Origin of the sequence: Actinoplanes sandaracinus (genome assembly GCF_030009775.1) — a bacterium.
GTDB classification, from domain to species: Bacteria; Actinomycetota; Actinomycetes; order Mycobacteriales; family Micromonosporaceae; genus Actinoplanes; species Actinoplanes sandaracinus.
In genome coordinates this window covers 1-56,472 of sequence record NZ_JASCTH010000038.1, presented here as the reverse complement: position 1 = coordinate 56,472, position 56,472 = coordinate 1, and the positions used below count along the sequence as shown (strand labels likewise).

The window sequence follows — 56,472 nt, the reverse complement described above, 5'->3', positions numbered from 1 at the left end:
CGAGTTCATGGCCGAACAGTGGCGCGACGAGTGGCGGCCCGACGTGGCGCACGCCCACTTCTGGATGAGCGGGCTGGCCACCCTCGACGCCGGCCGCGCCCGCGGGATCCCGGTGGTCCAGACGTTCCACGCCCTCGGCTCGGTCAAGCGCCGCCACCAGGGCCGGGCCGACACCAGCCCGCCGGGCCGGATCGGCTGCGAACGGCACCTGGGGCAGGCCGTCGACCGGGTGATCGTGCAGTGCCGCGACGAGATCGGCGAGCTGCTGCGCCTCGGCGTGCCGCGGTCCAAGATGGCGCTCGTGCCGTCCGGAGTGAACATCGAACGGTTCTGCCAGCGGGGGCCGGCCGTGCCGCGCACCCCCGGAAGGCACCGGATCCTGACCGTTGCCCGGCTCGTCGAACGCAAGGGCGTGGAGGACATCATCCGGGCCCTGCCGGGGGTGCCGGGCGCCGAACTGGTGGTCGTCGGCGGGCCGCCGGCGGCGGAACTCGGCGGCGACCCGTACGCCCGCAAGCTTCTCGCCCTGGCCGAGACCTGCCGGGTCGCCGACCGGGTGCGGCTGGCCGGAGCGGTGCCGGCGCCCGAGATGCCCGCCTGGTACCGCTCGGCGGACGTGCTCGCCGCGACGCCCTGGTACGAGCCGTTCGGCCTGACGCCCCTGGAGGCGATGGCGTGCGGGGTGCCGGTGGTGGCGACCGAGGTGGGCGGGCTCGCCGACACCGTCGTGGACGGGATCACCGGTGACCTGGTGCCGCCACGTGAGCCGAAAGCCCTGGCCGCGGCGCTGCGCCGGCTGGTCGGTGACGACGTGCGGCGGTTCTCGTACGCGGCCGCCGCCGCCGACCGGGCCGCCGTCTCCTACTCGTGGCCCCGGGTCGCCGAACGACTCGCCGCCGTGTATTCGACCGTCGCAGACCTGGAGGTTGTCGCGTGAATCCCCTCGACGCCCACTTGGCCGGGCTGGCGCAGGCGCTGGTGCCGTACCGGTCCGAGGCCGGGCGCCTGGCGCACTGGGGCGCCACCCTGGCCCGCCATCTCAGTGCCGGCGGCCGCCTGCTGGTCGCCGGCAACGGTGGCAGCGCCGCCGAGGCCCAGCATCTGGCCGCCGAACTCGTCGGCAAGCTCCGGGAGGACCGGATGCCGCTGTCCGCGATCGCCCTCACCCCCGACTCGTCGGCGGTCACCGCGATCAGCAACGACTACGGCTTCGAGGAGGTCTTCGCCCGCCAGGTCCGGGCGCACGGCCGCCGCGACGACATCCTGATCGTGATGTCGACGAGCGGCCGCAGCCCCAACCTGGTCGCCGCGGCCCGCGCCGCCGAGGAGACCGGCATGCGCACCTGGGCGATGGTCGGCGAGCGCCCCAATCCGCTCGCCGAGATCTGCCAGGAGGCGCTGTGTTGCCCGTCGCCGGACAGCCAGGTGGTCCAGGAGCTGCACCTGGTCTCGGTGCACCTGATGTGCGAGTACGTGGACCGGTACCTGCTCCCTTTCGAGCGGGACCGCTCCGACTGGGAGGAGATGGTGCGGGTATGAGGCTGGTGATCGTCGGCGACACCCTGCTCGACCGGGACGTGCACGGGACGGTGAGCCGGATCGCCCCGGACGCGCCGGCTCCCGTCCTCGACGAGGAGTCCGTGCGGGAGCGGCCGGGCGGCGCGGGTCTCGCGGCCCTGCTCGCCGCCGGCCACGGCCACCAGGTCGCGCTGGTCACGGCGCTGGCCGCGGACGCCGCCGGGGCCCGGTTGAGCGAGCTGCTCTCGGCCGCCGGCGTCGAGGTGTACGCGCTGTCGCTGCCCGGTTCGACGCCGGAGAAGATCCGGTTGCGCGCCGGCGGTCAGGTGATGCTGCGGTGGGACCGTGGTGGTGAGCCGCAGCCGCCCGGCGACGCCCCGGCCGCGGTCCTCGACGTGCTGCGGGACGCCGGGGCGATCCTGGTCAGCGATTACGGGCGCGGGGTGGCCCGACATCCGGCGCTGCGGGCCGCCATCGAGAAGTCGAGGGCGCCGGTGGTGTGGGACCCGCACCCGAACGGCCCGCCCCCGGTGCCCAACGTCCGCCTGGTCACCCCGAACGAGGCCGAGGCCCGGCGGCTCTCCGGCGACGCCGGGAAAGGCCTGGCCGGCGCACAGCGGGCCGGGCACACGCTGCGACAGCGCTGGCAGGCCGGCGCGGTCGTGGTGACCCGCGGCGCCGAAGGGGCCGTGCTCTGCCAGGGCAGCCCGGCCCCCCTGGTGGTGCCGGTGCCGCAGGCCTCGGCCGGGGACACCTGCGGGGCCGGCGACGCCTTCGCGGCGGCCGCCGCCGCCGCGCTGGCGGAGGGCGCGCTGGTCTCCGAGGCGGTAGCGGCGGCGGTCGCCGCGGCCACCGCCCACGTCGCCGGACCGGTCGAGGTGTCCGAACCGGGGCGGGAGCGCATCGGCGCCGACGAGGCCGGCCGGCTGGCCGCCGACGTCCGCGCGCGCGGCGGGACGGTCGTCGCCACCGGCGGCTGTTTCGACCTGCTGCACACCGGCCACCTCGCCACCCTGAAAGCCGCCCGCTCCCTCGGGGACTGCCTGATCGTCTGCCTGAACAGCGACGACTCGGTCCGCGGCCTCAAGGGCGAGGGCCGCCCGCTCACCCACCAGGACGACCGTGGCCGCCTGCTCGCCGCCCTGGACTGCGTCGATGCCGTGGTCGTCTTCGACGAGCCCACCCCCGAGCCGGTCCTGGCCTGGCTCCGCCCGGACGTCTGGGTCAAGGGCGGCGACTACGACTCCGTCCCGGAGTCCGAGCTGCTCCAGCGCTGGGGCGGCCAGACCGTGATCGTCCCCTACCTGGACGGCCGTTCCACCACGAAAACCATCGCCGAAGCACGCAGCAGGAGGTAGCAGTCGCATGGACGCAGTCATCGTCACCGGAGGATCCAGCGGCCTGGGCGCGGCGGTCGTCGACGCCGTCGTGAAGGCCGGCGGCCGCCCCTTCGTCATCGACCGGCAGCCGCCCCGGGACGGCGTGGAGTGGATCGAGTGCGACCTCGCCGACACCCGGGCCGCCGAACGTGCCACCGCCGAGCTGATCGAGCGGGCCGGCGGCTCGATCGACGGGGTCGTCACGGCCGCCGGCATGGACGTGCCCGGCGCCCTCGCCGACGTCCCCGGCGAGACCTGGGACCGGATCGTCGCGATCGACCTGCTCGCCACCGCCGCGGTCATCCGTGCCGCGCTGCCCGCGCTCAAGCAGTCGCACGGCGGTGTCGTCACCGTCTCGTCGACGCTGGGCGTCAAGGCGGTCTCCGACGCCACCGCATACTGCGCCGCCAAGTTCGGTGTCGTCGGCTTCACCCGGGCGCTGGCCGCCGAACTGGCCGGGCAGGTCAACGTCACCCTGCTCATTCCGGGCGGCATGCGCACGAAGTTCTTCGACGAGCGCGACGACCGGTACAAGCCGGGACCGGACGCGATCCTCAACGACCCGGCGAACGTGGCCGCCGCCATCCTGTTCGCGCTCAGCCAGCCCGCCGGCTGCGCGGTCCGGGAACTCGTCGTGGCGGCGGAACAGGAGAGCTCGTACCCGTGATCCTCGTCCTGCGCGCCCTCGGCGTGGGAGACCTGGCGACCGCGGTGCCCGCCCTGCGCGGGCTCCGCGCCGCCTTCGGTGGCGAGACGCTGAGCCTGGCCGCCCCCGCCTGGCTGACCCCCCTCATCCTCACGATCGGCGGCATCGACCGGATCGTCCCGGCCCGCGAACTGGAACCCCTGGACGCGGCGCCCGCGATGCCCCGGATCGCCGTCAACCTGCACGGATCCGGCCCCGAATCGCACCGGCGTCTGCAGGCGCTGCGGCCCGGCGCGCTGTGGGCGTTCGCCAGCGGGCCCGCCGGCCACCACGACGGCCCCGGCTGGCACGACGACGAGCACGAGGTGCGGCGCTGGTGCCGGCTGGTCCGCTATTACGGCGTGGCCTGCGACGAGACCGATCTGGACCTGGCGGTTCCGGACGCCACGGTCGCGGCGGGCGCGACGCTCGTCCATCCCGGCGCGAAATCCCCGGCCCGGCGCTGGCCTCCGGACCGCTTCGCGGCCGTCGCCCGCCGGCTGTCCGCGGCCGGGCACCGCGTGCTGATCACCGGCTCCCCGGCGGAGAGAGATCTGTGCGTACGGGTGGCCGAACTCGCCGGCCTGCCGCACGAGGCGGTCGCGCGCACCAGCCTGACCGAACTGGCCGCCCTGGTCGCCGGGGCGAGACTGGTGATCTGTGGCGACACCGGCATCGCGCATCTGGCCACGGCCTACCGCACGCCCTCGGTCGTCCTGTTCGGCCCGGTGGCGCCGCAGCGCTGGGGACCGCCCGCGGGCCGCCCGTACCATCGCCCGATCTGGCACGGAACCCGCAGCGAGCGGGGCGATCTTCCCGGCCCGGTCCATCCCGCCCTGCTCGCCGTGACCGAGGACGAGGTCCTCACCGCGGTGGACGAGGTCCAGCATGCGGCTACGGCGAAGTGACCTGCGTGAACCCGGCCTGTCGCGGCGGCCGGCCGGGAAGGGCTTCACCTATCTGGACCGCGCCGGCGAACCGCTGCGCGACGACGCCGAGCGGAAGCGGATCGAGGGACTGGCCATTCCACCGGCCTGGAAACAGGTGTGGATCTCGCCGGATCCGCGCGGCCACATCCAGGCGACCGGGATCGACGCCGCCGGCCGCAAGCAGTACCTCTACCACGCGGAATGGCACGAGCGGCAGGCTCGCGCCAAGTTCGACCACGCGGTGGAGGCGGCGGAGCGGCTGCCCGCGGTCCGTGACCGGCTCTGCGCCGACCTGACCGGCCGTGGCCTGCGACGGGAGCGGGTCCTCGCGGCCATCGTGCGGCTGCTCGACATGGGCACGTTCCGGGTCGGCGGTGAGGAGTCCGCGGCTCGCGAGGACGACCCGACGTTCGGCCTGTCCACGCTGCGGCCCGAGCATGTGCGGACCAGGAACGGCTGCGTGCTGCCGGAGTTCCGGGGCAAGTCCGGGGTTGAGCACACGGTGACCGTCGGCCGCCGAGTCGCTGGCCGGGAGCGGGCCGCAGCCTACCGCCGCGAAACGGAGGAAAGCCGTCTCGCGGGCCATGCGGGACGTCGCCGACCTGCTCGGCAACACCCCGGCGGTGGCTCGCGCCTCCTACGTCGATCCGCGGGTCCTCGAGTCGTACGCCGACGGCGAGGTGATCGACATCGGCCCGGACGACCCGCCGGAGAAGGTCGAGGAGGAGGTTCTCGACCTGCTCACCGATGATTCTGCTTGACTTGTCCGAGTGGGCGACTGGGAAGTACGGCTGATCGGATCCGGCGGGACGACCGAGCGGGAGGCCGCCGGCATCGCGGCGTTGTTGCGCGGCCTGGTGGCCGACGGCGCGGCCCTCGGCTGGGTGGCCCCGCCGTCGGCCGAGGAGGTCGGCGCCCTGATCGCCGATCTGGTCGCGGGGGTGCCGGCCGGTGACACGGCGAGCGCGGTCGCGGTCGCGTTCACCGCCGGCGGCGATGAGGAGGTGGCCGGCTTCGGGTACTGGCGCCGTTACCGGCGGCCCACCCACCGGCCCCACGCCGACCTGGAGGAACTGGCCGTCGCTCCGGGCCGTCAGGGGCTCGGCCTGGGCCGGGCGCTGCTCTCCACGCTGATCGCCGCGGCCCTGCGACAGGGTGTCGAGGTGCTGACCCTCGACGTGCGCGGCGGCAACACGCGCGCCGAGGCCCTGGCCCAGAAACTCGGCTTCCACCAGTACGGCCGCCTGGAGAACTTCGTGGCCGTCGGCGACGCCCGCCACGACAAGCTGTTCTACGCGCTCGACCTGCGCGAACTGCGCGGCCCCGCGGCTTCTTAGCGGGCCCGGATCACCAGTCCATCCAGCCGTCCAGGCCGGGTTTGCGCATCATCGGCGATGTCGGCGAAGTGCATGGTGTCGTCGATGTCGAGCGGCGCCTGGGCCATCCAGTCGCCCCCTCCGGTGACGGCCATCTGGAGCGCCAGGATCGGGGTCAGCACCGCGGCGCCGAATCGCTCCTCGGGGGCCATCTGCCGGTCGAACCGCGGTTCCGGCGCGAGGTGCCCGTCCGGGAAGATCACCGGTACGCCGAGCGCGCTGTAGTCGATGTCCTGGTGCACCAGGTCACGGGCCGCCCGCTGCCGGGTCAGGCGCATCGCGTTGACGAACGCGAGCCCTGTCGAGCTGGGCCCGTCGTAGATCTCGGCGATGACCGCCACACACGAGCGCAGCCGCTGCCAGATCGCCCAGTAGTAGTCGGCCAGCCACGACGGTCAGCGCAAGACAAGGCCGTCGAGCATGGCCGCCGGGCCGCCACCGAACGACGTGAGCCGGCGCCGGAGGGGGCCGGGCAGGCGAGGGAGCAGCCGCATCGCCTGCGCGGTCGTCCACACCTGCGCCCGGCTGCGCGGCACGATCGCGTCCAGCACCTTCGGGCCGACCGCACGGCTGTGCCGGACCGGGGCGGCGAGCGCGGTCTCGTACCCCCGCAAGGCCTCTCGCAGGCCGCCGGCCGTGACGTCGCGCAGCTCGGCGGCGAGCACGTAGGCGCCGGCGGTGGCCAGGCTGGTGCCGCCGCCGACCGCCGGGCCCGGGCCGTAACCGGCGTCGCCGACCAGTGTGACCGGCCCGCGTGACCAGCTCTCCATCCTGACCTGCGAGATGTCGTCGAAGTAGAAGTCGTCCGCCGCGGCGGCGTGCTCCAGGACCGCGGCGATCCGCGGTCCGAGCGCGGCACCGACCAGATTCTTCAAGATCTGCTTCGGTACGGCCGGGTCGCGGCGGTCGTGCGGGATCTCCTCGGGGACACGGGCCAGGAACAGCGCGCGGGACAGCCCGGGAAGCAGCGTCGGGTAGACGGTCGCGGCCAGGCCGGGCGCGGCGAACGCGGCGACCGTCGGCCCGGTCCCGAGCACGTCCGGCAGCGTGTAGACGGCCAGGTAGGCGCCGAGGAAACGGCGGTAGTCCCGCTCCGGGCCGAAGGCCAGCCCGCGGACCCCGGAGTGCAGCCCGTCCGCGCCGACGACCAGATCGGCCTCGACCGTGCTGCCGTCGGAGAGCAGAGCGGTCGCGCCGTCCAGCCTCTCGATCACGGTGCCGAACCGGTAGTCGACGTCGTCCCGGGTCGCCGCGTGCAGGATTCCGGCCAGGGCGCCGCGCATGATCTCCACGTGCCGGCCGGAGATGCCGGCGGCCAGGTCGGCGGTGGCCACCGTGATCGGGTCCCGGCCCGGCCGGAACAGGGTGATCGTGTCGTTGGCGGTGCGGGCGGCGGTCACGTGTGCGAGCAGGCCCATGCGCTCGATCACCTCGACGGCCGGGCCGAACAGGTCGACGGCGTGGCCGCCGTCGCCGGCGCGCGGGCCGGCGGCGCGTTCGACGACGGTGACCTGCCAGCCGTTGCGGCGCAGCCAGTAGGCGAGCACCGGGCCGGCGATGCTGGCGCCTGAGATCAGTGCGTGCACGTGCCCTCCCTCGTTTGTTTACCTATCGGTAAGTAAACGACTGGCGTGAGCCGTACGTCAATGTGCGGTTCGCGGTGGCTCACTCGCGGCGGGCGACGGCGTCGACCGGTGCGGTTCGCGGTGGCTCACTCGCGGCCGGCGATGGCGTCGACCGGCGCGGCCCGCATCGCGAATCGGGTGGCCGCCGTGATCGAGCCCCAGGAGAGCGCGATGGTGAGCGCCACGAGCGCGATCAGCCCGGTGGGGGAGACGCGGGGAACGGCCGAACCGGTCAGCCCGAGACTCAATCCGGCCAGTGGCGGGATCGTCGCCAGCAGGCCGAACAGCAGAGCCGCGAAGACGACGATCCTGGCCTCGCCGTTCATCATCGCGCGGACCTGGTCGCGACCGGCACCGATGAGCCGCAGCGCCGCGAACTCGCGAGCCCGCGCCGCCGTCGCCATCACCAGGGTGTTCACCACCGCGATGGCGATGTAGCCCAGCAGCAGGGTCTGGAACAGCAGGTCGAGCGCCCCGCCACCCGGCCCGCCGGATCCCGGTCCGGCCAGAAGGGCCTCCCGGCCGCCCACCCGGACCGTCGGGTAACCCGTGACGGCGTCGCGCAGCGCGCCGGCGAGCGCCTCCGGATCGGTCCCGTCCGCGGATCTGATCAGCACCGCCGCGTCGACCCGGAAGGTGGTGTGGGCGACGACCAGGTCGTGAGGCAGCACCACGTCCCCGAACCCCAGGCCGTTCTCGTAGATCGCCACGACCCGCGGCTCGATCATCGTGCCGTCGCCGAGCCGGAGCTCGACGGTCGCGCCGGGCCCGGTCCGGAGGGTCTGCGCCGCCACCCGGCTCAGCGCCACCGTCTCGTCCCGCAGCCGCGCCATGTCGCCGTCCAGCACCGCGAGGTCCATGGTCTCGGAGAGCCGTTCGGGCGTCACGCCCTGCGCGGCGTAGACCCTGGTCGCGGTGCTGTCCTCGGACGGGAACGTCAGCAGCACCCGGGTCCGCGCCACCGGCGTGGCCACGGCGACACCGGGCACGCCGCGCACGACGTCGACGATCTCCGGGGACATCCCGGCGCCGGACGACGCGGTCAGCACGTGGTCGGCCCGCAGCCCGTCCTGGAGTTGGTGGCTCGCGGCAGCCGTCATCGTCGAGCCGCCGAACAGTTGCACGGCGGCCAGGGCCACACCCATGGCCAGCGGTGTGGTGGCCGAACTGAGCCGCCGCGAGCCGGCCCGGACACCGGCCCGGGCGAGGAAGCCGCCGGCCGTGGACCCCCGGTTCAGCAGCCTCCCGAACAGCCTGACGGCGCCGTCGAGCAGCACGGGCCCGAGACACCCGAGCGCCACGACGAACAGCAGAACCGCGCTCGCCGCGGTGTCGGCGGCCGAGTCGCCCGGCGGCACCACCTGGCCCAGGGCCAGCAGCAACCCGAGCGGGACGAGCGCGACGCCGATCGTCAACCGGAGCCGGCCGAGTCCGGCGGGTTCGACCGCGGCGTCCCCGAGCGCCTCGACCGGGCCGGCCCTCGCCACCCGGCGTGCGACCAGCCTGCCGGCCAGCCGGGCGCTGATCACGCACGACACCAGCGCGGCGAGGACCGGCCACGGCCCCACCCGGACGGCGAAGTCCGGGGGCATCGCGCCGGCGAGGACGAACACGCCGCGCATCACGAACGCCAGCGCCACGCCGGGGATCGCGCCGGCCACGGCGCCCACCGACGACACCAGGGTCATCTCGGCGTCGATCATCGCGTGGATCTGCCGGGGCGTCGCGCCGACGGCCCGCAGCAGGGCCAGCTCGCGCCTGCGCTGCCGCACCGACAGCGCGAGAGTGCTCGCCACCACGAACACCACGATCAGCACCATGGTCCCGCCGAACGACGCCGCCGTCTCCACCACCAGGCCGCGAGCGTCGCCCACATCCAGGAACTCCACGTCACCGCGCCCCGCGCCGGTGTGGGCCACCACGCCCGGCACGGCGGCCGTGATGCGCTCGGCCAGCTCCGCCGGGACGACACCGGGCGCGGCGAGCACACCGACGGCGTCCACCCGGTCCGGACGTCCGGACAACTCGATCGCCCGGGCGTCGGTGAAGAACACCGCGGACTGCCGGTCCAGCCCGTCCCCCGGCGCCGTGGCGAGGCCCACCACCCGGTAGGACGACGGGACCGAGCCGACCACCAGCCGCACCGTCGCGCCGATCGGCGCCCCGCCGCGCGCGGCCAGGCCGGCGTCCAGCACCACCTCGCCCGGCGCGGCGGGGGCACGGCCCGCATGTGCATGGAACGGCCCGAGCGCCGCGGCGGACCAGCCGTGCCCGAGCACCGGGAAGCCGTCCGGCCCGCTCACCGCGGCACCGTCCGGGCCTAGCATGCTGACTCCGACGGTGACGTCGCCGACGGCGGACCGGACGCCGGGCACCGCCGCGACGGCGGCGACCGTCTCGGCGGGCAGCGTGACACGCTCGCTGAAACGGGCCTCGGAGCTCTCGTCCAGCGGGAACGACTGCCGCGCGCCGAGGACTACCGCCGCGCCCGAGTACCGCTCGGGGGGCACGCCCGCGCCCAGCCCCGACGCCAGCAGGATCCCGCAGGCGGTGATCACCGCCGAGCCCGCGGCGACCGCGATGAAGGAGCCGGCGAAACCGCCCCGCCGGCCCTTGACCGTGCTCCACGCCAGAGCCAGATCCCCGGCCGCCGGCGCCACGAGGCGGACCAGCCGCCGCATGCGGCGGATCACCACTCGCCCAGGTGCGTCATGCGCGACGCGACCTGCTCCGGAGTGGGCCGGGCCAGTTCTCCCGCGAGCCTGCCGTCGGCCAGGAACACCACCGAGTCGGCGTACGACGCGGCCACCGGATCGTGGGTGACCATCAGCACGGTCTGCCCCATGTCGTCCACGACGTGCCGCAGCAGCTCCAGCACCTGCCGGCCGGACCGCGAGTCCAGCGCACCGGTCGGCTCGTCGGCGACCACCACGTCCGGCCGGGTGATCAACGCGCGCGCCACCGCCACCCGCTGCTGCTGACCACCGGAGAGCTCGTTCGGCCGCCGCTCGCCGTGCTCGCCGAGACCGACCGCGGTGAGCGCCCGGCGCAGTGACGCGTCATCGGTTCTCCGGCCCGCCAGCCGTATCGGCAACGTGACGTTCTCCGCCACGGTCAGCGAGCCCAGCAGGTTGTAGGCCTGGAAGACGAAGCCGATCCGCTCGCGCCGCAGCTCGGTGAGCTCGGCCTCGCCGAGGCGCGTCAGCTCGACGTCGCCCAGCCGGACCGAACCCGAGGTCGGCCGGTCCAGACCGGCCGCACAGTGCAGGAAGGTGCTCTTGCCGGAACCGGACGGCCCCATCACCGCGGTGAACGTGCCACGGCGCAGGGCGACGCTCACGGCGTCCAGCGCCCGCACCGCGCCTCCCGCCGAGCCGTACACCCTGGACACCGCGTCCAGGCGGATCGCGTGGTCAGCGGACACGGCGCTGGCCGGTCTCATGCCGCTCAATCTCATGCCGCCCGACGCTACGAGTCGTCGCGGCGCGAACCGCTACCCCGCACCACCGGATATCAGGTACAGCTGGCTGTAGTGCCGGGGCGTGCGGCCATCGGGCAGACTGGGCGCCGTGTCGCCGAATGTGTTGGCCGAAGGCCATCCTGTGACGTCGGTCCGGCGGTGGGCGGGGGTGTGGCGCGGCGGCGTCTACCTGCTGGTGTCGTTGCTCTCGGGGATCGTCACGGTGCTCGCGTTGCCGGTGCTGTGCGTGCCGCGGCTCGCCCGGCCCTGGGCGGACCGGCACCGTGACCGGGCCGGCCGGCTGCTCGGGCTGCCGACGGCGTCGCGGTCCGCCCCGCGAGCGGCCCACCGCCTGGCCGGGGCCGGCCCGTCCACCGGCCGCGATCTGCTCTGGCTGCCGGTGCACGCCGTGATCGGGGTGGCCATCGGCCTGCCCGCGCTGCTGTGCGTGGGCAACGTCGTGACCGGTGTGGTCGTCACGACACTGTGGTGGGCGTTCGCGCCGGAGGACCGGCCACGGCCGTTCGTCGATGTTCCGGTGACCGGCTGGGCGACCGCGCTCACGCTCGGCCCGCTGCAGATCCTGCTGCTCCTCGCGCTGGCGTACGTCTGCTTCCCGCCGATGGCCCGCGCGCACGCCCGGATCTGCCTGGCGGTGCTGTCGCGCTCGACGGCCGAACAGCTCGCCGACCGGGTCGCCGTGCTGACCCGCACCCGGGCGGACGTGCTCGACGCGCACGGCGCGGAGCTGCGCCGGATCGAACGGGACCTGCACGACGGCACCCAGGCCCGGCTGGTGGCCATCGCGATGCGGCTCGCCGTGGCCCGGCAGGCGCTGTCCGACGATCCGCGCGACGAGCGGTTCCTGGAGGAGCTGCTCCGGGACGCACACGAGGGAACCGAAGAGGCGATGACCGAACTCCGCGGTGTGATCAGCACCGTCTATCCGCCGATCCTCGCCGACCGGGGCCTCGCCGGCGCCCTGACCGCGGTGACCGCCCGCTGTGGCGTGCCGACCCGGCTGTCCATCGGCGACATCGACCGGGTGCCGGCGGCCGTGGAGGCCGTCGTCTACTTCGCCGTCGCCGAGGCGCTCACCAACGTCGTCAAGCACAGCCGGGCGACCACGGCCGCTGTCCGGGTGAGCCGCACGGCGGGCCGGCTGTCGGTGGTGGTCACCGACGACGGCACGGGTGGCGCCGACGACCGGCGGGGCACCGGCCTCGCCGGCATCCGGGGCCGGGTGCTCGCGCTCGACGGGCTCGTCGACATCGACAGCCCGGCCGGTGGGCCGACCACCATCACCATGGAGCTGCCGTGCGGGTCGTGATCGCCGAGGACAACGTGCTGCTGTCCACCGGGCTGGAACTGCTGCTCCACCGTGCGGGATTCGAGATCGCCGCCATCGCCGGCGACGCGGCGGCGTTCCTCACCGCCGTGCGGGACCACCGGCCCGACGTCACCATCGTCGACGTCCGGCTGCCGCCGTCGTTTCGCGACGAGGGCATCCGGGCCGCCTTGCAGGCCCGCCGGGAGAGCCCCGGCCTGCCGGTCCTGGTGCTGTCGCAGTACGTCGAGCAGCAGTACGCCGCCGAACTGCTCTCCACCGCCGTCGGCGGCGTCGGTTACCTGCTGAAGGACCGGGTCAGCCGGGTGGACGAGTTCATCGACGCGCTGCGCCGGGTCGCGGGCGGCGGCACCGCGATGGACCCCGAGGTCATCGCGCAACTCGTCCAGCGCGTGGGCGACCCGATCGCCGCCCTCACCCCTCGGGAACGCGAGGTGCTCGCCCTGATGGCACAGGGACACGACAACGACACCATCGCGGGCCGGCTCGTCATCACGGACAACGCCGTGCACAAGCACATCGGCAACATCTTCGCCAAGCTCGGCCTGGCCGTGAGCGACAGCGGTCACCGCCGGGTCCTCGCCGTCCTCACGTACCTCAGCGCGGTGGGCTAGCAGCTAGCCGCCGGCGGGTCGGCTTACCGTCCGGTAAGTAGAATTTCGGCGTGCCCCGTGCCAGGACCACCGAGACCGCCGACCGGATCCGCAGCGCCGCGCTGGAACTGATCGCCCGCAAAGGCGTCCACCAGGTCAGCCTGCGGGAGATCGCCGAGCGGGTCGGGATCACGAAACCGGCGCTCTATTACCACTTCGCGTCGCGGGAGGAACTGGTCCGCAGCCTGGTCCAGCCGCTCATCGACGACGTGGAGGCGACGCTCGCCCCGTTCGGCGCCGACGCCGACCCGCGGGAGTTGCTCGGGGCGTACTTCGACGTGACCTACCGGCACCGTGACATCACCACGATGATCATGCGGGAGCCGAGCATCCTCGCCCTGGTCGACCTGGCGGCGGCGGTCGGCGACTGGCGCCGCCGGATGGTCACCATGCTGGCCGGGCCCGATCCGTCGTTGCCCGAGGTGGTGCGGGCGCAGATGGCGATCGGCGGCCTGGGGGACTGCACGGTCGTGCTGCCCGGCGCCGACCCGGCCGGGCTTCGCGAGGCCGTCCTGGACGCCGCGTGCGACACGCTCCTCATCGGAGCCGGGGGACGCCCGGCCCGGACAGATCCGCGAGTGCCGCCGCCCGGCCGGTGACGGCCATGCCCAGCGCCTCGAGCGGCCCGGTGACCAGCGCGCCCTCGCCCGCTGACCAGTCGTCGTCGGTGGCGGCCAGCCGGAGCCCGGTCAGGCGGCCGGGCGGCGCCAGCGCCGGGGCGGCGCCCGGCGAGGTCAGGTAATCGAGCAGGAGACGCCAGTGGCCGGCCGGCACGTCGGCCGGCAGGCCCAGCGGGCGGGCGATGTCGCGCAGGTGCACGCAGGTCTCGGCGAACGGGCCCATCGGCCCGACCCGCGGCGGGTTCACCCGGTCGCGCGCGTGCTCCCGCAGCAGTGCGATCAGCTCGCCGCGCGGTTTCTCCGCCAGGCGGCGGGTGAAATGGTCGACGATCCGGTCGGTGTCGCCGCGGTAGCGCAGGGCGGTCAGGAAGAACCGGCCGAAACCGATCAGCATGGGTTGGACGAAGTGGGCCGCCAGGTGGTGCACGGTCCACCCCCGGCACAGGGTGTCCGCAGCCCACGCGCGGTCGTCGAGGCCCTCCAGGAAGTCGGCGATCATCAACCGGTTCCCGCTGGTCAGCTCATAGACGTCGGCGTTCACGCGGACCGCGCCTCGGCTCGGACGTCCCGGTTCAGCGCGCCCAGCACCCGCAACGCGGTCGCGATCTCCTCGTCGGTGCACCCGGGAGCCATCCGGCCCAGGCGGTCGAGTTCGCCGGTGCGGATCCGGGCGAAAAGCTCCGACCCGGCCGGGGTGGCGGCGATCAGCACCGAGCGGCGGTGCGCGGGGTTGGAGCGCGGCTCCACGCAGCCGAGGGCGATCAGATCGTTGACGTGCCGCTGGATGCCCTGCCGGGCCAGGTCGAGGCGGTCGGCGATGTCGGGAACGGTCATCGGGCCGTGCCCGGCCAGGATCTCCAGGACGGCCCGCATGCCGACGCTCAGCCCGTCGCCGCGCAGCGACGCCTCGACCACGCGGGCCGAGTTGAGCACGAGCGGCCGGACATGCCGGAGGACTTCGTAGAGCATCGCGCCACGGTCAGACATGACAACAATGATGTCATGTCTGCGCGCGTCGATGCCACTACGGGTTCCGCCCACCGCCCTCCGTGGCGGCCAGCCTCAGCGGCGGCCGCCCAGGCGGTGGCGAGTCCGTCGGCCGGCTTGGAAGGCCGCTCCCCGCAGATAGAACCCGCCGACGATCAAGGCGATGATCAGAACAATCCACAGCCAGGTCATCCGGCCTCCCTCGTGTTTCGAAGATGCCTCCCCTTGCCCCATCTTTCAAGATCTCACTCATGCCGTGCCTCGATCAGCGTCCGGGTCGAGTGGGCGACGAAGGCGCCCCGCTGTCGGATGTCCTGGTCCAGGAGCCGCTGGCGATGCCGATACCGGCCGACGCTGAAGTCCGGCACCCACCACACGCACCTGCGCAGGATCCAGACGACCGCGCCCACGTCGAGGAACTCCATCCGGCAGCGGGCCGTCCGCAGGTCCACGACCGTCAGGCCGGCCGCCCGGGCGTCGGCGGCCTCCCGCTCCGGCTCACGTGCCAGGCGTTCCCGCGGCGGCGGCCCGAGGAACCACTCGATCAGCTCGAACGCCGACGCCGGCCCGACGTGCTGCGCCAGGTAGGTGCCGCCGCGCGACAGCACCCGGGCGATCTCGGGCCAGTCCGGCCGCACCGGATGCCGGCTGCCCACCAGCTCGAACTCCCCGTCCGCGAACGGCAACGGCCGGCCCGGCGCGACCTCCACGATCTCGGCGCCCCGTGGCCCGAGCAGCCGCCGGGCCCGTTCGGTGTTCGGCGGCCACCCCTCGGTGACGACCATCCGCGGCGGGAGCACCGGCATCTCCGCGATGATCTCCCCACCGCCGGCGCCGACGTCCGCCGCGACCGCCTCGTTCACCAGATGCAAGCCCGTCGACGATCACCGGTCAGGCCGCGGGCAGGCGTACCTCGAACTGGCAGCCCCGGCCGGTGTTGCGCACGCCGACCCGGCCGCCGTGCGCCTCGACCAGGCCGCGCACGATCGCCAGGCCGAGCCCTCCGCCACCGCCGGAGCCGTTCTCTCCCGGTGTGCGGGCGCGTTCGCCGCGGAACGCGACGTCGAAGACCCGGTCCAGGTCGTTGTCGGGGATGCCGCCGCAGGTGTCGGAGACGGCCAGCCACACGCTGTCGCGCTCGTGGCCGGCGGTGATGTGCACGGTGCCGTCCTCGGGCGTGTACCGGACCGAGTTGATCAGCAGGTTGCTGACGATGCGGGCGAGTTCCCGTTCGCCGCCCCGGACCAGAGGCCAGCCGCTGTCCGCGGCGACCAGGTGGATCCGCCGGCTGGCGGCGAGCGGAGCGATACCGGCGATGGCGTCGGACACCACCTCACGCAGCGGGACGGTGGTGGGTACGAGTCGCAGCGCGCCGGCAGTGATCCGAGACAGTTCGAACAGGTCGTCGACGAGCTGGGTCATGCGGTCGGTCTCGACCCGGATCCGCCGGTGGTAGTCGCCCACGGTCGCCGGGTCGTCGATGATGCGGTCCTCCAGGGCCTCGGCCATCGCGCGCAGCCCGGCGAGCGGGGTGCGCAGGTCATGCGACACCCAGGCGACGAGCTCCCGGCGGCCGGCCTCCAGATGCCGCTCACGTTCCCGGGCCGCCTGTGCCCAGACCGCGGAGGCCGCCAGCCGGCTGCCGAAGACGGCGCCCACGGCGAGGCTGATCACGGCGGACGCGCTCACCGTGACCAGCACGACCCACAGGTCGTGCGCGGACAGGAACATGGCGCGGGCGACCGTGACGACACCGGCGACCACGGCGAGCACGGTGACGGCGAGCAGCACCACCACGTGGACGAGGATCGAGCGGCCGCGCAGCAACCGCAGCGTCCCGGCACCGGCCAGGCCCACGACGCCACCGGCGGCGAGGGCGTACAGCCCGATCAGCAGCGTGTCGCTCACCGGCGGGCTCCGTCGTCGAGTGGGTCGTAGCGGTATCCGACGCCCCAGACGGTGCGGATGCGGGCCGGTTCGGCCGGATCGCTCTCGATCTTCTCGCGGAGCCGGCGGACGTGGACGGTGACCGTCGACTGGTCGCCGAACTGCCATCCCCAGACCTTGTCCAGCAGGTCGGCGCGCGTCCAGGCGCGGCCGGGGTGAGCCATCAGGAAGACCAGCAGGTCGAACTCCCGGACCGTCAGCGACAGCGGCGCCCCGGCCAGCTCGGCGATGCGGCGTGCGGTGTCGACGGTCAGGTCGCCGTCGCGCAGACGCGCGGGGTGGGAGTGGTTCGCGGCCTGCCCGGCGCTGCGGCGCAGCACCGACTGGATCCGCAGGACCAGCTCGCGGGGGGAGAACGGTTTGGTCACGTAGTCGTCGGCGCCGACCTCCAGCCCGAGGACCCGGTCGGCCTCCTCGCCGAGGGCGGTGAGCATGATCACCGGCAGGTCGGGCAGTTGCCGGCGGATCCGGCGGCACACCTCCAGGCCGTCGATGCCGGGCATCATCAGGTCGAGAACGACCAGGTCGGGCCGGTGGGCGCCGATCGCCGCGAGGCCGCCGGCGCCGTCGGCGGCCAGCAGGACCTCGCAGCCGGCCTGTTCCAGATAACGGCGCACGACGTCACTGACCGTCGAGTCGTCGTCGACGACCAACACCCGATGTCCCATCCCAGCCACGCTACTGACCGTCGCATCACCGAGCCTCATCCCCCGGCCTTTCGAAACTCTTACGGCCCGTCGCCCGCCGAAGCGGCGGCACAGCGGCCCCGGCGGCGATGACGAGCAGGACGACGGCGAGATTCCGGCCGTACGGCGACGGCAGCGCCGACGGGTTGTCCGCCGGACGCCCGAAACCGAGGACCAGCGGCAACGCCACGAAGATGAGCGCGGCGGCGCTGACGGTCGCGGCGATCACGGCCGGACGGCGGCGCGACGGGACGTAGCGGGCGATCACCGCCCCCACCGCCAGGACGGCCGGCATCACGATGATGTCGTGGCCGATCAGCACACCGGCGAGGAAGAGCAGCACACCGGCCGGCGCGAGATCGGGATCGGTGAGGGCGCCGGCGGCGGCGTACCCCATGATCAGAATGCCGGCGACGACCAGCGCCCCGCGCGCCCTCATCGTGACTCCAGCAGGGTGATGCGGCCGATCCACTTGGTCTGCAGCACGCCGGGCCGGTTCGGGGCGATCAGCCGGGCCGGATAGCCGTGATCCAGGTGCAGGGGTTCGCCGCCCAGCCGCAGCGCGACCAGGGTCAACGGGTCACGGGTGTGCTCGGGCGCAACGGTGGTGGCACGGTACCGGCCGCCGGCCTGCAGCGATTCCACCAGGACGGTGGCCCGTTCCGGGTCGGCCCCGACGAGCGCCACCAGATCACGTAACCGTATGCCGGTCCACAGTCCGGACGCGCTCCAGCCTTCCACGCAGGCGATCGGCAGTTCCGCTGTGTGCTGGGGGAGGGCGTTGAGGGCGGCGAGGTCCAGGCTCACGCGCCGGCCCGGTCCGGCGACCTCCAGCTGGTACGACGGATCCGTCACCAGCGACACGACGGCCGCGCCGGCCGCGGTCGTGTTGACCGGCACACCCTGCGGTCCCACATCGGGGAGGCGGGGCGCGAGCACGGCGAGGCCGGACAGCGGCCGGAACGTCTGGCCGACCGTGGTCAGGGTGATCAGCGCGGCCGCGGCCCCGGCGGTGCCGAGCAGGTTCCGCCGGCTCAGCCGGTCCTGGTCCGCCTCGGTGGTGGTGCGGGCGAGCGCGGCACGGACGGCCGGCAGCTGGACGCCGATGTGCACCAGCATCGCGCCGACCACCAGCCACGCGACCCAGTAGTGGCCCGCCGGGAAGTAGAACGGCATCGGGGCATACCAGCGGGAGACGTTCAGAATTCCGCTGACCACCTGGAACAGTGCCGCGGCGACCAGCACCGCGACGCTCGCGCGTTCCGCGGCGTGAGTGACTGACCGGAACGGCGGCCACGTGAACAGACGCGGATAGACCGACCACAGTTTGACCCCGAGCAGCGGCACCGTGGCGAGTCCTGTCGCCACGTGGACGCCTTGGGTGAAGGGGTAGAGAGTCACCGGTCGAGAAGGCCACCGGAACCACGTCGGTGGGTGCTGGATCACGTGACTGAGCAGGCCGGTGAGGAAGCAGACGGCGAACGTGGCGCCGAGCGCCAGGCCGAGTTGGCTGGTGAGCCGGGCTGACCGCGATCGCGAGGGGAACGCTCCGGGGCGCATCGGTCCTCGGCGCGGGGGCGCCTGCAACCAGCGGGCGATCCGCCGGAGAACCGCTGACCGGCCGGTCACCGCGGCGTCAGGGTGGCGAACCACCTGTCCGCCTCCGTCCAGGTGTCGAGCACGCTCATCGCCGAGGCGGCGGCCAGCGCGGCGACGTTGCCCAACGGCACCGACGCCCAGCGCAGAGGATTGCCGGCCCCGCCGGGAGTCTGCACCGTGGCCGTCCCGGACCACGCGGGCGTGCCGGGCGCCGCCAGCTCCGCGTGCAGCAGCCCGTCGGGGGCCAGGAGCCGGCGGCACCGGCGCAGCAGCCGGTGCGGATCTCCGCCGATGCCGATGTTGCCGTCGGCGAGAAGCAGATGCCGCCAGCGCCCGATCCCGGGCACCGGGTCGAAGACGTCGCGTTGCAGCGCGGCCGCGCCGCGGCTGCGGGCCAGGCGAACCGCCGCGGCGCTGATGTCGATGCCGAGGGCGGGCCGGCCGTCGGCGGTCAGCGCGCCGGTGAGCCGCCCGGGACCGCAGCCGACGTCGAGGGTGGGGCCGGTACAGCGCTCGAGCAGCGCGGGGTCTCCGGCGATGGCGTCCTGGCACCAGGCGACCGGGTCGAACCGGAGCACGCCGCCGCTCGCGTGCCGGGCGGTGAACGCGGCGGGGATGCCCGCCGCGGCCCGGTTGATGGCGGCGTCGAAGACCGCGACGGCGCTCACCGGGCAACCGCTTCGGGCGACGGCACATCGGCGGCGACGGCCCGGGCGAAACGGCTGTCCGCCGGGCACATCGCGGCCACCGCGCGCGCATCGGCCACAGTGTCCACGTCACGCAGCCGGGGCAGAAGGTGTACTCGCAGACCACGTCGGGACAGGGCGGTCAGGGTCTGCCGCCCGGTGGTCGCCGTGGAGGTGGGGATGGCACGGAGGAGTTCGGCATGGCCGGAGTCGCGCAGGCCCAGCGCCCACCAGCCGCCATCGTCAGCCGGCCCGAGGGCCGCGTCCGGGCCGCCTGCCGTGCCGAGCAGCCCCAGTGCCTCGTCCAGGTGCCCGGCGGTCAGCTGCGGGGTGTCCATACCGACCAGGACCGCGGCGGCGCCGGGTGTCCGGGCGTCCGCGAACGCGTTGGCGAGGCGCTCGCCGAGCGGGCCGCCGCGCTGCGGGAGCGCCGCCCAGCCCGGCGGGGCCGGGTAGTCGCCGTCGACGACGAGGATCCGGGCGCCGGCAGCGGCCGTGGTGATCGTGTCGAGGGTGTCGGCCAGGGCCGCGGCGGCGATCCGGGCGGCCTGAGCCGGGGTGCAGGGCGGGCAGAGCCGGGTCTTGACCCGCCCGGGGATCGGCGCTTTGGCCATCACCAGAACCTGGGCCGCGCTCACCGGGCCAGCACCGCGCTCATGTCCCGGACGGCGCGGGCGGTGCCGAGCAGGGTGCCGGTCACTTTGGAGCGGGTGCCGGCCGCCCGCGGGTGGTAGTCGACGTCGACCTCGATCACCCGCCAGCCGGCGCGGCCGGCGGCGATCAGCAGCTCCAGCGGATAGCCGAAGCGGCGGTCACGCAACCCCAGCGACAGCAGGTCATCGCGGCGCGCGGCCCGGATCGGCCCGATGTCGTGGATGTTCAGGCCGGTCGTTCGGCGCAGCCGATGGGCGAGGACGGCGTTGGCGGCCCGGGCGTGCAGCGGCCACACCCCGCGTGCGGCCGGGCGTCGCCGGCCGGTGCCGAGCCGCGCCACGCCGGAGAGGACGGGGGCGGCCACCCGGACGAGCTGGGCCGGGTCGAAGGAGCCGTCGGCGTCCATCACGCACACCACCCCGTCGTCCGGGTCGGCGGCCAGGACGCCGGCGTGCACCGCCGCGCCGTACCCGGGCTCCGCCACGCTGATCACCTCGGCGCCATGGGCGCGGGCCACCGTGGCGGACCCGTCTGTCGAGCCGTTGTCCACCACGATCGGCCGGTAACCGGCCGGCATCCGGGCCAGGAGGGCGGGCAGGGCCGGCGCTTCGTTCCGGCAGGGAAGAATCACATCGGTCATGCTGCGGACGCTAAGTCGCGGCGGGCCCGGAAATCCTTACGTGGCGATGACGAAGTCTTACGAACCGCTGACGGCTCACCGCGGCCGGGGCCCGCCGCCTCGTAGCGGCCCTACCGTCGGCGCCGTGACTCACGTACTCGTGACCGGCGGAGCCGGTTTCATCGGAACCCATGTCGTAACCGCCCTGCTCGGCGCCGGTCACCAGGTGACCGTCGTGGACTGCGGCCATCCCGGCGCCCACCGCGCGCCGCTGCCGGACACCGTGGCGGGAGCCCCGCTGCGCCGCATCGACCTGCGCGACCGGCCGGGGGTCGCGGGCGTGCTGGCCGGCGTCGACGTGGTGATCCACCAAGCCGCCATGGTGGGACTCGGGGTGGATCTCGACGACCTGCCCGAGTACGTCGGCTGCAACGACCTCGGCACCGCCGTGCTGCTCGCCGAGATGGCCCGGGCGGACGTCGGGCGGCTGGTGCTGGCCAGCTCCATGGTGGTCTACGGCGAAGGCGCCTACACCTGCCCCCGGCACGGTGTGGCACGCCCCGCGCCGCGGACGACGGCGGACCTGGCCGCCGGCCGGTTCGAGCCCGCCTGCACCGTCTGCGGCGCCCCGCTGGAGCCGGGCCTGGTCGACGAAGAGGCGCCGCTGGACCCGCGGAGCGTGTACGCCGCGACCAAGGTCGCCCAGGAGCACCTCACCGCCGCGTGGTCCCGGCAGACCGGCGGCACCACCGTGGCGCTGCGCTACCACAATGTGTACGGACCGGGCATGCCCCGCGACACGCCGTACAGCGGCGTCGCGGCGATCTTCCGATCCGCGCTGGAGGCCGGGCGGGCGCCGCGCGTGTTCGAGGACGGCGGCCAGCGCCGGGACTTCGTGCACGTCCGTGACGTGGCGGCGGCCAACCTCGCCGCGCTGCACGCGACCGGCGACCGGGCCGGCTGGCGTGCGTACAACATCGCCTCCGGCCGCCCGGCCACCATCGCTCAGATGGCCGGCGAGCTCGCGCGGGCCGCCGGCGGCCCGTCTCCGGTGGTCACCGGCGAGTTCCGGCTGGGCGACGTGCGCCATGTGGTCGCCTCGCCGGCGCGGGCGGAGGCCGAACTCGGGTTCCGGGCCGCCGTGGGCCTCGCCGACGGGGTCGCGGAGTTCGCTTCCGCGCCGCTGCGCGGATGAGCGTCGAGACGCGCCACCGGCCGGCGCGCGCCGACCTGATCGCCGTCACCATGGCGGGCGGCCTGTTCGCGGCGGCCGCCGTCACCGGCGGTGTGCTGCACATGCTGGGCCGCCCGGTGCACGCGCCGGCCGCGCCCCTGTTCGCGCACTGGCTGCCACACGTCGGTCCCGGCACACCGCCGGCCCTGCTGGTAGCCGTGCTGGTGTGCTGGCGGGGTCCCGCGCTGGCGGCCCAGCTGTCCTGGCGGCCGTTGCTCGCGCTGTCCTACGCCACCGCTGCGGCGTGGACGTTCTCGCTGGCCCTGATCGACGGCTGGCAGCGTGGCATCACCGAGCGGCTGACCACCGAGCACGAGTACCTGCACGAGGTTCCCGGCATCACCGACATCCCCGCCACGTTGAGCGTGTTCACCACCCGGATCCTCGACTTCCAGCCGGACTCGTGGGCCACCCACGTGTCGGCTCATCCGCCGGGCGCACTGCTCGTGTTCGTCTGGCTGGACCGCGCCGGGCTCGGCGGCGGCGCCTGGGCCGGTGTGCTGTGCATTCTGGTGGCGGCGCTCGCCGGGGCCGCCGTACCGCACACCGTGCGGCTGCTCGGCACCGACGAGGCGGCCCGCGCCGTGCTGCCGTTCGCGGTGCTGTTCCCGGGGGCGGTCTGGTTCGGTGTGTCGGCCGACGGACTGTTCACCGGTGTGACGGCCACCGGAATCGCGCTGCTGGCGCACGGCGTCATCCGCGGACGTGCCGTGGGCGCGCTCGCCGGTGGCGCCCTGCTGGCCTTCGGCTGCTACCTCTCCTACGGGCTCGTCCTGATGGCCCCGATCGCGCTGGCGGTCGTCGTTCTGGCCGGGCCGCGCCGGCGCGTCGCTGGCTGGGCGCTGGTGGGGGCGGCGCCGGTCGTGGCCGCGTTCACGGCCGCCGGCTTCTTCTGGCCGACCGGCTATCACCTCCTCATCGAGCGCTACTACCAGGGCATCGCCAGCGATCGTGCGTACGGCTATTGGGTCTGGGCGAACCTCGCGCTCATGGCCGTCGCCGCCGGCCCCGCGGCGGCCGTGATCCTCCGCCGTGCGGTGCCGGCCGGCTGGCGGACCCTTGCCACGGTGCGACCGCGTGCGGACAACGCCACCTGGGTGCTGACACTCGCCGCCGCGACGGCGATCGTCGCCGCCGACCTGTCGGGCTACAGCAAAGCCGAGGTCGAACGCATCTGGCTGCCGTTCGCCGTATGGCTGATGACCGGCGCGGCCCTGATCCCACCGGCCGGCCGCCGCACGTGGCTCGCCGCCCAGGCCGTGGTGGCCCTGGCGATCAATCACCTGTTCCTGACGATCTGGTAGGCCCGGCCACTTCTTACCGAACGATGACGTGCCCCGCTCACGTTGACCGTTCGCCGCCCGAGGGCCCGTATCCGATCACGTCGACACATCACCGGATCCGGCCGTCACAGCTTCAAGGAGATCCCCCATGAAACGCAGAAAGACCTGGACCCCGCTCGTGGAGTCACGGCCTGCCCGGCTCGCCATGGCCGCGGCGGTCCTGGCGGCGACCGGGGCGCTCACCGTCACCTTCGTCTCCAGCGGCGGCAAGGGCACCGCGGACGCGGCCACCAACCTGGCGCAGTTCGTGCCGATTCAGAACGTGCGGCCGAACGTACGGGAGCCGAAGCCGGCCGCCGCCGCGTCGACGGGCCGGTTCACCGTGGACTGCGGCACCAACGGCAACGGCAAGTTCAGCCCGGACAACCCGGTGGCCCAGCCCGGGATCAAGAACGGCGCCGAACACGTCCACGACTTCGTCGGCAACCTGGCCATCACCGCGGACTCCTCCAACGCCGATCTCGACGCGTCCGGCACCACCTGCCGCAACGGCGACAAGTCTTCCTACTTCTGGCCCGTCGTGCGCATCGACAAGGCCGTCCGCAGTGGCAACCAGGTCCAGCAGGCCCTCGCCCAGACCCAGCCGATGGTCGTCTGCCCCTCGGTCCGTGACCGGCTGCCCGCCGTCCCCACCAGCACCCGCACCGGCATCGACCGCCTCCTGACCGAACTGGACCGCCTGGAGACCGCCGCCAACCAGCGGATGACCGCCAGCCGCGGCCGTATCGACGCCGCCCTCAACAAGCAGGTCCTCGACTCGCTGCGCGACCGCCGCGCCACCCTGATCACCAGCATCGGCACCACGATCACCGCCGCCGGCGGCAACCAGCCCGGCATGGTCTCTCTGGTCGACTGCGACGTCAGCTACGACGGCATGCACGCCTCGATGCACGGCGCCACCCATGCCGCGAGCGTCACAGCCGGCCAGGCCGCGAACCCGCGGATCAAGTGCCCCACCGTCCGGGACCGGCTGCCCGGCGTACCCGATCGGGCCGTCGCCGAGGTGAACCGCAACCTCGACGAACTCGACCGGCAGATCTCCGAGGCCAACGAACGTCTCGTCACCACCCGCGGCCAGGGCGGCGCGGCCTTCGTCGACAACGCCATCCTCGGCCCGCTGAAGGCCAAGCGCGTCGCCGTGCTCGACCGGATGGCCATCGCGATCTCCAGGCAGGCTCCTCGCCCGCAGGGTCTTGAGGCGCTCGCCGGCTGCACCCTGAACCAGGCCCCCGCGTCCCCGGCTCCCAGCGCGCCCGCCAGTCCCGCCGCGCTGCCCGCGCCGGAGGGCCCGGACTTCGAGCTGCCCGGCAACACCGGTGGCATCGTCCGCCCGGCGAAGGTGCTGATCGAGTACCGCGGCAACCCGGTGAGCAAGGTGGTCCCGATGCCGAAGTTCCTGCGGGCGCTCACCGGCGACGCCAAGCCCACCAGCCGCGGCCCGGCCAACGCCCGCGCCAGTTGGACCTGCTCCGGCTTCGCCGACCGGCTCGCCGACAAGTACCCCATCTGCCCGGCCGGCAGCCAGGTCCAGCGGGTGCACGACTTCCCCGGCTGCTGGGACGGCAAGAACATCGACAGCGCCAACCACCGCAACCACGTCGCCTTCGCCGACAAGACCACCGGCGCCTGCCCGCAAGGCTTCCAGGCGATCCCGCAGCTGCGGACCACCATCTCCTACGACATTCCCCGCGACGTGCAGGTCAAGGGCCAGTACGCCCTCGACTCCTTCCCCGAGGAGAACCACAACCCGTTCTCCGACCACGACGACTTCATCAACGTCAACTCCGCGCAGACCATGCAACGCATCGCCACCTGCATCAACAAGGGCAAGAACTGCAGCTGACGCCGTACGGGTGGGAGTCCTCGGACTCCCACCCCGCGGCGCCCACGGCGACGCGCGGCTCAGGCGTCTCCGCGCACCAGCTCGGTGATCCAGTCGACGGCGACCTGCGCCTGCGCCGGCTCCGCGGAGTAAAGGCCGTTGACGACGAGCCAGATCCGGTCGGCCAGCAACCCGCTCCCGCCGGCGCCGGTGACCAGCCGGTTCACCTGGGCGCGGCTGTCGGCCAGATAGGCCTCGGCGACGCGGGCCGGCTCGTCGGTCTCGCCGGGGAACTCGGTCAGGTAATTACGGAAGGGGCAGCCGCGGTACCCGGGCCGCTGGACGCTCTCGGCGACCTCGGTGACCAGCGAGATCAGTCGCTCGGCCGGGTCGGCCGACCAGCGCAGCGCCTCGGTCACCGAGCGTTCCCACTCCCGGCGGGAAAGCGTGAGATACGCCGCCGCCAGCTCGGCTTTGCTGGGAAAATGCTTGTAGAGCAGATTCTTGCCGCACCCGGCGGCCTCGACCACCTGGGCCATGCCGACGGCGCGGACGCCGTGCTCGTAGAAGAGCCCGGCGGCCGCGGTCAGGATGGTGTCCCGTGTGCCGGGTGCGGGCGTCCGTGCCATGATGCCCACCTTAAAGGACCGATCGGTCCAATCCGATATTCTTCCTTTTTAGGGCCATACCGGTGGGTGCGCCCTCACCTCGACGATGCGAGGCCGAGGCTTCGTGAGGCCGGCGGAAGGCCGAAGGCCCACTCCACGGTGACCGTCACCGTCAGCCGCTGCCGGCCCGGCTCGATCGGGACCGTGAAGTCCGCCATCGCCATCTTGTTGTGCTCGCCCTGCCCCCCGAAGAATCGGGGAGTCTCCTCGCTGACCTTGACGACCCGGCCGAGCGGCCGGCCCGCCTCGCGGGCATACAGTGCGGCCTTGCCGCGGGCATCAGCGAACGCCTTCTTACGTGCTTCGGCGAGCAGCGCGGTGTCGTCCTCGATCGCGAACGACACATCGTTGAGCCGGGCCGCGTCACCGCCCGCCGTGATGCCCGCGGACATGATCGCCCCGGCGCGCGGCAGGTCCCGGATCGTCGCCGTGAGACCTTGGCTCACGCCGTACCCGATGATCTTCTCGTCGTCGTTCTGTCGCGAGGTGATGGTGACGTTCTGCGTCTGAAGGTCGGCCCTGACCACCCCGGCGCCGGCGAGCGCGTCACCCATCCGGGCCGCCGCCACATTGGCCTTGCTCACGGCCTCACCGACGGTGGACGCGCTGGTCTCCACCGCGAAGTTCGCGATCAGTGTGTCCGGCTCGCCGGCGACCTCACCGGTCCCGGTGACCGACACGCTCTCCCGGAGCGGGTCGGTGGCCGCCGAGTCCGTCGGGGCGCCGGCCGAGGCGGCTGCGGGGCGGCCGTCGAGCAGCCATGACGAGTTCGCGACGAGTGTTGCCAGTACTACGAGCGCGGGCACGGTGACACGTGGTTTATTCATTTCCCCACCTTTAAGGCTGTATTCCCCCTATCTAAGGCTTTTGGGCCTTCGATCGATCCGGTATTCCGCACATCTACGTCGTCAGAGCGAAGAGCCGGCGGCGCGCTACGCGCATGCCACGCAGCGGCGGGCGAACGGGCGAGCGGCGAGCCGCTCCTCGGCGATCGGCTGCCCACATCCTTCGCAAATGCCGTAGGCCGCCGCGTCCACCCGGCGCAGCGCGTCGTCGACTTCGGAGATCCGCTCCCGCGCGGCGGCCAGCAGCGCGGTCAACTGGGCGCGTTCGAACCCGATGGTGGCGCCCTCCGGGTCGTGTTCGTCGTCGGCGTTCGAGTCCCGCGACGCGGCGAACAACGCCTCCAGATCCCGCGCCAGCGTCGCCGCCTCGGCCTCCGCGCTCGCGCGCAGCCGCAGCAGCTCGTCCCGGACCATCCGGGCAGCCTAGCGATTTCCGGCAGCCGGTCACCGCGACGCCCGGTCCTCCAGGCGGCCCTTCTCCAGATCGAGCACCCGGTCCACCAGGTCGAGACCCTCCGCGCGATGCGCGAGGACCAGCACGGTACGACCGGACGCCGCGTCCAGCAGGTCCGCCATCAGCTCCCGCGCTCCCGCCTCGTCGATGCCCTCGGTCGGCTCGTCCAGGATCAGCAGCGCCGGATCGGCGAGCAGAGCCCGCGCGGTCGCCAGCCGCCGCCGCTGACCACCGGAGACGGTGCTGCCGCCGGTGCCCAGCCAGGTTTCCAGGTCCATCCCGTCCAGACCGACCCGGCGCAGGACCGCCAGAAGCTGCGGGTCGGTTGCGGCGGGCGCGGCGAGACGCAGATTCTCTCGTACGGTCGACGCGAACACGTGCCCCGTCTCCTCCCCGACGAGCACCGCGGTCCCGCTGACCTCGACGGTTCCGGCCCGCGGCGTCAACAGCCCGGCGAGCACGGCGGCGAGCGTCGACTTCCCGCAACCCGACCGCCCCATGATCGCCGTCCGCGAGCCGGCCGGCAGCCGCAGTTCCAGCCCGTCCAGCACGGGCGTCCTTCCCGGGTCCCATCCCGCCGTCAGCCCGCAGGCCACCACCGCACCGCTGCCCCCACCTCGCACGCGAGCCGCGGCGCTGGCCCGGTCGTCGCTGCGGTGACCTGCCCGCCGGCCGTCCGCTGAGGTGGCGTCGTGGTCTGGCCGCCGGACTTCCGCTGGGCCGGCGGCGCCGTGGCCGGGCCGCCGGATCGCCGGTGAACGGTCCGTGGTGAGGGTGGCCACCCGCCGCTCGGCTCCGGCGGCCCGCCGCCGGGCGATCGCCGCCTCCGGCAAGGCGACGACCGTCTCCCCGAGCACGATCACGCCGAGCAGCAGCACCGCGCTCCACTCCGCCGGCAGGCCACCGCGCACCAGCACGACCGCCGCCCCGGCGGCCGCCACGCCCCACCCCAGGTGGGCGATCGCCGACGCCAGTCCGGCCTCCCTCGCCGCCCGCGCCTCCAGGTTCGCGAGAGTCCGGCTCCTCTCCGGGGGTACGCCCGGACGACCGCCCCCACCGGCCAACTCCTCGACCCCGTCGACCGTCTCGACGACGGCGTCCCGCAGCGCGGCCCGCGCCACACCGGTGGCCGCCTCCTGCCGCGCCGCCTGCCACGCCGCGACCGCCGGTGCGAGCACTCCCGCGACCAGCAGCCCGACCGTGAGCGGAACCGCGACCGCCGGCGCTGTCCCGGCCACCACGACCAGGCAGACCCCGGCGGTGACGGCGGCGGACACGGCCGGAAGCCGTCCTCGCAGCAGCCCGTCGGTGGTCGCGTCCACGTCGTCCACCAGACGGGTGAGCAGGTCGCCTCGCCGGTGCAGCCCCGGGCCCGGGACGTGCGGGATCAGGTCCGCATAGACCTTCGCCCGCCGCCCACCGAGCCGTGCGAACGCTACATCGTGCGAGACGAGCCGCTCCAGGTAGCGCAGCAGCGGCCGGGCCACCGCGCTGCCCCGGACCAGGACGACCGCCGCGGACAGGCTGAGCACCGGCGGCATCGACGACGCCCGGACGAGCAGCCACGCCGCCGCCCCGGTCAGCAGGATCCCGGCCAGCGACGACCCGGCCCCCAACCCGGCCGCCACCCACGGCTTCCGCAGCCGCCCTGACCAGCGGCTTCCCGTCCCTTCCACCGAGGCGCCGCCCGGGTGGCCTGTACCGTCCGGAGCTCCGCCCGCAGGGCCGGTCGTGCCGGCGCGGGGCCGAACCGGGCCGGCGGTGCTCGTGCGAGGCCGATCCGGGCTCGCGGTGTGGTCGGCGACCCGCATCGCGTGTCGGCCGTCCTCGGCGTCGTCCGGGGCGGGGAGCGTGACGGCGGCTCCGGCGTGGGCGACGGCCGGAACCATCAGCCAGGACGCCAGCTCTCCAGCGTGCCCCGCGGTCGCGGTGACGGCGTTCGGCGGCGGGCAAGCCGGGGCCACGGCCGGCTCAGCGGTTGCGCCGGAGAAACCCCGCGGCCAACCGGGAGCTCCGGGCATCCCCGCCGCGCGGACGAGAGCTTCGGGCGTGTCCGTCGCGCTGTCGAGCGGCGCGGATGTGTCAGCCGTGCTGGCGAGCGGCGGGGGCGTGTCCGTCGTGTTGGTGAGCGGTGGGGTCGCGCCCGTTGTGTTGGTGGGCGTTGCGGGTCTGCCCGTCGTGTTCGTGGGCGGCGGGGGTGTGTTCACCGTGCTGACGGACGGTTTAAAGGTGTGCGTCGTGTGGGTGGGCGGTTCGGGCATGCGCGCTGTGTGGGTGACGGCGGTGGGCAGCGCGGTGCCGGTGGGCGGCCGCAGGTGGGTGATGCGGTCGGCGGCGGCGAGCAGGGCCGGCCGGTGGGCGACCACGAGAACGGCGCAACCCAGCGCGGCGAACTCGCGCAGGCGGTCGATGACCAGGCGTTCGGCGGCACTGTCCAGGTGGGCGGTCGGCTCGTCGAGGAGCAGGGTCACGACCGGCGCGGTGTCACGGGTGCGGCGTTCGGCGACCGCCCGCCCCGCCCGGTGCAGCAGGACAGCGAGGGCGAGCCGCTGGCGCTGGCCCGCGGAGACACCCGCGACCTGCTCGCCGAGCGGCGTCGCGGCGGTGACCTCGCGGGCCAGCCCCACGGTGTGCAACGCGGCGTCGACCTCCGCCGCGGTGGTGCCGACCGGAAACGCTTCGGCGACGGTACGGGCGTGCGGCAGCGCCGGCCGCTGCGGCAGGTGGAACGCGCTCCCCACGGCGATCGCCCCCGCTTCGGCCGGATGCAGCCCGGCCAGCACCCGCAGCGCCGTCGTCTTGCCCGCTCCCGACGGGCCACGCAGCGCGACCAGTTCACCTGCCCGGACGGACAGGCTGTCCAGCGACAGAGCGTCCTCGGTGGCGCCCGGGTAGCGGGCTCGCAGTCCGGCCGCCCGCACGCCCCACTGACCGGCCGCCGCGCTGGTGAACGCGAACGACGAGCCGACCGCGCCGCCGGCCAGCAGACCGTCCGGGTCCCACGCGATCTCGTCGTCCCATACGAGGGCGGCAGGCTCGTACCGAACTCCTGCGCCGTCCCCTGACGACCGAGACTGACCAGCGTGGTGCGCCGCCCTCAGGCGGCGAAGCCCCGACTCGAAACGGGCGGTTCCGGTGCGGCGGCCGTACCGGGGTCGCGTTCCGGCTGTGCGGGTGAGGCCGTCGTCACCCAGATCGTCTATGGCGTGGTCCCGGGAGCGGCGGTCGTCGAGTTCGCCTCGAGCTTGGTGGTGGGTGGGGTCGTCGAGTTCGCCTCGGGCGTGGTGATGGGTGTGGCGATCGTCGTCGAGGTCGTCCAGGGATTTGTGGTCGGTGAGGTGGTGGCCGACGTCGCCTTGGGTGCGGTGGTGGGTGAGGTGGTGAAAGTCGGGGTCGCCTTGGGTGAGGTGGTGGTAGTTGAGGTCATCGTGGGTGCGATGGTCGGCGAGGTGGTGGTAGTCGAGGTCGCGTCGGGCGTCCTGGCTGGCGAAGCGGTCGCCGGCGATGCCGATCCGGGTGTCCGAGCCGGTGGAACGGTCGCCGGCGATGCCGATCCGGGTGTCCGAGCCGGTGGAACGGTCGCTTGTGATCGCGTGCCCGGCGCCGCGGGTGGTGAAGCCGTCCCGATCGGTGAGGATCTCGTCGACGTCGGCGATGACCGCGCCCGCGTCGGTGGAGGCGTGGTAGCGGGCCGCCATCTCGCGCAGCGGGCGATACGCCTCGGGGGCGAGCAGGATGACGAGCAGGGCCGGGCCGAGTTCCATCGACCCGGCCGCGACCCGCAGGCCGGCCTGGACCGCGATCAACCCGACCGACAGGGTGCCGACCAGGTCGAGAGCGGTCGACGACAGGAACGCCACCCGCAGCACCCGCAGGGTCGCCCGCCGATGCCGGTCGGTCAGATCGGCGATGACGTCGATCTGGCGTTCGGCACGGCCGTACATCCGCAAGGTGGAAAGCCCGCGCACGACGTCGAGGAAGTGACCCGCCAACCGTGCGTCCGCCGCCCAGCGCCGCTCGGCGCGGGCCTTGGTGGCCCAGCCGATCAGGGCGCCGAGCACCGGGATCAGCGGCAGCGTGACCAGCGTGACCACCGCCGAGGCGGGATCCACCACCGCCATGATCACGACGACGAGCGGTGGTAGCAGGACGCCGAGGATCAGCGCCGGCAGGTAGCCGGAGAACCAGGGGCGCAGCGCGTCAAGCCCCGTGCCGAGCACGGTCGTCAGCCGCCCGGCGCCGTAGGACGCCACCCAGGCCGGGCCGCGCCCGACCACCCGGTCCAGCAGCGAACGCCGCAACTCGTCGGTGACCCGGGCGGCGGTACGCTGCGCCACCACCTGCTCGCCCCACGCCAGCCCGGCGCGCGCGGCGAACGCCCCCGCCAGCAGCACGATCGCCCAAGCGAACGTTCCACCCAGCGCTCCACCGACCGCGCCACCGAGTGTGCCGGCCGCGCCGTCTGTGCCGGCCGCGCCGGCCACCATGCCGGTCACGATTCCGCAGAGTGCCACCGCGATGGCGATCGTGGCCGCAGCCTGTCCGATCCCGATCAGAGAAAGCAGCGCGATGCCGCCACGGCTGGCGCGGGCATACCGCAACAGCCGGGGATCGACCGGCCCTCTAGCTACCCGCCTGCCGCGCTGCTCATCTTGGCCTTCCCGGATTCCACGCTCCTGGCTTCCGCGCTGCCAACGTCGGCGCCGTTGGTGTACACGCGCGTCGCTACGTTCCACCGCGATCGTGGTGCGTTGACCACCTGTTCCGGTGGTTGGCGCGTCAAGGTCGCCAGTGGCGGTGGCGTTGCCGCGCTTCTTGCTTTCGTGCTGCTCGCCCTGGTGTGCACCGTGTCGTTCGGCGGCGATCTTGGTGTGTTGGCCACCGGGTGCGGTGGTTGGCGCGTCAAGGTCGCTGGTGGTGCCGCGTTGCTTGTTTTCGTGGTGCTTGCTTTGGTGTGCCGCTCGCGGTTCCATCGCGATTTTGGTGCGTTGGCCACCTACTCCGGTTATTGGCGCATCAAGATTTGCGGCGAAGAAGGCGGTAGTGGCGGCGTCCGGAGTGGTGGTGGGGGTGGTGCCGGTGGCTGGGGTGGTGGGGTGGTCGGGGGCGGCGGTCATGAGGGGACCCGGTCGCTGGCGATGCGGCGGCGGAAGACCCAGTAGGACCACGCCTGGTAGATGAGGACCCCCGGCAGGATGATGACTCCGGCGACGGTGATCAGGCGTAGCGCTTCGGGTCCGGCGGCCGCCGAGGCGCGGGTGAGGGACCACGCCGGGTCGAGGGTGCTGCGCAGGACCACGTCGCCGTGGGTGGTGAAGACGGCGACGACGGTGGCGGCGACCGCGGTGGCGACGGCGGCGAAGGACGTGGCCTCACGGGAGCGGCGTGCCTGCAGCCCGGCGATGAAGACGATCGCCGCGGCGGCAAGGGTGAGGCGGCTGCCCGTACCGATGCCGATGAGCAGAAGCGCGACGGCGCCGAAGGTGCCGGTGTGCCGGGCGACGTCGCGTGCCCGGCGGCGGACCGGGCCGGTGGTGCGCAGAGCGAGGAACGTGGCGCCGAGCAGGATCGCCGCGCCGACGGCGGCGAGGGCGCCGAGGCCGGCGGCGGGGGTGAACAGCGGGCCGAGGCTGCGGCTCAGACCGGTGCCGGTGACCTCGCCGTCGGCGCCGAGGGCGAGGCCGTCGACGAAGACGCCGAGGACGGCGCCCCAGAGCAGCACGATGCCGCCGGAGCTGGCGGCCAGCAGCAGGTCGCAGCGGCGGCGCCAGGTGGCGGAGTCGTGTTTGCCGCGGAACTCCAGGGCGACGCCACGAATCGCGAGGAGCAGCAGGATCGCGACCATCGGCAGGTAGAGGGCGGACATCAGGGCGGCGTACCAGGCCGGGAAGGCGGCGAAGGTGACGCCGACGGCGGCGACCAGCCAGACCTCGTTGCCGTCCCAGAACGGGCCGACGGTGCGGATGGCGGCGCCGCGTTCGTGTTCGTCGCGGCCGAGGACCGGGGCGAGGATGCCGACGCCGAAATCGAAGCCTTCGAGCACGAAGTAGAGCACCCAGGCGAGGACGAGCACCGCGAACCAAGACGTGATCATGGGAGGTCGCTCCAAACGGGCGAGAACTGGCGAGCGAGAGAACGGGCGAGCGAGAACTGGCGAGCGCGGAGGGTGGGCGGGAACTAGGGCACTAGGGAGCGAGGACGGTGGCCGGACTGGTGGGCGAGAACCCGGCCGGTGGGAGCTAGTAGGCGGGCACGGGCTCGGCGTCGGCGACCGCCTCCGGGGCCGGAGCGAGTGGCTTGCGGGAGAGGTGCACGACCAGGCGGTACCAGGCGACGGCGAGCAGTCCGTAGATCAGCGTGAACCCGATCAACGAGACGATCACCTCGGCGCGGGTCAGCCCGGGGGAGACGCCGTCGGCCACCGTGGAGATGCCGAACGCGAGCCACGGCTGCCGCGCTGTCTCGGTGAAGATCCAGCCGAACGTGTTGGCCGCGGCCGGGAGCACCGGGCCGAGCAGCACGAACCGGCGCAGCCAGCGCGGTGTCCCCTGCGCCGGCTGGAGCAGGCGCGGCAGGCGGCGGGTGAGGGCGAACCGGCCCCACCGCGCGTCGGGAAGAGACCACAGGTGGTACGCGGCCAGGATCATCGCGAGCACCCCGGCGCCCATCATGAGCCGGAACGTCCAGAACGCGACCGGGATCATCGGCACGTAGCTGCCCGGCCCGTACTGGGCCACATAGGCCGCCTGCAGGTCGTCGATGCCCTGCACGGTGCCGCCGAACGACCCGGTTCCGAGGAAGGACAGCAGCCCGGGGACCTCGATGCTGAAGAACGGCCGGTCGTGGCCGAGTTCCCCGATGGCGAAGACCGAGAACGGCGCGGCCGTGGTCGTCTCGTAGAGGGCTTCGGCGGCGGCCATCTTCATCGGCTGGACCGCGGTCATCACCTTGCCGAGGTGGTCGCCACTGATCGCGGTCACCGCCCCGCCGATCAGCATGACCCAGGCTCCGACCCGGGACAGGGTGCGGAACGCCGGGTCGGCGGCGACCCGCCAGATCCCGATGGCCATGAGCAGCCCGCCGCCGGCCATCGCGGCCCCGCCCATGGTGTGCGGGAACGCGGCCAGCAGGACCTCGTTGGTCAGCAGTTCGGTGAAGCTGGTGAGATGCGCCCGCCCGGTGGACTCGTCGAGGGCGTACGCCACCGGGTTCTGCATGAACGAGTTGGCGGCCAGGATGATGTAGGCCGACAGTAGCGTCCCGACGGCGACGATCACGATCGTGGCGGCGTGGATGCGCCGGGGCAGGCGGTCCCAGCCGAAGTACCACAGGGCCAGGAACGTGGCTTCGAGGAAGAACGCGAGCATCCCCTCGATCGCGAGGGTGGGACCGAACACGTCGCCGTAGAAGCGGGCGAACGCGCTCCATCCGAGTCCGAACTGGAACTCCTGGACGAGCCCGGTGACCACGCCGATCGCGAACGTGACGATCAGCAGTTTGCCGGTGAACTTGGTGAGGTGCAGGTACTTGTCACGGCCGGTGCGCATCCAGGCGAGCTGGAATCCGGCCGCGGTGGCGGAGAGACAGATCGACACCGGCACGAACAGGTAGTGGTAGATCGTCACGACCGCGAACTGAAGCCGGGTCAGGTCGAGCACGTCCATGCCGCCTCCAACAGAGAACTACGACGCTTCGTAGTAGATACTACGACCTGTAGTACGACGTATTGAAGTAGAGTGGCTCACATGGCAAGGAACGACCTTGAGCGCGAGGTCATGACGAAACTGTGGGACGCGGGTGAGCCCCTCACCGTCCGGCAGGTGCACGAGCTGCTCAGCCGTGACCGTGACCTGGCGTACACGACGGTCATGACCGTCCTCGACCGGCTCGCCAAGAAGGGCCTCGTCACCCAGCAGAGAGCGGACCGCGCCTACCGGTACGCGCCGGCCCAGACCCGCGAGGAGATGACCGCCGGTGTGATGCTGGACGCACTCAGTGCCACACCCGACCGTGATGCCGCCCTGGCGTACTTCGTCGGCCAGTTGCCGCCCGAAGCGCTGAAGGCGGCCCTCGAAAAGGTCCGTAACATCGAGCGGTGACCGCCCTCCTGCTCGGCGCCCTCGGGCTGACGCTCTCCCTGGCCGTGCCGAGACTGCTGGCGAACGCCCGGTGGCCCGACCGCGCCCCGGTCGCCGGTGTCCTGCTGTGGCAGTCACTGACGCTCACGGCCGTACTCTGCGCTCTCGGTGTGGTGCTCGCCGCCCCGGAGGAGGTGGCCCGCGCCGCCGGGGCCCGCCACCCGGAGACCGTCGCGGCCCTGTTGTTCTCACTGGCCGTGGCCGCGACCATCGTGATCCGGCTGATCGTGTCGCTGGTGCGGGTGAGCTCCCGGGCCCGCGCCCGGCGCGCCCGGCACCGCCTGCTCGTCGACCTGCTCGACCGGGTGGAGCGCCATGAGGACCTGGGCGGGGGAGAGGTGCGGGTGCTCGACGGCCCGCTGCCGCTGGCCTACTGCGTGCCGGGGCGCGATCCGCGGGTGGTGCTCAGCGACGGGGTGCTGCGGGTGCTCGACCGGGAACAGGTCGACGCGGTGCTCGCGCACGAGCGGGCCCACCTGCGGCACAAGCACGAGCTGGTGATGGAGTCGTTCACCGCGTTCTACCGGGCGGTGCCGGGGCCGCTGCGTTCGAAGGCGCCGCTGGACGCCGTACACCTGCTGTTGGAGATGGTGGCCGACGACGCGGCGCGGCGCCGGACCGGGCCGCGGCCGTTGCGGGCGGCGCTGGCCCGGCTGGCCGACGCGGTCCCCCTCGCGGAGGAGGTGACCGCCGACCCGGAGGGTGAATCCCGGCGTCGCAGGCTGGCCCGCCTCGACGGCCCGGGCGGCAGCTCGGCGGCCCTGACGGTGGCCGGGACGACCGCCGCGACCGGCCTGCTGGTGTTACCCACCGTGATCCTGGTGGTGCCCTGGCTCGCGCGGGCGCTGAACACCTGGCCATTTTAGTGACGCTGGGTATTGTCCGCCGTACATACGGTTCGGCCCCCTGTGCGACCTTCATTTGCGGTCTTGATCCGAGTACGGTGGTGCCCGGTTCGCCCAGCCCCCCATCGTCCATCCGGCCGATCTGGCGAACCACCGCCTAATCGCCTTCACGGCGAGCCGGGGAACCGAGCACCTGGGGTGAAGCCGCGGCGACGCGGCCGGGCAGCCTACCCGCGGCGAACCCGTCAGCTAACCCGGTCGGCGGCTGAGTGGGAAGAAAGGACAACGCACTACGTGAAACGGATTGGCTCGCGCCGCGCCGGCTTCATGCGCGTGCTGGTGTGCGCGGTGGCCGCGGCCGGCATCCTGGTCACCGGTCCCGCCGTCGCCCACGCGGAGCCCTCCCCCTCGGACATCGAGAAGCAGATCGACGAGGAGTGGAACAATCTCGAGCCCGTCATCGAGGACTACAACGGCACCCACACCAAGCTGATCAAGCTGCGTCAGCAGCAGAAGCAGCTGGCGGCGACGCTCGCTCCACTGCAGAAGCAGGTGGACGCGGCCATGGTGGAGGTCCGGGGTCTCGCGATCGACGCCTACATGCAGGGTCCTCCGGGCGCCGTCAACGCGATGATGCTCACCGGTTCGCCGACGGGCCTGGCCGAGAAGATGACACTGCTCGACCAGCTCGCCCACAACCGTGAGGCGTCGATCGCCGAGGTCTCGAGACTCCGCGACAAGTACGCCGCCGACAAGGCCACCGTCGACCAGCTCGAGGCCGAGATCGCTGTCCGTGACACCGATCTCGGTACGAAGAAGACGGCGATCGAGTCGGAGATCACGAAGCTCCAGAAGCTCCGGATCCAGGCGTACGGCAAGGCCAACGCGGACGACGGCGAGCTGCGCACGGGACCGTGCCCGGTCGCGTACACGAACGACAAGGGTGGCCGCGCCGCCCAGAAGGCGTGTGACCTGATCGGCAAGCCTTACGTCTTCGGTTCCAACGGCCCGAACACCTACGACTGCTCGGGTCTGACGCAGGAGGCGTGGGGGGCGGTCGGCGTGCGCCTGGAGCATTACACGAAGGATCAGTGGGGTTCCACCAAGTCGGTGACCCGGAGCGAGTTGAAGCCGGGTGACCTGGTCTTCTACTACTCCGATGTGCACCATGTCGCCATCTACATCGGCGGCAACACGGTGGTGCACGCGCCGAGCACCGGTGACCACGTGCGGATGGCCACCATCGATCGCGGGCCTATCGCCGGCTACCGCCGGCCGGCCTGACGACTCTCCGCCGGGAGGCCGCCGTCGTTCGCGACGGCGGCCTTCGTCGTTCGCGACGGCGGCCTTTCTTTGTGCGGCGTACGCGTCACCGAGCCGCATGATGGTCGAGCAGCCGCCGCAGCAGGCCGGTCAGCTGCTCCCGCTCGGCCGCCGACAGCGGGGCCAGCAGCTCGTCCTGGATGGCCGCCGCGCGTTCACCCAGCTCGGCCGCCCTCTCCCGTCCGGCCGCGGTGAGCGAGACGACGTTGCGCCGCTTGTCGGCCGGATCCGCCGAGCGCCGCACGAACCCCGCCGACTCCAGCTCGTTGAGCGCGCCCACCAGGTCGCTCAGATAGATCCCGGTGCGCCGCCCGAGCGCCGCCTGACTGGCCGGCCCGCCGGTGACCAGCGAGTCCAGCAGCCGGTAGTGGTAGCCGCGTGCTCCGGCCGCACCGAACCCCTCGGTGACGAGCCGGTGCGCGTGCGAGGAGACCTGGCTGAGCAGCCAGCTGGGCAGATGATCCACGTGTCGAGCCTAACATTGGACGCACTAACGTTAGGGGCTCTAACGTTAGTAACATGAACGAATTCCGGGTTCGTGTCCCGCAGTCCGATCTCGACGACCTCACCGAGCGCCTGGCCCGCACCCGCTGGCCCGCCGACGCCCCGGACGACTACGGCATCACCACCGGCCGGGTCCGTGCCCTGGCCGCACACTGGCTGGCATTCGACTGGCGCGCCCACGAGGCCGAGCTCAACGCGCTGCCGCAACAGGTCACCGAGATCCACGGCGACCGCGTCCACTTCGTCCACGTGCGCTCCAGCGACCCGAAGGCCCTGCCGCTGCTGCTCACCCACGGGTGGCCCGGCTCCACGGTCGAGTTCCTGGACGTCGTCGGCCCGCTGAGCGAGCACTTCCACGTGGTCGCGCCGGCGATCCCCGGCTTCGGCCTCTCCGGCCCGGCCACCGGGGCCTGGGGCGCGCGGCGCGTCGCCGAGGGCTGGGCCGAGTTGATGTCCCGCCTCGGCTACCACCGCTACGGCGCCCAGGGCGGCGACTGGGGTTCCGGCATCTCCCGCCTGCTCGCGGCGGTGGCGCCCGATCGAGTGGTCGGGGTCCACGTCAACTACCTGCCCACACCGGGGTCCCCCGACGGCCTCGGCCCCGCCGACCAGGCCCGGCTGGCGAAGACGATGCGGCTGGCCACCAACCGCCACCCGCACCAGATCCTGTTCGCCGCGACGCCGCAGACCCCGGCCTACGCCCTCAACGACTCGCCGGCGGGCCTGCTGGCGTTCATGGCCGAGAAGTTCGACACCTGGGCCGACCCGGCGACACCCGTCCCCGACGACCGCGTCGTGGCGAACATCGGCCACCACTGGCTCTTCGGCACGGCCGGCTCGGCGGCCCGCCTCGTCAAGGAGAGCGGCCTCGACGGACCGCCACCGCCCTGCCCGGTGCCGCTGGGCGTGGCCGTCCTGCCCGGCGACATCGTGCAGTCGGTGCGGCCGCTCGCCGAGCGGCGCGACACCATCACGCACTGGACCGAGTTCCCCCGTGGCGGGCACTTCGCCGCCCTCGAGGTCCCCGAGCTGTTCACCGCCGACGTGACGGCCTTCTTCCGCACCCTCACGAACCGCTGACCGGCCGGGGTCTCCGGCCGGCCGGCGCCCCGGGCGGTCAGGCCCGGTCGGTCCCGCTGGGCAGCGCCGCCGGGAGTCCCTGGGTGCCGTCGAGATCGTGTAGTTGCTGGTTGACGTGCTCGCCCAGCGCCGAGCGGTAACCCACGGCGAGCTGCCCCAGGCGGTCTATCTCCTCCAGCACCTGGGCGCGGTCACGGGCCAGGCCGTCCATCGCCTCGGTGTGGTGCCGCTGAGCGTCCGCCTCGATCGTGACCGCCGTGTGCCGGGCGTCGCCGGTGACCTGGTCGGCGCGGGCCTGCGCGTCGGCGAGCAACCGGTCCGACTCCTGCTGGGCGTCGCGCACGTGCTCGTCGGCCGTGCGCTGCGCCATCATCAGCACCCGGACGTCGCGCTCGTCGCCACCGGCTCCGGCCGGGCCGTCCTGCCGGCTCGCCGCCGCGGCGCCGGCCGTCCGCGCCTCGTGGCGCGCGCGCTCCAGCTGCTCCTGCATCCGGCGCGCCTCGTGCTCGGCGCGGGCCAGGCCCTCCCGCATCTGCCCGAGGCGGATGGCCAGCTCGGCGGCCTCGCCGTCCAGCACGGTGGTCGGCGGCTCGCCGCCACCACCGGTGCGGCGGAGGCGCTCGTTCAGTGCGCCGTTCTCCTCGATCAACCGGATCAGTTCCTGCGCGGCCTCGTCAAGAAGCGCGTCCACCTCCTCCTCGTCGTATCCCCGCTTGCCGATGGGCGGCTTCCGGAAATCCATGTTGTGGATGTCTGCGGGAGTGATCGCCATCATGACCTCGATTCCCACCGGGCCCGGTCGGGCGACCCGGCGTTGTTTGACGACTGCACCAACGCTCGCGGGTACCTGCCCGGTACGGCGGCTGCCGAACCTCTGATACGAACGGGTGCGGGCGAATCGTATCCGCCCGTGGCGAACCGGCCACCGGAAGTGATCTCGGATCCGTCGTGCGGGCGATGCCCGGACACCGCATAACGGCAGGCCGCAGCCCCGGACAGCGGCCGGTCGAGTTCTCTACCACAGGCGGCGGGGCATAATCGCTTGTCATGAGCGATGCCTTGATCAACAGCCTGGCCGCCGCGGTGCAGGCGCGTCCCGACGACCTGACGCTGCGGCTGCACCTGGCCGAGATGCTGGTGGCCGCGGGCCGGGGCGCCGAGGCGATCGGGCACGCCGCTCACCTCCTCGCCCACGAGCCGGGCAACGACGCCGCGCGGCAGGTGATGGCCCGGGCGCTGGGCGGGCCGGCTCCGGCCGTGCCCGCCCCGGCCGAGGATCGTGAGAAGCCGGCCGTGGCCGGCGGATCGGGAATGGACTGGGCGGCGCTGGAGGAGCAGTTCGGCGACGTCGTGCCGCCGCGGTTCGCGCGCGCCGACGGCGAGCCCGACCCGGTGCGCGGGCACGAGGACCGGGCCTTCGACGTCGAGCGGACCACGGTCACGCTCGCCGACGTCGGCGGGATGGCCGAGGTGAAGAAGCGGCTCGAAGTGTCGTTCCTCGGCCCGCTGCGCAACCCGAGGATGCGCACCCTGTTCGGCAAGAGCCTGCGCGGCGGGCTGCTGCTCTACGGGCCGCCCGGGTGCGGCAAGACGTTCCTGGCGCGGGCGGTCGCGGGGGAGATGGGAGCGGCCTTCATCTCGCTGAGCATCACCGACGTGCTGAACATGTGGATCGGCAGCTCCGAGCGCAACCTGCACGACCTGTTCGAGTCCGCCCGCGGGCACGCGCCGTGCGTGCTGTTCCTCGACGAGATCGACGCGCTCGGGCACAAGCGCAGCCAACTGCAGTCCTCCATGCGCACCGTGGTCAACCAGCTCCTCACCGAACTGGACGGGGTGGACGGCGGCAACGACGGGGTGTTCGTGCTGGCGGCGACGAACGCGCCGTGGGACGTGGACTCCGCACTGCGCCGGCCGGGGCGGCTGGACCGGACCGTGCTGGTGCTGCCGCCGGACTCCGCGGCCCGGGAGGCCATCCTGGAGTACCACTTGCGGGACCGGCCGGTCGCCGGGATCGACCTGGCCGCGGTGGCCGCCGCGACCGAGCACCACTCCGGCGCCGACCTGGCGCACCTGTGCGAGACCGCCGCCGAGTACGCGATGCGCGACTCCATCGCCACCGGGGAGATCCGCATGATCAACCAGGCGGACATGCTGGCCGCCGCCCGCGAGGTGCGCCCGTCCACCGACGCGTGGTTCGCCACCGCCCGCAACGTGGCGATGTTCGCCAACGAGAGCGGCGAGTACGACGACCTGGCCGCCTACCTCAAGAAGCGCAGGATCCGATGACCGCCGCCGCGTCCAGGCGCAGGACCCGATGACCGCCGCCGCGCCCGGGCGGGGGAGGCGGTGACCGCGGCCGCCCGGGCCCGGGCGCTCGCCGACGTCGGCCGGCTCGGCCAGGCCGAACAGGCCGTCCGCGCCGGCCTCGCCGAGACGCCCGCCGACGCTGAGCTGCTCAGCCTCCTGGCCGGGCTGCGGCGGTTGCAAGGTCACCACGACGATGCCCTGGAGAGCGCCGCGGCCGCGGTCGCCGCCGCTCCCGGCCACGCCGCCGTGCACATCGAACAGGCCGAGTGCCTGCTCGGTCTCGACCGCTGGGACGAGGCCCTGGCGTCGGCGCGCGAGGCGGTCCGGCTGGCACCCGGCCGGCCGGAACCACACCGGTCGCTGGCCCGCTGCCTGATCCTGCGCCGCGACCTCGGCGCCGCCCGCGAGGCGGCCACCCGTGCGGTCGAGCTGGCGCCGTACTCCGTACCCGATCTGATGACCCTCGCCGAGGTGGAGCGGACCGCGGGCCGCCGGGACGCCGCGCGCGAGGCGACGGCGCGCGCCCTGGCCGAGGATCCGGAGGATCCCGACGGCCGCTGGACGATAGCCCTGCTGGACGCCGAGAAGCTGCGGGTCCGGGAGGCCATGCTCGGCCTGCGGAGGCTCGCCGCCGACCACCCCGACCGGTACGGCGCGCCCGCCCTCACCTGGCCGATCCGCGGTCTGCTCGCCGGTCTGCGCCGCGGCCTGCTCGCCGCCGTCCCGCTGACCGCGGCCCTCGCCGGGCTGGGCCACTGGTGGCCGCCGTCGCTGCTGCTGGCGCGGGGCGCCGCCGGGGTGATGGCGTTCGTCACGATCTCGCTGGCGGCCCGCGTGCTGATCCCGGCCGGCCGCCTGCCGTGGATCTGCGCCGGCCTGCTTCCGGCGCGCCTGCGCCGCGCGGTCGGCGCCGGCCTGGTCGCCGCGGGCGCGTCGGTCCCGCTTCTTGTCTGGTACGCGACCAGCGCCCCCTGGACGGCGCTGGCGCTGGTGGCGGGCGCCCTGGTGGCGTCGCTGACCGCCGGAGCGGTGGAGCGTGCCGCATCACGTCCGGCCACGTGAATCCGGCCGCGGACCGTCGTCCGTGCCGGTCGCCCGGCCCCCACCCCTTCGACGTCATCGGCCGGGAACGTAGGCTGTGTGCCCGTGATCGACCTCGCTGACTCGCCGGAACCGGAGGCGCCCTCGCCTCCACGCCCACACCGGCTCGTGCTCGTCGCCGGCCTCTCCCTCATGGCCGGCGCGGGAGCGGCGGTGGCGGTGCTGCTGTTCACCGGCTGGCGGCCGACCCCGATCCATCAGTACGAGGTCACCGTCGTGCTCAAGGTCGAGACCACCGTGGAGCAGCGCAACGAGATCAGCGTGGCGCTGGAGAACATCGTTCCCGGCGACGGCGTGCGCCTGGTCACCCGGGAGGAGACGTTCGAACAGCTCCGCACCGCGTGGGAGTCGAGGAACAGGGACCTGCCCGATTCGGTGACCCCCGCCACCATGCGGGAGCAACTCAAGATCTCCACCAGCGGGCGGAGCCTCGACTGCGGCTCGCTGGACGTCCTGCAGGACGACACCCGGGTCGACGACCTTCTCGTCTCGCGGGTCAACGGCGACAACGGCCAGAAGGCCTGGATCGTCTGCTGATGACCGCCCCGGAACTGGAAGGCCCCGTGAGCATGACCGACATCGTCGAATCGGGCGAGCCGTCCGCGCCCGCTGTGCGCCGGGCCCGCCCGGTCCGTCTCGCCGGCGTCTGTGCCCTGGTGGGCGCGATCGTGGCGGTGGCGGTGCTCCTCGTCGCCGGCTGGCGGGCGATGCCGGTCAACCGGTACGAGGTCCTGGTGTTCCTGGACGCCGAGGCCACCGCCGAGCAGCGGGAGACGATCCGGGTGGCGCTGAACGACCTGCCCTACAAGCAGAACGCGCGGCCGCGAACCAAGGCGGAGTCCCGCGCCGAGGTCAAGAAGCTGTACGCCGCCGCCGGCGACTCCCTGCCGGAGACGGCGAGCCCGGAGTCGGTGGCCGAGTCGCTGATGGTGCGCACGTCCGGCCGTGCCTTCGACTGCTCCCCGCTCGCCGCCGTCACCGGCCTGCCCGGTGTGGCCAATCTCCTCGTCAACGAGTACCGCAAGGGCCGGCACCTCTCCTCGATCGCCTGCTGACATGCGGGCGGTCCTGTTCGATCTCGACGACACCCTCGTCGACCAGGAGACGGCGGCCGGCGCGGCGGTCGTCTCCTGGGCCGCGACGCTCGGCATCACCGGGCCCGGGGTGGCCGCCGATTGGGCGCGGATCGCCGAACCGCACTACGCCCGCTACCAGCGGCGCGAGATCACCTTCACCGGGCAGCGCCGCGAACGGGTCCGTGAGTTCCTGGCGGCCTCCCCGGCCCGCCACCCGGGCGCCGTTCTGACCGACGAGGAAGCGGACGGCTTGTTCGCCGGATACCTGGAACGCTACGAGTCCGGCTGGGCCGCCTTCGACGACGCCGTGCCCGCGCTGCGCCACGCCCGCGCCACCGGCCTGACCGTGGCCGTGCTGACCAACGGCGACGAGGCCCAGCAACGCCGCAAACTCGACCGGACCGGCCTCGCCGCCGAGATCGACGTGCTGGTCGCGTCGTCGGCGCTGCCCGCCGGCAAGCCGGACCCGCGTGCCTTCCGGGCCGCCGTCGACCTGCTGGGGGTGGACGCGAGCGAGGCGCTGATGGTCGGCGACTCACTCGACAAGGACATCCGCGGCGCCCTGGCCGCCGGCCTGCCCGCGGTGCTCCTCGACCGCCACGGCGTTCACGCCGGCGCCGGGGTGCCCACCGTGCGGACCCTGCTCGACCTGGCCCCGCACCTCGGCCGGGCCTGACACGAAGACGGGAGCCCCCGCCGCGACGCGGCGAGGGCTCCCGGGTGGAACGCCGGCTACGCTACTTCTGAGCGGCGGCCGTGTAGAGGGCCTCCGGCGTGACGGCGCCGGCGAGCACCCGGCCGTCGTCGGTCAGCAGCACGCTGAACAGGGAGCCGCTGAGCAGCTTGCCCGAGCCCCACGAACCGCTCACCGGCTGGAGGATGCCGAGGAAGTCGTCGAGGACCGCGTCGGCGCCCTCCGGCGTCTTCGCCTCGCCGGCCTTCGGCTCTCCGGCCTTCGGCAGTTCCGGAGCCTTGCCCACGACGATCGAGGTCCAGCCCTGGCCGACGACCTTGTAGGCGTCGGACTCGGCCGCCTGCTTGACGGCTTCCTCCGCGGCCTTCTCCGCCTTCTCGGCCTCCGCCGCCGAGTGCTTCAGCGCGTCGGCCGGGATGGCCTCCTCGGTGATCTTCGCGCCCGGCGGCGGGTTGAACGTGAACTGCGAGTCGGCCGGCACCGCGAAGGTGATCTGCTCGAACGCCACCCGGAACGCGGGCTTGGTGTTGTTCTTCGCGTAGACGTCGACGCGCAGCGGGATGTGCTCCTCGGCGTCGATCGCCAGGCGCACCTGGCCGACCAGCGAGTTGGTGTCACGCGGGCTGATCACCAGCTCGTACGCGTCCCGCCCGGCGACCTCGGCCGCGCCGGTCGTCTCCACCTTGGTGGTGTCGTCGATCGCCGCCAGTGCCGCGTCGGCCGCCTCCTGCGGTGTGGACGGCAGCCCGCTCGGTGTCGCGTCCGCATGCGGAGCCTCGGCCGGCAGCTTCAGGTGGGTGCCGGTGTTCTCGGCACTCGTCCAGAGCCACACGTCGGTGCCGTTGCGGATCACGTCGGTCTGGTTGCTCGTGCCGAGCAACGAGAACCTCATCTTCTCCTCTCCCGCGTACCACACGCGGGCGGTGTTGCTCCCGGCGATCAGGCTGGTCAGGTTGCCGCTGCCGCCCGCCGCGTTGCCGAGCAGCCCCGCGATGCCCGGCAGCCCGAGATCGGCGCTCTGCACCACGGTGCCGGAGAACGCCTCCGGGTCGGCGCTCTGCAGGTCGACGAGCAGTTGTGCGGCACTGCGCTCGGGCAGCGCCGGGTCGGCGTTCGCCACGATCGTTCCGGCCGCCGCGCCGCCCCCGATGACCACGATCGCGGCTGCCGACGGGATCAGCCAGCGCAGTGCCGGCCTGGACCTCAACACGGACACGATGTCCACCTCCCGAATCTCTGAGGCCCATCCTGCTCCCGCACCGCTGTGATCCGGCTGAGAAAGCCCCCTAGGGGAGCATGGGCATATAGCTTAAAAGCTCGTATAAGAGACAAAAGGATCGAGAGACCGATGACCACGTACGAGGGCCATGAGCTGCCCAAACCCGGCGAAGAACTGGTCGACCAGGGGCTCGCCTTCGACCTCGGCACCATTCGCCGGCGCCAGGTGTTGCGGGCGTTCGGCCTGGGCGCGATGGCTCTCGGCCTCGGCGGCTGCGGCACGGACCGGGAGACCGCCACCACCGCCGAGACCAACACGGCGATCGGCGAGATCCCGGACGAGACCGCCGGGCCGTACCCCGGCGACGGCTCGAACGGCCCCAACGTGCTGACCGAGAGCGGCGTGATCCGCAGTGACATCCGCACCAGCTTCGGCGACCTCACCGGCACCGCCGAGGGCGTCCCGATGACGCTGACGCTGACGATCAAGGACCTGGCGAACTCCAGCGCGGCCTACGCCGGGGTGGCCGTCTACGTCTGGCACTGCAACCGAGCCGGCGAGTACTCGCTCTACTCCACCGGCGTCACCGAGCAGAACTACCTGCGTGGCGTTCAGATCGCCGACGCCAACGGCGAGGTCAGGTTCACCAGCGTCTTCCCGGCCTGCTACTCCGGACGATGGCCGCACGTCCACTTCGAGGTCTACCCGGACCAGGCGAGCATCACCGACGCGTCCAAGGCGATCGCCACCTCCCAGGTGGCGCTGCCCAAGGAGATCTGCGACGAGGTCTTCAAGCAGACGGGGTACGAGGCCTCGGTCACCAACCTCACCCAGATCTCCCTGGACGACGACAATGTGTTCGGCGAGGACTCCGCGGCGATGCAGCTGGCGACCGTCACCGGCAGTGTGACGAGCGGGCTGGCGGCCTCCCTGGAAGTGGGCGTGGACACCACGACCACCCCGACCGGCGGCCAGCTCACCGGCGACGGCGCGCCCTCCGGAGCGCCCGGCGGTGGCGGCCCGAGCGGTGGCGGCCCGAGCGGTGGGCCGGGCGGGGCGCCGCCGTCCGGCGGGATGCGCGGCCCGAGCGGGACGCCGCCGAGCTGAGCCGCTGACCTGAGCCGCTGAGACCTCGCTGAGAGCCGGTCGGAGAATGTCGGAGCGGCATGCCAAGGTGTGGGGGTGCGGGTGCTGGTGGTGGAGGACGAAGCGCGGCTCGCCGCGGCGTTACGGCGTGGCCTGCAGGCCGAGGGTTTCGCGGTGGACATCGCCGCCGACGGGCAGGACGGCCTGGAGATGGCCCGCCACGGCGGATATGACGCGATGATCCTCGACGTGATGCTGCCACGCCTGTCCGGTTATCGGGTGGTGCGGCAACTGCGCGCCGAGCGGCACTGGCTTCCGGTGCTGATGCTCAGCGCTAAGGACGGGGAGTATGACCAGGCCGACGGCCTCGACTGCGGCGCCGACGACTATCTGACGAAGCCCTTCTCGTACATCGTCCTGCTCGCCCGTCTCCGGGCCCTGCTGCGCCGCGGCGCGCAGGCCCGCCCGGTGGTGCTCGCGTTCGGTGACGTGGAGCTGGATCCGGCGGAGCGCCGCGTCCTCGTCGCGGGCGCCGAGGTGACCCTGACCACCCGCGAGTTCGCCCTGCTGGAATACCTCATGCGCCGTCCCGGCCAGGTCGTCTCCAAGACCGAGCTGCTGGACCACGTCTGGGACGCCGCGCTGGACACCGCGCCCAACGCGGTAGAGGTGTATGTCGGCTATCTGCGCCGCAAGATCGGCCGTGAGCGTCTGGAGACCGTCCGCGGCGCCGGGTACCGGCTCGCCATCGTCGCGGCGGGCTGATCGTGCGCCGCCGCCTCCGTGAGCTCAGCCTGCGGGCCAGGCTGCTGCTGGTCTCCACCATGGCGGTCGTGCTCGGCCTGTCCGCCGGCGGTGTGCTGCTGATCGTGGTCCTGGGCTATGCGCAGGTCCGGGCGGAGCACAGCGAGGCGATGGCCACCGCCCGCGGCGTGGCCGCTCTGATCGACCGCAACTCGCTGCCCCGCCTGATCGCCGTCGCGCCGAACGTGCAGGTCCAGGTCATCGACGAGGACAACAAGGTGGCCGCGGTGTCCGCCACCGCCCGCGACCAGCTCGTCCCGATGCTCACCCCGGAGCAGCTGGACGGCCTCGCCGACGGGCACGAGGTGCCGATCGCCGGCTACCTGATCGGCTACGAGGGAACCGCCAGCGTCGTGCAGCTGACCGCTGGGCCGCCGACCGCCCCGCTGCGCATTTTGGTGGCCCGCTCCACCGAGGAGATCGCCCAGAGCGTTCACGTGCTCCGGATCACCCTGCTGATCCTCTATCCGCTGCTCGCCGCGCTGCTCGCCGCCGTGCTGTGGCGGGTGCTCGGCGCGGCTCTGCGCCCGGTCGACGCGCTCCGAGCGGGCGCCGAGGAGATCACCGATGGCACGCGGGCCGGCCGGCTGCCGGTCCCCGACTCCCACGACGAGGTCCACCGTCTCGCGGTGACGCTCAACGACATGCTGCACCGCCTCGACGCGGCCCGTGCGCGGCAGCGCGCGTTCGTCGCCGACGCCGCACACGAGCTGCGCAGCCCGCTCACCAACATGCGCACCGAGCTGGAGGTGGCGCAGCACCTGCCGGACGACACCGACTGGCCCGCGCTCACCGACGACCTGCTCGCCGACGTGCAGCGGCTGTCCCGGCTGGTCGACGACCTGCTGCTGCTGGCCCGCTCGGACGAGGGCGTGATCACCGCGCGGGTCGAGGAGATCGACCTCGGTCAGCTCGTCGGCGAGGCCGTGCAACGCTATCCCGGAGTGGAGTTCGACGAGCCGGGAAAGCCGTTGCCACTGCTCGCCGAGCCGGACGCGCTGGCCCGCGTGGTGACGAACCTGCTGGACAACGCCTGCCGGCACCGCCGGGAAACAGTGGCGGTCGCCGTCGCCGAGGACGGCTCCGACCTGCTGGTCGTCGTCACCGACGACGGTCCGGGCATCCCCGAGGAGGACCGGCAGCGCGTCTTCCAGCGGTTCACCCGTCTCGACGACGCCCGCGCCCGCGACGCGGGCGGGTCCGGGCTCGGCCTCGCCATCGTCCGGGAACTGGTGCGCCGGCATCGCGGCGCGGTCACCCTCGGCGACGCTCATCCCGGCTTGCGCGTCGAGGTGCGGCTGCCGAAGCCCTGATCCCACAGCGGCCTCTTCCCGCCCGGCCCGCCCACCCGGCGGTGGCCGCTGTAGCGCGGGCGGCAAGATCAAGCTTTACTACCGGGGTGAACGGATCTCGTGTCTACGCCCGGCTCTGGCATGGGCTCCTCGCCGTCGTGGTGCTCGGCTCGCTGGTGACCCAGATGGTGCTGACCGCGCAGGGTTCGCCGGGTGCGGACGGCGTGGTGCAGCCGGCGGTCACCCGGTTCGTTCGCCTGTTCAGCTACTTCACGATCCAGAGCAACATCCTGCTGCTGATCGTTTCGGTGACCCTCGCGCTGAATCCCGATCGCGATGGCCGGCTCTGGCGGGTGATCCGCCTCGACGCTGTGCTGGGAATCATCATCACCGGCCTGGTCTACGCGACGGTGCTGGCCGGCGTGGCGAACCCGACCGGCGCCGGCCGGTGGTCCAATCTGGGCTTCCACTACGTCGCGCCGTGGTGGGCGCTGCTCGGCTGGCTGTTGTTCGGGCCGCGGACGCGGATGGACAAGCGGACATTGGGGTGGGCGGTGGTGTGGCCGATTTTGTGGATCGGTTACACGTTTGCCCATGGTGCGGCGACTGATTGGTATCCGTACCCTTTTGCCAGCGTGACCGATCTTGGTTATGGCGCCGCGGTCCGCAATATGGTTTTTGTAGTTTTGATTGCGGTTCTGTTCGGGGCGATCCTGTGGGCCTTGGATCGGCGCTTGCCAGGCGGGCACTCGGTCACCGTGTTCTCCGTGCCACTTGCGGAGGTCGACGAGGCCGTAGCGGGCGTTGATCGGAGTTCTGCCGGCGCCGCAGGCGTCGGCCGTCTGGAATAGGACTACTGGTCCGGCGGAGGCTTTGGCCTTTTGGCCTGGCCAAGCCTGCCGGCAGGTTGTATGGCATCAGAACGAAGTACCGCGTGAGCCGTGGCTCGCTCTGTAGGACTCGATCGACGGATCCGGTGGTCTGTTTCAGTTCGTCACTTCAGGCGTCACCTCGCCGACCGGGCCAGCGCGAATATTCGTGAGAACGAGAGCCACTTGTTGACCATGGCCGAGGAGGCGACGAGGTCAGCACATGGCCGCCGAGTCACTCTCCGTAGATGTCGACCGCGATGACCCAGGATGGCGCGACGCGCGCTCGTGCCGTGTGTGCCGCCACGAAGTCGCTGAGATGACTGATTGGCTCGGGCGTGCGATGCCTGGCGGTTCTCGGCCTCGACGACGGACGGCGGGTACCGCCTGGCGCGTACGCTGATTTGTCTTTCGGCAGTGTCGGGCGGCAGCCGCAGCCCGTACCGTCGCCTCGGTGAAGCGCGCAACGATCAAGGTGGCGGTGGCAGCCGTTCCGGCTGTCACCGCACGGGCTGTCGACCCAGGATTTCTTCTGACGGGGTCGGCGATCGTGTTTGCCGGTCTGAGCATGGTGAGCGTGTGGTGGGCGCTGCCGACCGTGGTTACCGCGTTCCTGGCCGGACGGCGCCCGGGGCGGACGGGTCCGACAGTGCTCGCGCTGGTGGCGGTGCTCGCGGCCGGTGTGGTGGTGTTCTCGGTCGTGCCCGGCTGGCTGCCGCTGGCGAGCCGGTTCCTGATTGTGGTCGTTGCCGCCACGATGTCGCCATGGTTCGCGGGACGATTCTGGCGCCAGTATCAGGATCTGGCCCGGGCCGGCTGGGAACGGGCCGAGCAGGCGCAGCGTGAACAGCGGCTGGTCGCCGAACAGGCGCGGCTGCGCGAACGGGCGCGGATCGCCCAGGACATGCATGACCTGCTCGGCCACGACCTCAGCTTGATCGCTCTGTCCGCGGGCGCGTTGAAACTCGCGCCGGACCTGCAAGAGCACCACCGTAAGGCCGCCGCGGATCTCAGGGTCCGGGCCGCGGCCGCGGTGGAACGACTCGGCGAGGTGATCGGCGTCCTGCGTGAGCAGACCGACAACGCCCCTATGGACGCCCAAGGCCCCGATCTCGCGGCGCTGACGGCTGCGGCGTCCGCATCGGGGCTGGTGGTGGAGCTGCGTATCGATGGTGAGGCAGGCGATCTGCCGCCGATGGCCGAGCGGGCCATGCACCGGGTCGCGCAGGAGGCGCTGACCAATGTGGCCAGACACGCGCCTGGAGCGACGGCGATCATTTCTGTGACGCATACGGTGGCCGAGACGGCGATCGTGGTGGAGAACGGCCCGCCATCGTCGCGTGCTGGCCTGCAGTCCCGGCCTCGCGGCGGCGGCGGGCGTGGCCTGGTCGGTCTCGCCGAACGAGTGCGGCTGGTCGGCGGCACTTTCGAGTACGGCCCGCACCACGGAGGTTTCGCCGTCACCGCGCGGATCCCGCATAGCCCCGTTTCACCGCCGGCGGCCCCTCGGACCGACCGGGCGCTGCCGCAGGAACATCGCCGCGCCCGGCGGCGTGTGGGCCGGTCGTTGGTCATCGCGGTGATGGTGCCGCTGGTCACCGGTGCGCTGCTGAGCGGGGCCCTGGCAGGATGGGAGACGTTGTCCGCGTCACAGGCGGTGCTGGAGCCGGGCGACTACGCCCGCCTGCGTATCGGGCAAGATCGTTCCGAGGTGGAGCGTCTCCTGCCGCGGCGGCAGACGGGCCACCGACCGCTGACCGCCGAGCCGACAGGAGACGGCACGACGTGCGAGTACTATGCGATGACGGCCGACCGGTTCGACTCCCGCTCCGGAGACGCCTACCGGCTTTGCTTCCGGGACGACGTCCTGGTGTCACGGGACACGGTCACTCCATGAGTGCCCGATGATCCGGGTCCTGATCGCCGACGACGAGCCGATGATCCGGGCGGGGCTGCGCGCGGTACTCGCCACGGATCCGGACATCGACGTCATCGCCGAGGCCGGCGACGGGCACAACGCCGTGGAGCTGGCGCGGCGGCACCGTCCGGCGGTGGCCGTCCTCGACATCCGGATGCCCGACATGAACGGCATCGAAGCGATGGCGGAACTCCGCAGGACCGTACCGGCCACGCGCGTGATCATGCTGACCACGTTCGGGGAGGACGACTACATCCTGCAGGCGCTCGGCGGCGGCGCCGCCGGCTTTCTGATCAAGTCCGGCGAACCCGAGGAACTGATCACCGGGGTACGCGCGGTGGCCGACGGCGCCGCCTACCTGTCACCGAAAGTCGCGGCCCGCGTCGTCGCGCACCTCGCCGCGACGGGCGCCGGCACTCTGGCCACGCGACGCTCCAACGCCCGGAACCGGGCCGCCGCCCTCACCGCCCGGGAACGGGAGGTGCTGGCGTTGCTCGGAAACGGACTGTCCAACGGGCAGATAGCCCGACGGCTGCACGTGGTGGAGGGAACGGCAAAGGCCCATGTGAGTTCCATCCTGGCCAGGCTGGGCGTGGACAACCGAGCCGCGGCCGCGGTCGTCGCCCACGAGGCCGGGATCGCTGCTCCACCACCTGCTCGACAACGATGACACCACCTGCTGGACAGGCGACATGAGCGCGAGCAGGGTAGCCGCCACCACCGCCCCACCGAGAATCGCACCGGCCAGCACATCGTGTGGGTAATGAACCCCCACCAGGACACGCAGCAACGCGGCAGCCCCGGCCAGCGGCAACGTGACCACGACAAGGCGCGGCCACAGCACCGCCAACCCGACGGCCAACCCAGCCGCCAGGGTGGCGTGGTTGCTCGGGAACGACCAGTCCCCGGCCTCGGGACAGTCGGCGATCAACTCGACCCCCGTACGCAGCGCACGGCACGGCCGCTCCTCATCCACCACCAGCTTGATCGCTTCACTGACGGCGTACGCCACGACGGTACCGAAACCGGTCAGCACGGTCCCGGCGATCCCTCGCCCGTCCCGGCGGCGCATCGCTGTCCACCACATCCAGGCCAGCGACATTCCGAGGATCACCAGAGTGCCCTCGGTGGCCACCTCCAGGAGCGGGCCGAGCCACGACGACGCGCCCGCCACCGCCGCGGTGACCGATCGATATCCGGACGCCGAGGCTCCGCCGGTGACCTCCACTGCCCCGACCCGGCCCAGCCCGCCCGGAGCAAGCCAGGCGACCATCGCCGCCGCCGATCCCAGGATGCCCAACGCGCCCAGCAGCCGGATCTTCTCTCGTGTTCCTTGTTCCATGGGGACTGACCGTAGAAACGAAAACGACCGGCAACCCGAGCCGAACGGCAACACCGCACCCCCGACGATCGTCAGGGTTGACCGCTCCGCAGCGAGCAACGCGGCAGACAACGCAAGCAGTGGAACTCCGGCCCATCACCATGCGTAAGCGGACCCATTCTCGAAGACACACGCGGTAGACCGAACCGGACGGTGGCGCCGGAACTCGGGACATCGAGAACGATGGCCCTTCCTGCCGTTTGTGCTTGGTCATCACTCGCGCGGTTCTGCAGAGTGGTCGGTGTCGCTGCTGAGCGCTGGTCTTGGTGCCGGCGGGCGCGGCGGTGATGGCGCCTCGCTCAATGCGGCGGTAGTTGCGGAGCGCCTCAGCTCCGCGCCTACGGTGTCGGATTGCTGGTAGACGATTTCTGCCTGCGGCGCCGCTGTGGGCCATGTTTGGATCAAGTAGCTCTCGGTCGGTTCGAAGGCGACCGCGTCCGGATGGAGATCACGGCCGGCGGCATGGACCCGGAATCGATACGTTCCCGGCCCATTGGTGGTCAGCGCGGGCAGCGGCGGCGGGTCGTCCATGAGGGCTCGTACGACAACGTCGCCGGTGCTGGCGTGGAAGTCGGTTTCGATGACCTCGTCCCAGTCGCCGGTTTCGACGTGCGCCGGGAGCGACTGTCTGACCTCGACGGTCACGGTCACGCGTCCGCTGCTGGCTCCGGTGGTGATGGCCGCGGCGTCAGGGGTGACGGCGATGAGCCCGTTGGCCGTCGTTCTCGATGACCCGGTTGTTGATGTAGAAGCTGTTCAGCAGGCCACCTGCGCGGGATGTTGGTCTGGAAGATGGCGTTGGACTCGACGTCTCGACCCACCGACAAGACGGTGGGCGGCAGGGTCCACGTGGAGGTGAAGCAGTTCCCCTGGCAGCGGGCGCTGTCGGGGGTTATCACAGTGCCGACGGCCGCGTTCAGGATCGAGTACGGGTACACCTCCAGTTGCTGGCACCGCCTCGTCGCGACGCTACCTGGCCAGTTCGGCATCGAGACGCAACGCTGGGTGCAGGTACTGCGCGGGCGCGGGCGCCCCCGCCGTCGGGCAGTGCACGGAGGGCCCGGCTGCTCGGGCGAGAGCACCCTTGAGGGGTGTGAGCCCCGGCCATCGGGATTGGCGCGACGGTAGGTCAGGACGGGCTCTCCGGGCTGTCGGTGGAAGCGGGGTCCTCGCGCTGATTGCCGTCCCGTTCTTCAGTCTTGTCCAGAGTGCGTAGAAGGTCTGAGGTGATCGGAATATCCGGAAAGGTTATGGAGATCGGCGGTATCCGTTGAAGTGAAGGGACGCGGGAGGGTAACTCCCCAGGTAGCCGCGTTTGGTCGTTCATATATGCGTCCTGGACCTGCTCGCGGGTGAGGCCGTGGACCGTGGTGAGGTCGACACTGTCTAGTGCCCTGAGTCGTTAATACGGCCGCAGTAGCGGGCGATGGAGTCGAGGATCTGGTCGGCGGTCTTGGTCCAGACGTAGGGCTTGGGGTCGTCGTTCCAGGTCTCGATCCATTGCCGGATGTCGGTGTTGAGTTCGCGGACGCTGCGGTGGGTGCCACGTTGCAGCTTCTTGGTGGTCAGCTCGGCGAACCAGCGTTCGACGAGGTTGAGCCAGGAACTGCTGGTCGGGGTGAAGTGCAGGACGAACCGCGGATGGGCGGTCAGCCACCGTTTGATCGCCGGAGTCTTGTGGGTGGAGGCGTTGTCCAGCACGACGTGTACGTCGAGACCAGCGGGCACCTGTTGGTCGAGGGTGACCAGGAACTTCTTGAACTCGATCGCCCGGGTGCGGGCGTGCAGCGAGCCGATCACCTTGCCGGTGGCCAGGTTGAGGGCGGCGTAGAGGCTGGAGGTGCCGGCCCGGACGTAGTCGTGGGTGGCTCGTTCGGGGGTGCCGGGCATCATCGGCAGGATCGGTGCGGTCCGGTCGAGGGCCTGGATCTGGGATTTCTCGTCCACGCAGAGCACCACGGCGCGTTCGGGCGGGTTCAGGTAGAGGCCGACGACGTCGCGGACCTTGTCGATGAACTGTGGGTCCTTCGACAGTTTCCAGGTGTCCTGCCGGTGGGGTTGCAGGCCGAACGCACGCCAGATCCGCGAGATCGCGGTCTGCGACAAGCCGACATGTGCGGCCATCGACCGGGTCGACCAGTGGGTGGCGTCCTTCGGGGAGGTCTCCAGGGTCGCGGTGATCACCCGCTCCACGTCGGCGTCGGCGATCGTGCGGGGCCGGCCGGGACGGGGCTCGTCAACGAGGCCGTCGAGACGGTGGGAGGCGAACCGGTTACGCCACTTGTGAATCATGTTCCGGGAGACCCCGAGCCGGTCAGCGACCTGCACGTTCGTGTCAGCCGGATGCTCAGCGCAGGCCAGCACGATCCGCGATCGGGCGGCGAGTGCCTGGGCTGACGACGGCCGACGCGACCAGGCGAGCAACTGCTCGCGTTCGTCGTCGGTGAGCACGATCGGGACGGCTACCGGAGAAGGCATCCACCACACGTACCCACCGACATCGATTTAACGACTCAGGACACTAGGCGGGCCCCCACCAGTACGGCTCCGTCGAGCTTTGTCTTGTGCATGATCGCGTGATCGAGATGGGCTTCATTCAGGAATGCGTCGGTAAGGTCCGCGCCGGTGAATCGGGCACCCTGCAGGCTGGCTTTGCCTAGGTCGGCCAGGGACAGGTCGGTCTCCGAGAGTCGTGCGTGGCGCAGTATGGCTGCCTGAAGACGCGCGTGACGCAGCCGGGCACGGAACAGCTCGGCGCCGAGCAGGTTGGCATGGGAGAGGTCGGCGCCACGCAGGTCGGCATTCTGCAGGATCACGCCTGGTAGCCGCATCCCGCGTAACCCGGCGCGGCGCAGCCGGGCGTTGGATAGGTCGACGGGCAGAGGCTCGTCGCGGGTGGGACGTCGGCCCAGCACGGTGAGCGCGGCCTGCACATCGGCGGCCGGCCGCGCCCAAGTGGCCCACTTGTCGTCCGCTGGCTCTGCCGGCATGTCGCGGGTGTGCTCGCGGATGAACGCGGCGAGCACCTCCACCACGGTGGGATGGTCGCGCTCAGACTCGGCCATCAAATGTTCTAGCGCGTAGATGCCGCCGAGGCGTTCGGTGAGCTTCTCGGAGGCGAGTTGGGCGATGGCTTTGGTGTAGCGGTCGGTGAACTGTGCGCGGCGGGTCAGGTAGAAGGTGCGGGCGGTGAACGCGGCGCCGGTGAGCAGGCCCACGCCGCCGACCGCGGCGAGCAGAGTCTGCCGGGTGGCGTTGCGGGCGTCGGCCTTGTCCTTGCCCTGGAGATGCTTGGCCGGGGTGGCCCACCAGGCGACCGGCCCCAGCAGCAGCACGAGTACCCCGGCGGCGGCGAGCACAGCCAGGGGCACCCAGACGCTGGGATGCCGAGCCATGCGTTGCAGCCGAGAGAGCGGTTGCCTCATCAGGAGAGGATAATTTGGGGTTCCCGGTCGACCCAGGCCATAACTTGGTCATTCGCCGGCTCTACCCCTACAAGGCGCCCTGCGTCGCTCAGATCGGCACGCTGCTCCACGGCCAGGTGCACGCTGCTCCACGGCCAGGTGATTGTCAAGCCCCGGGTTTGATGGAGAGTTGTTTAGCTGGTTTCCAGGGGTGCGGTGACCGGTCGGGTCATCGCGTGTAGGTCCTCGTATTCGGCGGGTGGGACGTGGCCGAGCTCGCCGTGCAGGCGC

Annotated in this window: 54 protein-coding genes, 2 pseudogenes and 1 riboswitch (1 of these 57 only partly in view); of the genes and pseudogenes, 29 read left to right on the top strand and 27 right to left on the bottom strand. The window is 72.5% G+C overall.

Features of this window, described 5'->3' with window-relative positions; all coding sequences use genetic code 11:
* From QLQ12_RS40570 to QLQ12_RS40540, 7 genes and pseudogenes are all read left to right on the top strand, one after another.
* On the top strand, positions 1-937 hold the 3' portion of the coding sequence (locus tag QLQ12_RS40570) for a glycosyltransferase (RefSeq protein WP_282766328.1). The gene continues 266 nt to the left of window position 1, outside the view; 937 of the gene's 1,203 nt are visible here — the last part of the coding sequence; its start codon lies beyond the left edge, outside the window; its stop codon occupies positions 935-937.
* The gene (locus tag QLQ12_RS40565; RefSeq protein WP_282766327.1) at positions 934-1,539 is read left to right on the top strand and encodes a D-sedoheptulose-7-phosphate isomerase; all 606 of its coding nucleotides are present in this window, start codon (positions 934-936) and stop codon (positions 1,537-1,539) included. The genes QLQ12_RS40570 and QLQ12_RS40565 overlap by 4 nt, the downstream gene beginning before the upstream one ends.
* Complete coding sequence (locus tag QLQ12_RS40560) at positions 1,536-2,876, top strand: PfkB family carbohydrate kinase (protein WP_282766326.1); 1,341 nt, start codon at positions 1,536-1,538, stop codon at positions 2,874-2,876. The genes QLQ12_RS40565 and QLQ12_RS40560 overlap by 4 nt, the downstream gene beginning before the upstream one ends.
* A 7-nt stretch (positions 2,877-2,883) precedes the next feature.
* Complete coding sequence (locus QLQ12_RS40555; protein WP_282766325.1) at positions 2,884-3,564, top strand: SDR family oxidoreductase; 681 nt, start codon at positions 2,884-2,886, stop codon at positions 3,562-3,564.
* On the top strand, positions 3,561-4,490 hold the full coding sequence (locus QLQ12_RS40550; protein ID WP_282766323.1) for a glycosyltransferase family 9 protein: 930 nt from the start codon (positions 3,561-3,563) through the stop codon (positions 4,488-4,490). Before QLQ12_RS40555 ends, QLQ12_RS40550 begins: the two co-directional genes overlap by 4 nt.
* Positions 4,471-5,272, top strand: a pseudogene (locus QLQ12_RS40545) (DNA topoisomerase IB). The gene QLQ12_RS40550 and the pseudogene QLQ12_RS40545 overlap by 20 nt, the downstream one beginning before the upstream one ends.
* Positions 5,273-5,281: 9 nt before the next feature.
* The gene (locus tag QLQ12_RS40540) at positions 5,282-5,848 is read left to right on the top strand and encodes a GNAT family N-acetyltransferase (RefSeq protein WP_282766322.1); all 567 of its coding nucleotides are present in this window, start codon (positions 5,282-5,284) and stop codon (positions 5,846-5,848) included.
* Here QLQ12_RS40540 and QLQ12_RS40535 read toward each other — a convergent pair.
* The 4 genes from QLQ12_RS40535 to QLQ12_RS40520 form a co-directional block, all read right to left on the bottom strand.
* Positions 5,845-6,228: a hypothetical protein gene (locus tag QLQ12_RS40535; protein ID WP_282766321.1), complete on the bottom strand. Its 384-nt coding sequence runs from the start codon at positions 6,226-6,228 to the stop codon at positions 5,845-5,847. The two genes, QLQ12_RS40540 and QLQ12_RS40535, sit on opposite strands and share 4 nt — an antisense overlap.
* 54 nt (positions 6,229-6,282) lie before the next feature.
* Positions 6,283-7,473 (bottom strand): FAD-dependent monooxygenase, encoded by a 1,191-nt coding sequence (locus QLQ12_RS40530; RefSeq protein WP_282766320.1) that lies wholly within the window; start codon positions 7,471-7,473, stop codon positions 6,283-6,285.
* A 125-nt stretch (positions 7,474-7,598) separates the two neighbouring features.
* Positions 7,599-10,193, bottom strand: a complete 2,595-nt coding sequence (locus tag QLQ12_RS40525) for an ABC transporter permease (protein ID WP_282766319.1) — start codon at positions 10,191-10,193, stop codon at positions 7,599-7,601.
* Between the two features lie 8 nt (positions 10,194-10,201).
* Positions 10,202-10,954 (bottom strand): ABC transporter ATP-binding protein, encoded by a 753-nt coding sequence (locus QLQ12_RS40520; protein WP_282766317.1) that lies wholly within the window; start codon positions 10,952-10,954, stop codon positions 10,202-10,204.
* Between the two features lie 160 nt (positions 10,955-11,114).
* Between QLQ12_RS40520 and QLQ12_RS40515 the strand changes: the two genes are divergently transcribed.
* From QLQ12_RS40515 to QLQ12_RS40505, 3 genes are read left to right on the top strand one after another with little or no spacing between them, the layout of a single operon-like run.
* A complete protein-coding gene (locus QLQ12_RS40515) occupies positions 11,115-12,302 on the top strand; it encodes a sensor histidine kinase (protein ID WP_282766316.1) in 1,188 nt (395 codons plus the stop codon).
* Positions 12,290-12,934 carry a response regulator gene (locus QLQ12_RS40510; protein ID WP_282766314.1) on the top strand — a complete coding sequence of 215 codons (645 nt, stop codon included), beginning with the start codon at positions 12,290-12,292 and terminating at the stop codon, positions 12,932-12,934. Before QLQ12_RS40515 ends, QLQ12_RS40510 begins: the two co-directional genes overlap by 13 nt.
* A gap of 50 nt (positions 12,935-12,984) precedes the next feature.
* On the top strand, positions 12,985-13,572 hold the full coding sequence (locus QLQ12_RS40505; protein WP_282766313.1) for a TetR/AcrR family transcriptional regulator: 588 nt from the start codon (positions 12,985-12,987) through the stop codon (positions 13,570-13,572).
* Here QLQ12_RS40505 and QLQ12_RS40500 read toward each other — a convergent pair.
* From QLQ12_RS40500 to QLQ12_RS40455, 10 genes are all read right to left on the bottom strand, one after another.
* A complete protein-coding gene (locus QLQ12_RS40500; protein WP_282766312.1) occupies positions 13,511-14,134 on the bottom strand; it encodes a maleylpyruvate isomerase family mycothiol-dependent enzyme in 624 nt (207 codons plus the stop codon). The genes QLQ12_RS40505 and QLQ12_RS40500 overlap by 62 nt on opposite strands.
* The gene (locus QLQ12_RS40495) at positions 14,131-14,580 is read right to left on the bottom strand and encodes a MarR family winged helix-turn-helix transcriptional regulator (protein WP_282766311.1); all 450 of its coding nucleotides are present in this window, start codon (positions 14,578-14,580) and stop codon (positions 14,131-14,133) included. The genes QLQ12_RS40500 and QLQ12_RS40495 overlap by 4 nt, the downstream gene beginning before the upstream one ends.
* A 245-nt stretch (positions 14,581-14,825) precedes the next feature.
* The gene (locus tag QLQ12_RS40490; RefSeq protein ID WP_328518342.1) at positions 14,826-15,452 is read right to left on the bottom strand and encodes a methyltransferase domain-containing protein; all 627 of its coding nucleotides are present in this window, start codon (positions 15,450-15,452) and stop codon (positions 14,826-14,828) included.
* A 19-nt stretch (positions 15,453-15,471) separates the two neighbouring features.
* A complete protein-coding gene (locus QLQ12_RS40485; protein WP_282766310.1) occupies positions 15,472-16,488 on the bottom strand; it encodes a sensor histidine kinase in 1,017 nt (338 codons plus the stop codon).
* Positions 16,485-17,195: a response regulator transcription factor gene (locus QLQ12_RS40480; protein ID WP_282766309.1), complete on the bottom strand. Its 711-nt coding sequence runs from the start codon at positions 17,193-17,195 to the stop codon at positions 16,485-16,487. The genes QLQ12_RS40485 and QLQ12_RS40480 overlap by 4 nt, the downstream gene beginning before the upstream one ends.
* Positions 17,196-17,220: 25 nt before the next feature.
* Complete coding sequence (locus QLQ12_RS40475; RefSeq protein ID WP_282766308.1) at positions 17,221-17,652, bottom strand: hypothetical protein; 432 nt, start codon at positions 17,650-17,652, stop codon at positions 17,221-17,223.
* Entirely contained in the window at positions 17,649-18,866 is a 1,218-nt protein-coding gene (locus QLQ12_RS40470) for a molybdopterin-dependent oxidoreductase (protein WP_282766307.1), read from the bottom strand. Before QLQ12_RS40470 ends, QLQ12_RS40475 begins: the two co-directional genes overlap by 4 nt.
* A complete protein-coding gene (locus QLQ12_RS40465; RefSeq protein ID WP_282766306.1) occupies positions 18,839-19,480 on the bottom strand; it encodes a class I SAM-dependent methyltransferase in 642 nt (213 codons plus the stop codon). Before QLQ12_RS40465 ends, QLQ12_RS40470 begins: the two co-directional genes overlap by 28 nt.
* Positions 19,477-20,112 carry a TIGR04282 family arsenosugar biosynthesis glycosyltransferase gene (locus QLQ12_RS40460; protein ID WP_282766392.1) on the bottom strand — a complete coding sequence of 212 codons (636 nt, stop codon included), beginning with the start codon at positions 20,110-20,112 and terminating at the stop codon, positions 19,477-19,479. The genes QLQ12_RS40465 and QLQ12_RS40460 overlap by 4 nt, the downstream gene beginning before the upstream one ends.
* 20 nt (positions 20,113-20,132) lie before the next feature.
* Positions 20,133-20,792 (bottom strand): glycosyltransferase family 2 protein, encoded by a 660-nt coding sequence (locus QLQ12_RS40455; protein ID WP_282766305.1) that lies wholly within the window; start codon positions 20,790-20,792, stop codon positions 20,133-20,135.
* Between the two features lie 124 nt (positions 20,793-20,916).
* Between QLQ12_RS40455 and QLQ12_RS40450 the strand changes: the two genes are divergently transcribed.
* The 3 genes from QLQ12_RS40450 to QLQ12_RS40440 all read left to right on the top strand — a co-directional run bounded on the left by QLQ12_RS40450 (position 20,917) and on the right by QLQ12_RS40440 (position 25,191).
* A complete protein-coding gene (locus QLQ12_RS40450; RefSeq protein ID WP_282766304.1) occupies positions 20,917-21,966 on the top strand; it encodes an NAD-dependent epimerase/dehydratase family protein in 1,050 nt (349 codons plus the stop codon).
* Positions 21,963-23,309 carry a hypothetical protein gene (locus tag QLQ12_RS40445; protein WP_282766303.1) on the top strand — a complete coding sequence of 449 codons (1,347 nt, stop codon included), beginning with the start codon at positions 21,963-21,965 and terminating at the stop codon, positions 23,307-23,309. The genes QLQ12_RS40450 and QLQ12_RS40445 overlap by 4 nt, the downstream gene beginning before the upstream one ends.
* A 127-nt stretch (positions 23,310-23,436) precedes the next feature.
* Positions 23,437-25,191: a DUF1996 domain-containing protein gene (locus QLQ12_RS40440; RefSeq protein ID WP_282766302.1), complete on the top strand. Its 1,755-nt coding sequence runs from the start codon at positions 23,437-23,439 to the stop codon at positions 25,189-25,191.
* A gap of 59 nt (positions 25,192-25,250) precedes the next feature.
* Here QLQ12_RS40440 and QLQ12_RS40435 read toward each other — a convergent pair whose 3' ends face one another.
* The 4 genes from QLQ12_RS40435 to cydC all read right to left on the bottom strand — a co-directional run bounded on the left by QLQ12_RS40435 (position 25,251) and on the right by cydC (position 31,738).
* The gene (locus QLQ12_RS40435; RefSeq protein WP_282766301.1) at positions 25,251-25,799 is read right to left on the bottom strand and encodes a TetR/AcrR family transcriptional regulator; all 549 of its coding nucleotides are present in this window, start codon (positions 25,797-25,799) and stop codon (positions 25,251-25,253) included.
* A 74-nt stretch (positions 25,800-25,873) separates the two neighbouring features.
* On the bottom strand, positions 25,874-26,665 hold the full coding sequence (locus QLQ12_RS40430) for an SIMPL domain-containing protein (protein WP_282766300.1): 792 nt from the start codon (positions 26,663-26,665) through the stop codon (positions 25,874-25,876).
* A 105-nt stretch (positions 26,666-26,770) separates the two neighbouring features.
* Positions 26,771-27,097, bottom strand: coding sequence for a TraR/DksA family transcriptional regulator (locus QLQ12_RS40425; RefSeq protein WP_282766299.1), 327 nt, complete (start codon positions 27,095-27,097; stop codon positions 26,771-26,773).
* Between the two features lie 30 nt (positions 27,098-27,127).
* Positions 27,128-31,738, bottom strand: coding sequence for a thiol reductant ABC exporter subunit CydC (gene cydC / locus QLQ12_RS40420; protein ID WP_282766298.1), 4,611 nt, complete (start codon positions 31,736-31,738; stop codon positions 27,128-27,130).
* A 51-nt stretch (positions 31,739-31,789) separates the two neighbouring features.
* Between cydC and QLQ12_RS40415 the strand changes: the two genes are divergently transcribed.
* A complete protein-coding gene (locus tag QLQ12_RS40415) occupies positions 31,790-32,299 on the top strand; it encodes a hypothetical protein (RefSeq protein ID WP_282766297.1) in 510 nt (169 codons plus the stop codon).
* Here the strand turns inward: QLQ12_RS40415 and cydB are convergent.
* Both cydB and QLQ12_RS40405 read right to left on the bottom strand, forming a co-directional pair.
* Positions 32,251-33,231: a cytochrome d ubiquinol oxidase subunit II gene (cydB, locus tag QLQ12_RS40410; protein ID WP_282766296.1), complete on the bottom strand. Its 981-nt coding sequence runs from the start codon at positions 33,229-33,231 to the stop codon at positions 32,251-32,253. The genes QLQ12_RS40415 and cydB overlap by 49 nt on opposite strands.
* 145 nt (positions 33,232-33,376) lie before the next feature.
* Positions 33,377-34,801: a cytochrome ubiquinol oxidase subunit I gene (locus QLQ12_RS40405; RefSeq protein WP_282766295.1), complete on the bottom strand. Its 1,425-nt coding sequence runs from the start codon at positions 34,799-34,801 to the stop codon at positions 33,377-33,379.
* A gap of 81 nt (positions 34,802-34,882) precedes the next feature.
* Here QLQ12_RS40405 and QLQ12_RS40400 point away from each other — a divergent pair, with 81 nt between their 5' ends.
* From QLQ12_RS40400 to QLQ12_RS40390, 3 genes are all read left to right on the top strand, one after another.
* On the top strand, positions 34,883-35,236 hold the full coding sequence (locus QLQ12_RS40400) for a BlaI/MecI/CopY family transcriptional regulator (protein ID WP_282766294.1): 354 nt from the start codon (positions 34,883-34,885) through the stop codon (positions 35,234-35,236).
* Entirely contained in the window at positions 35,233-36,141 is a 909-nt protein-coding gene (locus QLQ12_RS40395) for a M56 family metallopeptidase (protein ID WP_282766293.1), read from the top strand. The genes QLQ12_RS40400 and QLQ12_RS40395 overlap by 4 nt, the downstream gene beginning before the upstream one ends.
* Positions 36,142-36,264: 123 nt before the next feature.
* Positions 36,265-36,399, top strand: a riboswitch (cyclic di-AMP (ydaO/yuaA leader).
* Between the two features lie 15 nt (positions 36,400-36,414).
* Positions 36,415-37,404 (top strand): C40 family peptidase, encoded by a 990-nt coding sequence (locus QLQ12_RS40390; protein WP_282766292.1) that lies wholly within the window; start codon positions 36,415-36,417, stop codon positions 37,402-37,404.
* Between the two features lie 85 nt (positions 37,405-37,489).
* Here QLQ12_RS40390 and QLQ12_RS40385 read toward each other — a convergent pair whose 3' ends face one another.
* On the bottom strand, positions 37,490-37,909 hold the full coding sequence (locus QLQ12_RS40385; protein ID WP_282766291.1) for a MarR family winged helix-turn-helix transcriptional regulator: 420 nt from the start codon (positions 37,907-37,909) through the stop codon (positions 37,490-37,492).
* A gap of 53 nt (positions 37,910-37,962) precedes the next feature.
* On the opposite strand from QLQ12_RS40385, the gene QLQ12_RS40380 reads away from it, so the two are divergent.
* Positions 37,963-39,027 carry an epoxide hydrolase family protein gene (locus tag QLQ12_RS40380; protein ID WP_282766290.1) on the top strand — a complete coding sequence of 355 codons (1,065 nt, stop codon included), beginning with the start codon at positions 37,963-37,965 and terminating at the stop codon, positions 39,025-39,027.
* 37 nt (positions 39,028-39,064) lie between these two features.
* Here QLQ12_RS40380 and QLQ12_RS40375 read toward each other — a convergent pair whose 3' ends face one another.
* The gene (locus QLQ12_RS40375) at positions 39,065-39,802 is read right to left on the bottom strand and encodes a DivIVA domain-containing protein (RefSeq protein WP_282766289.1); all 738 of its coding nucleotides are present in this window, start codon (positions 39,800-39,802) and stop codon (positions 39,065-39,067) included.
* A gap of 272 nt (positions 39,803-40,074) precedes the next feature.
* Between QLQ12_RS40375 and QLQ12_RS40370 the strand changes: the two genes are divergently transcribed.
* From QLQ12_RS40370 to QLQ12_RS40350, 5 genes are all read left to right on the top strand, one after another.
* Positions 40,075-41,316: an ATP-binding protein gene (locus tag QLQ12_RS40370; RefSeq protein WP_282766288.1), complete on the top strand. Its 1,242-nt coding sequence runs from the start codon at positions 40,075-40,077 to the stop codon at positions 41,314-41,316.
* A 60-nt stretch (positions 41,317-41,376) separates the two neighbouring features.
* Positions 41,377-42,399 carry a tetratricopeptide repeat protein gene (locus tag QLQ12_RS40365; RefSeq protein WP_282766287.1) on the top strand — a complete coding sequence of 341 codons (1,023 nt, stop codon included), beginning with the start codon at positions 41,377-41,379 and terminating at the stop codon, positions 42,397-42,399.
* 84 nt (positions 42,400-42,483) lie between these two features.
* Positions 42,484-42,975: a permease-like cell division protein FtsX gene (locus QLQ12_RS40360; protein ID WP_282766286.1), complete on the top strand. Its 492-nt coding sequence runs from the start codon at positions 42,484-42,486 to the stop codon at positions 42,973-42,975.
* A complete protein-coding gene (locus tag QLQ12_RS40355) occupies positions 42,975-43,493 on the top strand; it encodes a permease-like cell division protein FtsX (protein WP_282766285.1) in 519 nt (172 codons plus the stop codon). The genes QLQ12_RS40360 and QLQ12_RS40355 overlap by 1 nt, the downstream gene beginning before the upstream one ends.
* Before the next feature lies 1 nt (position 43,494).
* Positions 43,495-44,190, top strand: coding sequence for an HAD family hydrolase (locus tag QLQ12_RS40350; RefSeq protein ID WP_282766284.1), 696 nt, complete (start codon positions 43,495-43,497; stop codon positions 44,188-44,190).
* A gap of 61 nt (positions 44,191-44,251) precedes the next feature.
* Here QLQ12_RS40350 and QLQ12_RS40345 read toward each other — a convergent pair whose 3' ends face one another.
* On the bottom strand, positions 44,252-45,424 hold the full coding sequence (locus QLQ12_RS40345; RefSeq protein ID WP_282766283.1) for a LolA family protein: 1,173 nt from the start codon (positions 45,422-45,424) through the stop codon (positions 44,252-44,254).
* A gap of 132 nt (positions 45,425-45,556) precedes the next feature.
* On the opposite strand from QLQ12_RS40345, the gene QLQ12_RS40340 reads away from it, so the two are divergent.
* The 6 genes from QLQ12_RS40340 (at position 45,557) to QLQ12_RS40315 (ending at position 52,066) form a co-directional block, all read left to right on the top strand.
* Entirely contained in the window at positions 45,557-46,534 is a 978-nt protein-coding gene (locus QLQ12_RS40340) for an intradiol ring-cleavage dioxygenase (RefSeq protein WP_282766282.1), read from the top strand.
* A gap of 75 nt (positions 46,535-46,609) precedes the next feature.
* Positions 46,610-47,278, top strand: a complete 669-nt coding sequence (locus tag QLQ12_RS40335) for a response regulator transcription factor (RefSeq protein WP_282766281.1) — start codon at positions 46,610-46,612, stop codon at positions 47,276-47,278.
* A gap of 44 nt (positions 47,279-47,322) precedes the next feature.
* Positions 47,323-48,630: a sensor histidine kinase gene (locus QLQ12_RS40330; protein WP_407651692.1), complete on the top strand. Its 1,308-nt coding sequence runs from the start codon at positions 47,323-47,325 to the stop codon at positions 48,628-48,630.
* Between the two features lie 86 nt (positions 48,631-48,716).
* On the top strand, positions 48,717-49,460 hold the full coding sequence (locus tag QLQ12_RS40325; protein ID WP_282766280.1) for a Pr6Pr family membrane protein: 744 nt from the start codon (positions 48,717-48,719) through the stop codon (positions 49,458-49,460).
* Between the two features lie 472 nt (positions 49,461-49,932).
* Positions 49,933-51,375 (top strand): sensor histidine kinase, encoded by a 1,443-nt coding sequence (locus QLQ12_RS40320; RefSeq protein ID WP_282766279.1) that lies wholly within the window; start codon positions 49,933-49,935, stop codon positions 51,373-51,375.
* Between the two features lie 7 nt (positions 51,376-51,382).
* Positions 51,383-52,066, top strand: a complete 684-nt coding sequence (locus QLQ12_RS40315) for a response regulator (protein WP_282766278.1) — start codon at positions 51,383-51,385, stop codon at positions 52,064-52,066.
* A 42-nt stretch (positions 52,067-52,108) separates the two neighbouring features.
* Here QLQ12_RS40315 and QLQ12_RS40310 read toward each other — a convergent pair.
* The 4 genes and pseudogenes from QLQ12_RS40310 to QLQ12_RS40295 form a co-directional block, all read right to left on the bottom strand.
* Positions 52,109-52,468: pseudogene (locus QLQ12_RS40310) on the bottom strand (phosphatase PAP2 family protein); the annotation flags it as partial.
* A 522-nt stretch (positions 52,469-52,990) separates the two neighbouring features.
* Entirely contained in the window at positions 52,991-53,428 is a 438-nt protein-coding gene (locus QLQ12_RS40305; protein ID WP_282766277.1) for a hypothetical protein, read from the bottom strand.
* 735 nt (positions 53,429-54,163) lie between these two features.
* Positions 54,164-55,255 (bottom strand): IS630 family transposase, encoded by a 1,092-nt coding sequence (locus QLQ12_RS40300; protein WP_282766275.1) that lies wholly within the window; start codon positions 55,253-55,255, stop codon positions 54,164-54,166.
* Between the two features lie 35 nt (positions 55,256-55,290).
* Positions 55,291-56,202 carry a pentapeptide repeat-containing protein gene (locus tag QLQ12_RS40295; RefSeq protein ID WP_282766274.1) on the bottom strand — a complete coding sequence of 304 codons (912 nt, stop codon included), beginning with the start codon at positions 56,200-56,202 and terminating at the stop codon, positions 55,291-55,293.
* Positions 56,203-56,472 lie beyond the last annotated feature (270 nt).

Coding starts and splice junctions, on each gene's coding strand:
- cydB (WP_282766296.1), bottom strand. CDS start 33,231: ATGATCACGTCTTGGTTCGCGGTGCTCGTCCTCGCCTGGGTGCTCTAC.
- QLQ12_RS40430 (WP_282766300.1), bottom strand. CDS start 26,665: ATGAATAAACCACGTGTCACCGTGCCCGCGCTCGTAGTACTGGCAACA.
- QLQ12_RS40400 (WP_282766294.1), top strand. CDS start 34,883: ATGGCAAGGAACGACCTTGAGCGCGAGGTCATGACGAAACTGTGGGAC.
- QLQ12_RS40525 (WP_282766319.1), bottom strand. CDS start 10,193: ATGCGGCGGCTGGTCCGCCTCGTGGCGCCGGCGGCCGGGGATCTGGCT.
- QLQ12_RS40555 (WP_282766325.1), top strand. CDS start 2,884: ATGGACGCAGTCATCGTCACCGGAGGATCCAGCGGCCTGGGCGCGGCG.
- QLQ12_RS40300 (WP_282766275.1), bottom strand. CDS start 55,255: ATGCCTTCTCCGGTAGCCGTCCCGATCGTGCTCACCGACGACGAACGC.
- QLQ12_RS40475 (WP_282766308.1), bottom strand. CDS start 17,652: ATGAGGGCGCGCGGGGCGCTGGTCGTCGCCGGCATTCTGATCATGGGG.
- QLQ12_RS40370 (WP_282766288.1), top strand. CDS start 40,075: ATGAGCGATGCCTTGATCAACAGCCTGGCCGCCGCGGTGCAGGCGCGT.
- QLQ12_RS40455 (WP_282766305.1), bottom strand. CDS start 20,792: ATGACCGATGTGATTCTTCCCTGCCGGAACGAAGCGCCGGCCCTGCCC.
- QLQ12_RS40350 (WP_282766284.1), top strand. CDS start 43,495: ATGCGGGCGGTCCTGTTCGATCTCGACGACACCCTCGTCGACCAGGAG.
- QLQ12_RS40405 (WP_282766295.1), bottom strand. CDS start 34,801: ATGGACGTGCTCGACCTGACCCGGCTTCAGTTCGCGGTCGTGACGATC.
- QLQ12_RS40295 (WP_282766274.1), bottom strand. CDS start 56,202: ATGAGGCAACCGCTCTCTCGGCTGCAACGCATGGCTCGGCATCCCAGC.
- QLQ12_RS40440 (WP_282766302.1), top strand. CDS start 23,437: ATGAAACGCAGAAAGACCTGGACCCCGCTCGTGGAGTCACGGCCTGCC.
- QLQ12_RS40435 (WP_282766301.1), bottom strand. CDS start 25,799: ATGGCACGGACGCCCGCACCCGGCACACGGGACACCATCCTGACCGCG.
- QLQ12_RS40340 (WP_282766282.1), top strand. CDS start 45,557: ATGACCACGTACGAGGGCCATGAGCTGCCCAAACCCGGCGAAGAACTG.
- QLQ12_RS40520 (WP_282766317.1), bottom strand. CDS start 10,954: ATGAGACCGGCCAGCGCCGTGTCCGCTGACCACGCGATCCGCCTGGAC.
- QLQ12_RS40560 (WP_282766326.1), top strand. CDS start 1,536: ATGAGGCTGGTGATCGTCGGCGACACCCTGCTCGACCGGGACGTGCAC.
- QLQ12_RS40445 (WP_282766303.1), top strand. CDS start 21,963: ATGAGCGTCGAGACGCGCCACCGGCCGGCGCGCGCCGACCTGATCGCC.
- QLQ12_RS40495 (WP_282766311.1), bottom strand. CDS start 14,580: ATGTCTGACCGTGGCGCGATGCTCTACGAAGTCCTCCGGCATGTCCGG.
- QLQ12_RS40375 (WP_282766289.1), bottom strand. CDS start 39,802: ATGATGGCGATCACTCCCGCAGACATCCACAACATGGATTTCCGGAAG.
- QLQ12_RS40480 (WP_282766309.1), bottom strand. CDS start 17,195: ATGGGACATCGGGTGTTGGTCGTCGACGACGACTCGACGGTCAGTGAC.
- QLQ12_RS40460 (WP_282766392.1), bottom strand. CDS start 20,112: ATGGCCAAAGCGCCGATCCCCGGGCGGGTCAAGACCCGGCTCTGCCCG.
- QLQ12_RS40380 (WP_282766290.1), top strand. CDS start 37,963: ATGAACGAATTCCGGGTTCGTGTCCCGCAGTCCGATCTCGACGACCTC.
- QLQ12_RS40315 (WP_282766278.1), top strand. CDS start 51,383: ATGATCCGGGTCCTGATCGCCGACGACGAGCCGATGATCCGGGCGGGG.
- QLQ12_RS40425 (WP_282766299.1), bottom strand. CDS start 27,097: ATGGTCCGGGACGAGCTGCTGCGGCTGCGCGCGAGCGCGGAGGCCGAG.
- QLQ12_RS40355 (WP_282766285.1), top strand. CDS start 42,975: ATGACCGCCCCGGAACTGGAAGGCCCCGTGAGCATGACCGACATCGTC.